This window comes from Pseudoalteromonas sp. T1lg122, assembly GCF_002964825.1.
Taxonomy (GTDB): domain Bacteria; phylum Pseudomonadota; class Gammaproteobacteria; order Enterobacterales; family Alteromonadaceae; genus Pseudoalteromonas; species Pseudoalteromonas gelatinilytica.
In genome coordinates this window covers 493,374-534,497 of sequence record NZ_PQCG01000032.1, presented here as the reverse complement: position 1 = coordinate 534,497, position 41,124 = coordinate 493,374, and the positions used below count along the sequence as shown (strand labels likewise).

The window sequence follows — 41,124 nt, the reverse complement described above, 5'->3', positions numbered from 1 at the left end:
CTGCGGACGCGTAGCTCAGCTGGATAGAGTACCTGGCTACGAACCAGGCGGTCGGAGGTTCGAATCCTCCCGCGTCCGCCACTTTCTCTTAGAAAGTGACATAAGCCGACAAGCTGTCGGTTTTTTTGTGTCTTTAAGATACAGTCAATGCAAGACTTAAACATGCATCATCACACTGCGGACGCGTAGCTCAGCTGGATAGAGTACCTGGCTACGAACCAGGCGGTCGGAGGTTCGAATCCTCCCGCGTCCGCCACTTTCTCTTTGAAAGTGACATAAACCGACGAAAGTCGGTTTTTTTGTGCCTGCAATTCGCGTAGGTGTGGTTGTAGGAGCGACTTCAGTCGTGAATAAACATACCGTTTTATTGCACCTCAATATTCTTTGGGCGACTTTGAACCACGCAGCCGGAGGTTCACTGTTTCAAAATACGTCCCGCGTCCGCCACTTTCTCTTTGAAAGTGACATAAACCGACGAAAGTCGGTTTTTTTGTGCCTACAATTTGCGTAGGAGCGTGAAAACACGATATAAATCTGTAGCAGCGATTTTATATCGCGTTTATTATCGCAATATTCGTAGGAGCGACTTCAGTCGTGAAAAAACATACCGTTTTATTGCACTCATTATTCTTTGGAAGACTTTGAACCACGCAGCCGGAGGTTCACTGTTTCAAAATACGTCCCGCGTCCGCCACTTTTCTCTCAAGTAGATTAAAAATGACATAAACCGACGAAAGTCGGTTTTTTTGTGCCTACAATTTGCGTAGGAGCGACTTCAGTCGCGAACATCACGCTTCCACACAATTAATTAAACCCCAACTCAAAATACAAAAAATGCACCCCGTAGGCGTGAAACGTGTTTCGCGCGTATCAAGATGCTGTCGCCATAAATGATGATCTACACCTCTCACATCTTGCTATCTATTCCAGAATAAGCATTTCTCAATGTTAGGTTCATGCTCATGCATTATTTACATTTAACCGACAAAGGGTACAATCTCGCTAATACAATAATAATTAAACCAATATCCCTTGCGTCTATTTCACTTATTCTTTTTTTATTGCATTTTGCTTGGTTCGTTTGCTGCGCAAAGCGAGCCAGTTGTATTGCAATCAACACCATTAAACCAACAACAAATCCAAGCACTCAAATTTGAATCTCCTATTAAAGCAGATTGGTTGTTTAGTACTTACCAAGAGTCCGTTTTTAATTCATCAATTTTGGTCTTAGAAGCCGGTGATAAAAAGGCGCCGCCTTTGCTGCTCGTGCATGGTTTAGGCGTATTAGGTATGCAAGATTGGTTTGGGGTTATTCCTCAACTCAGTAAACATTATCATGTTATTGCGATTGATTTACCTGGTTTTGCTCACTCAGAAAGCCCCGAAGGACGTTACTCTCCTCGCAATTATGCTGTTGTACTGGCGGAAGTGGTCGATCACTATATTGCTGAACCAACCACGGTTGTGGGTCACTCGATGGGGGGCGCGGTCAGCCTGTATTTTGCTGGCAAATACCGGGAGAAACTCAATAAATTGGTGTTAGTCGACGCGGCGGGTATCTTACATAAAGTGGCATTTATAAAGCCTATCTCCAACATACCTAAGCCTAATACTAAGCTACCTAAATTTCTCTCAACTAAGTTAGCTCAGCTCAATGATTTTACAACCGGACTCATTGAAGAAGGAGCGATAGATTCATACCTGACAGAGTTATTACAGCGTAGTGATGGTGCATGGAAGCTAGTAATGGGTGAAACACCGAATATGAATGCAGCACTGAGTTTAGTTGAGGAAGACTTTAGCGAGATTGTCAGCAATCTGAAAATAGAAACACATATTATTTGGGGTGAAGAAGATGCCGTCGCTCCATTACGAACTGCAAAAGTATTGAACAGCCAGCTAATCAATAGTGATTTAGCTACTTTGCCTGATGTGGGTCATGTGCCAATGAAGCAACAGCCCAGCCAGTTCTTAGCTTTATTAAATCGAGCGTTAACTGGGGAAGTTAAAAAACCAGCCAGTGCAGAAGTTTCAGATAAACAAATCGAGACATTTCACTGTGAAGATCAGCACAGTCGCGAGTTTTCAGGCCATTACCGTCATATGATTATTGAAGACTGTAATAATGTGTTACTTAAAAATGTGGTTGCTGAATCTATCCGTATTAAAGATTCTTTAGTGAGATTAGAAAATGTAAGCTTATCAGGGGCTAAACTCGCTTTAAATGTTAAGCGCTCTGTGGTTGAACTAACCAATGTCACTATTACGGCTCAACAAGGTGTAAAACTGAATGAAAGCCGATTTGATGGTGCTGGTGTGCAAATCAATGCATCTGAGCATGCAATAAGCGTTGTCGATGACAGCAATATTATATTCTCGTTAAGTAGAATCCATAGCCCGATATATCAAGGTTTGGCACATGATGCCATAGAAGTAGAAAAAGGAATTATTGATGACCGCTTTAAATAGCATCCCTTTTGTTAAATTAGCAACGTGCTCGCTGTTTTGTGTCGCTTTACTAAGTGGTTGCAAATCAACAAAGACTGAGCAACAACAATATGCTGATCTACAAGATAGTTTTAGTTATGAAACGTACAGGGGAGTGTCGAATACCAGTGTCGATACCATTGCTTATGGTTATAACAAACTGCAAAAAGAACAGTTAGAGCAAATAGGTGCAATTGAGCCAACACTGACTCATGCCATGATGAGCTACATTTTGAGCCTTGGTGTAAGTAAAGATTTTGCAATTGCTGAAAGCGACTTAGCGCTTGCTAAAGCGACTGATATGCGGGGTAAATATTTAGCATACAGTGCTCAGTCTTTGGCTTTTTATAACAAAGGCTGGCGTAAAATGGCTAAACAAAAAGCTGACTTCATTCGCACCGATCCTTTGTTTGCGACAGTGAGCCAGAGCTATCCAAAAGAGCAGCTTATTTCTTATCTCATTATTGGCAGTGTTGCAGTACGTGATGGTGACCTAGCGACAGCACAAAACATGTTTTATGTGATTGGTGAGCAGATTGAAAAACCCTGGCTACCAAGCTTAGCAAAAGCGTTAACGGTAACCCTAAATGGCTCAACAATAGACTCATTAATCATGCTAAAAGATATCAGCACAGACCCCTCTTTAAACGGCTATGAACGTGAGAAAATAGCCGAACTGATGGATGTTGCGCAAAGTAAGTTAAGCGATAAAAAGAAGCGTCAAAAGATCACCCGTATTGCCGACGGTTTCTTTCTCGACCGCATTAAGGATAAAAGCTCAACGCTATATCGAGATTTGATCACTGACTTACAAAAATACACTGAGCAAGTTCTTTAATCTCTTAAGAAGTTGAGTGTAGTTTCACACTCAACTTCACCTAAATCCTCACTGTTTCAAATCCTTTACGCATTAAAACCGAGTTAATTTGCTTCACGGTCAATTTGTGTTAAATTTAATAAAATATTCCAAAAATAATAACAAGTGGGAATTTTATTTTATGTATGCGAAAGGTGCATATCAAAACAGGCTGGCTATAAGTTGCACCCTGATACTCTTGGCAGGTTGTCAAACTAGCACAAAAACAGCCCCGTTAACCGACCAACAATACTTTGAGCAGGTGATGTTAGCGCCTGCTATTTTGCCAAACGATTTAACGAATACCGGTTGTTTATCGCTTGAGAGTGAAACTAAGCTGCAAAGCTATAAATCAGCGGCTGAGGTTAATTACCAGCAAACAGGTTGGCAAAACAGAGTGGCGGCTGATTGGCAGTATTTTTTATCCCCAGAGCAACCGGGCAAGCTACTTCTAATCGATTATCAAGTTCAAGCAGGACAACTAGCTTACCGGTATTTAAGTGACGGCAGCCATAATGAGTTGTATGAACCTTGGAGTTCATCAAAAATTCAAGCGTTTAGCGGTGCGCTGTCAAAAGTAAGGCAAACCCATCCAGAGCTTGGTGCTGCATCTTTTGCCGGTGATACAGCACTGGCTGATTTGATCAGCAGTATTAATAGTTACGAAGCATTTGGTAAAGCCGATGGTAATTCAAATGCGATAGCCAGTTATTTTGTCAATGTAGCAGGGCGTGAATATTTACGTGGGCTTTTTAATGAAGGCTGGCTAAAACTACAGGATCAGCGTTTGTTATTTAACGGCGCATATGGCTCAGAGCAGTTTATGCCATCAGACGAATACTGGCATAACCCTGTCAATAATGAGCTTGATGCAAAGATAGCTCGGTTCAAAGCAAGCAGTGATGATCCGGGCTATTTAGGGTATCGTTGTGAGAGCTGTGGTTTAACGGGCAACAAAGCAATGACCACACTTGCTCAAGCGGAATGGTTAAAACGTCTGGTTAGTCATCAGCGTGAACCAAGTACGCAAATGCCTTATTTACAAGCAAGTGATGTTGATGTGCTACTTAACGGCACAGGTCATACAGATGAACATGCCCCTGTAGGCGGTATGATGGTGGGTATCAGTCATATCGTTACAAATGCATTGGCAAATGTTATTGCGCCCAATGATAGTCGCTCAGCAAAAGAAGTGCTCGATAGCGCAACGAATGGGCAGTGGCGTGTTTGGCAAAAAATTGGCTGGGGGCCAAGTGAAACGCGCTCCACCACAGAAACGGTTATGTTGGCACATGTGTGTTTAGGCAATTATCAAGGTGGCCGTGAGTTTACGTTTAGTGTGCAGCAGTCAACTTTGGGGGCCGACGAAGCCAATTTGCCAACAGTCGGTAAGCAAATGCAGCAAAAATTGCAGCATGCTTTTACAAAATTATTAGATTCACGCGTTCAATAAGAATTAAGGTACAGCTATGCGTCGTTCAATTATCGCTTTATCAATCACTTTAGGTGTTGCTTTTAGTACACCTATGCATGCTGAGGGTTGGCAATCAGATGTAATCGGGGTCACGCAGTCACAGCTTTCGCCTAGCTACTGGCTAGCACAAGGTGCATCGGCAAAAGTGATCATGACTGAGGCGCAAATTGCAGCCTTCAACGAGAAATTAATTAAAGAAAATAAATACATAGTTGATCCTCTTTCATTTCAAAAATCACTCACTAAAGACGAGCTAACAAGCGCCATTCATTCAGCAAGTTCAATTCCAAAAAGCCCGCGCTTTTTTACCGATGGCCGACAACTCACCGCGAAAGACTTTGCTAAATATCAGGCAAATTTAAACCTTAACAAGGTCGTAGATAACAATGAGGTACGCTTTGCTGTGGTCGTTAAGCGCACCGCATTACGTACTTTTCCAACCTGGGATCGGGTTTTAAATAGCGGCCTTGATCAAGACTTAGATCGCTTTCAAGAAAGCGGGATGTTTCCGGGCGAAGCGGTTGCTGTATTACATCAAAGCGCAGATAAGAAATGGTTGTTAGTACGTGCTTACAACTATCTTGCGTGGACGCCTGCCGAAGATCTTGCCTTTGCTGATGCAGATAAAATAAAAGCTTATCGAGAACAAGATAACTTTTTGGTGGTAACCGGTGCAAAGGTCAATACTGCTTATGTGCCAAACGATGAAACCCTCTCAGAAGTTCAGCTCGATATGGGAGTACGCTTACCATTGGTTGATAATGAGCAAGTACCGTATTTGCTCAACGGCCAAAATAGCTATGCTAGCCATGTTGTACAGTTACCTACTCGAGATGAGCAAGGCAAACTGGTTATTAAACCTGCAATGATAAGTAAAACTGCCGATGTAAATTTAGGCTACCTAGACTACAACGAGCAGAATCTCATTAAACAGGGCTTTAAATTTTTAGGCGAGCGTTATGGTTGGGGTCATGATTACAATGGCCGTGACTGCACTGGATTTGTTGGTGAAATTTATAAGAGCTTTGGCCTACTAATGCCGCGTAATTCAGGGCAGCAAGGCAGTAGTGAATACGGGCAAAATAATCGCTTTGATAAAAATACTGCGGCAGATGATAAGTTACCGACGGTTAAAAATATGGCGATTGGCGATCTAATTTATATTCCGGGTCATGTAATGATGTACCTAGGGGAGCATCACGGTGAGCCTTATGTTATTCATGACGTTAAAGGCTTAGGTTATAACAAAGGCGATGGTAGTTTTTATAATAGTGCCTTGAATGGGGTGTCGGTCACGCCATTATTGCCACTTAGATTATCTCAAGAAACCAGCTACTTAGATCGTGTTTATAACATTAAGCGTATTCGCTAGAGGCCATTATGAAAATTAAAGCTGTTCGCTTTGCAAAGCTCAAAGTGCCATTAGTTACCCCATTTAAAACAGCACTGAGAGAAGTGAGTTTTATTGAGGATTTAGTGGTTTTAATCGACACCGAATGTGGCCAAATTGGCTATGGCTCTGCGGCTTCAACACCGGTTATTACAGGCGATACTCATCAAGGAATGATCGCGGTCATTCAGCAGTTTATTGCCCCTAAATTAGTGGGGCAAGAAATCGAAAACATTAATCAGCTTACCCACATTATTCAATCAACGGTGGTTGGTAACAGTAGTGCAAAAGCGGCGTTAGAGTTGGCGGTTTACGACTTGTGGGGCAAGCTCTATCAAGCGCCTTTATATAAGTTACTTGGCGGTGGTAAGTCAGAGTTAAAAACCGATATCACCATTAGCGTCGATAACATAGATAAAATGCTTAGTGACTGTCAGCGAGCGGTTGAGCAAGGCTTTGATGTATTAAAAATAAAAATCGGCAATAACCTTAATCAAGATATTGAACGTGTAAAAGCAATCCATGCAGGCTTTGCCGCTAAAACGCAGCTGCGTTTAGATGTAAACCAAGGCTGGAATGCCAAACAAACTGTGTTTGCACTACAGCAACTAGAGAAAGCAGGCGTGGTATTAGAGTTGGTTGAGCAGCCAGTAAAAAGCAGTGATATTCAAGGTCTCAAATATATTACTGAGCGAGTGAATGCCCCGATTATGGCCGATGAAAGCGCCTTTTCACCGAAGCAAGTGATCCAACTTTTAGAGCTTGGCGCAGTTGATATTATCAATATTAAATTAATGAAAACGGGCGGTTTAAGCCGAGCAATTGAGATTGCTAATATCACAGCCCAATACCAAGCAGAGTGTATGATAGGTTGTATGCTAGAGGGCAGTATTGCCGTTGCAGGGGCTGCACATTTAGCCTCTGCCAAAGCGCAGCAAATCAGTAAAATCGATTTAGATGGCCCAGCCCTTGGTCAATATGACCCTGTGCAAGGGGGCGTTGAATTTAGCGGCCCACAAATACGCTTATCGGATGCCCCTGGTCTTGGCATTGAATCAATAACGGGGCTTGAACTAATTACAAACGGAGTATGGCCAGCATGAAAAAACTAGTCAGTCTTATTGCAGTTATGAGTTTATCGGCTTGTGCCAGCAAAGAGTTACCTAAACCTATTATTGATAACAGTCATCAACAGCTCGTCGTGGTGGTAGCCAATGACAGTGATGCCATTGATGCCACCTTGTATCGCTTTGAAAAAACCGCTGGTAGCTGGCAACAACAAGGCCAGCAACACGCGGTGGTACTAGGTCGTACTGGCCTTGCGTGGGGAGTGGGGCTGCATCCGGCACAACCGGGTCAGCAAAAACAAGAAGGCGATGGTAAAGCGCCGGCAGGTATTTTTGAGCTTGGTACTGCTTTTGGTTATTTAGATTCATTGCAAACGAACCTCAGTTTTCAAGCAATGACAGCAAATGATTATTGTATCGATGTGAAAGGCTCACCGTTTTACAACCAATTGGTTGATAAAGCACAAGTTGGTGAAGACGCCGTAAAAGACTCTTCAGAATGGATGCGTCGTGATATATACAGCCAAGATAACCTTTATAAAAAAGGCATTGTTGTTAAGCATAACCCAAGCAATATCAATGGTGCGGGCAGTTGTATCTTTATGCATTTATGGCGTGCGCCAAGTAAGCCTACAGCAGGTTGTACAGCAATGACAGAAAGCGATATGGATGCGTTACTTGCTTGGTTAGATGAGCGTAAAAAGCCGCTATTAGTCAGCTTGACCAAAGCGCAATATCAACAAAAGCAAAGTCAGTGGCAATTACCTAACTTAGCTAAATAAAAATAATAAAATAAAAGTATTTTAATTTTGTCATAATGGTGGAATAATATATTCCATCAGGGTTTGGGTTAGGATAATAAATGAGTGCAAATTACGCTTTTCTCGATTGGCTAGTATTCGCAAGTTACGGTGCAATTTTATTGCTAAGTGGCTGGTGGTTTAATCGCAAACGCGCTAACTCAAGCCAAGATTTTTTTCTAGGCGGAAATAGCATGCCAACTTGGATGGTGGCTATTTCTGTTTTAGCGACTTCGCAATCAGCGGCAACATTTATTGGCGGGCCAGATCAAGGCTATCAAGGTGATTTTTCATATATTGCGACTAATATCGGTGCGTTTATTGCGGCATTTGTGGTGTCGGCGTTTTTAATTCCAAAGTTCTACCAGCAAAAAGTGTTCACTGTATATGAACTGCTTGAAAAACGTATTGGGCCAAAGGCCAAGCGCCGTAGCGGCATGATGTATTTATTTGGCCGTGTGTTTGCCAGTGGTGCTCGTTTATACATGGCCGCTATTGCTGTGGCGATGATTCTATATGGCAATATCGATGCCGATAGTGTGGTTATCGCGACTTTAGTGCTGGCGCTGGCGGGTCTGCTTTATACCTTTTTAGGGGGTATTCGCAGCGTTATTTATTCTGATGTACTGCAAAGTATCGTTTATGTCAGTGCGGCAATTGCAGTTATTTGGTGCTTGCTTAATGTTATTCCAGCTGATTTTTCAACCATTATTGCAACGCTGAATGAGCCAAGTCCTGGTGCAGATTCAAAACTCGCGCTGTTTAAATTTGATTTAGACTTTGGCCCGTCAGGGGTGTTTAACATGGCCTCTGTGTTAACGGGGTTTGTGCTATTAAACATCGCCGCATTTGGTTTAGACCAAGATATGACGCAGCGTTTATTAACCTGTAAAAGTCCAAAAGAAGGCAGTAAAGCGTTATTACTATCGGTGGTGATGGTGATCCCCGTTATGGCTATTTTTATCTTTATTGGTTTGCTGCTTTATATTGTTTATCAGCAACCTGCACTAATGAATAACGAAGCTGGGCAAACGGTCGTACAAGAATTTAATGGCGAAAAAATCACTATCTTTATGTACTACGTATTAAACGAAGTACCAGCCGGGGTTAAAGGTTTAGTCAGCGTGGGTATTATTGCTGCGGCTATTTCTACTTTGAACTCTGGGCTTAGTTCGATGTCTTCAGTCATCGTACAGGATATCTATCGCCCGTATTTAGAAAAACATAACAAGCAAGTAAGCGATCATCACTTTGTGAAAGCAGGTCGTGTAGGGATGGCACTGGTGAGCCTTGCCTTAGCGCTGATGGCTATTCTTTGTTATTTCTGGCAGCAATACAGTGATATGCCATTATTAAAATTTGCGCTAAGTGTAATGGTGTTCTCGTACAGCGGTTTGTTAGGTGTGTATTTTACGACCTTGTTCACCAAACGAGGCAGTGAAGGCTCAGTGTTAGCAGCGCTAATAGCGGGCTTTATGGTGACCTTACTAATGCAGCCGTACATGATTGACTGGCTACTACCTGAGTCAATGCGTTTTTACTTAGGCTTTACTTGGCAGCTGTGCATTGGCACTTTGCTTGCGACATTGGTGTGTTGCCTTGGTAAAGCGGCGCACGAGAAGAGTGCATAAATGGCCGTACGCTATGTTTTAGCCATCGATGGTGGTGGCACCAAAGTGTTAGCAGAGCTAAAAGAGCAGGCAAGTGGCGCTACTTTTCGTGCCCAAGCGGGTTCGGCATCAATTTCGAATGATCTTGATTTAGCGTTAGAAAACATTGTTAAAGTGACCCGTGATGTTTGCCAGCAAAGTGGCGCAGAGCCAAGTGAAATCGTCACCGTTATGGGTGTTGCTGGTGGCTCATCGCAGAGTCTTGCTGAGCAATTAACAGTGATGCTCAAGCTGATTTACGAAATAGAATTTGCCAGTTTGCAAATTACCAGCGATGCAATTACGTCACTATATGGTGCTAATCTTGGTGACCCATGTGTGGTTATTGCTCTTGGCACAGGTGCTGTCGGGGCACGATTAAACGCACAAAAGCAAACTAAGTTGGTGAGCGGCTGGGGTTTTACCGTTGATGATTTTGGCGGTGGAGCACGTATCGGCCTGATGGCTGTGCAGCAATTATTAAACGATATAGATATTTACGATTTACCAAAAAGCCGATTAACGATTCGTTTGAGTGAGCAGCTAGGATGCACTCGTCAAACAATTAGTAGTTGGCTTAAACAAGCAAAACCCGCGGATTATGCAGCATTTAGCCCGTTGGTGTTTAGCTACAAAACGACTGTGAGGCGGCAAAAACGGTATTAACAGAGCACACCCAATCGGTGGTTCGGTTAATAAATAAAAGCCGAGGTAACTCGCCGTTACCGGTGATTTTAATTGGTGGTTTGGCGAAAGTCAGCCAACCGTTATTGCCACTGGCCTTACAAAACGAATTATCTCCTTGTAAGGGAGATTCATTAACTGGTGCCGCCATTTTAGCGGCAAAGCATTACCATGACATTATTGAAAAAGGACAACCCAATGAGCCCTGAGCACGTCTTTAAGCAACAACGTGAGTTACTCGAAGAGTTAAACGGTATTGTCTCTGAAGGACAAAACCCAGACACTTTGGATATCGATCTGCTCAGCTCCACTGAGATCCTCACTAAAATCAATAATGAAGATCACAAAGTAGCGGGTGCCGTGAAACTTGTGATCCCACAAATTAGTGAAGCTGTCGATCATGTCGTTGAAGCATTTCAACAAGGTGGCAGGTTAATTTACATTGGTGCTGGCACCAGTGGTCGTTTGGGTATTTTGGATGCGGTTGAATGTGCGCCTACCTATAGCGTAAGCGATCAGCAAGTGCTTGGTATTATTGCTGGTGGTGACACCGCGGTTAAAAAAGCCGTAGAAGGCGCTGAAGATAGCACTACGTTTGCTATTGAAGACTTAAAAAATGCCAATTTAACCAGTAAAGATGTTGTGGTTGGCATTGCCGCCAGCGGTCGAACTCCTTATGTTTGCTCGGCAATTGAATACGCTAAATCACTTGGTTGTGTCACTGTGGGTGTCACTTGTAACCCTGATTCAGCGGTGATGCGTTTACCACAAATCGGCATTTGCCCCGTGGTGGGTGCAGAAGCTGTAACTGGCTCTACACGTATGAAATCGGGCACGGCACAAAAACTCGTACTGAATATGCTAAGCACAGCTAGCATGATCCGCACAGGTAAGGTGTATAAAAACCTGATGGTTGATGTAAATGCTAGTAATGAAAAGCTGCACGCTCGTGCTATTCGTATTGTGATGCAAGCAACAGATTGTACACAGCAGCAAGCAGTGGATGCATTAAAGCAAGCCGAGCAAAGCGCAAAACTGGCTATTTTAATTGTGTTAACCGGAAAACCAGCTCCTGAAGCAAAACAGTTATTGTCAAAAGCGGGTGGCTTTTTACGTAAGGCGGTTGAAGAATAATGCGTTTTTTAACTGTTTTATTTGTTAGTTGTCTAGCGCTTTTAGGTTGCCAAGAAACACCTGAACAAGCGCCTAAAAATGCACAGCCTTTACAGGTGGGCGCAGCCAATTTTCAAGCTTATGTACCTGCATTAACAGGGAAACGTGTTGGCTTGGTCGTTAATCAGACATCAGTGGTGAATGGTCAACATTTGGTTGATGCCTTACTTGATAAAGGCGTTGTCGTTAGCAAAATATTTGCTCCAGAGCATGGCTTTCGCGGCGACCATGACGCTGGTGCTCACGTTAAAAGCACAGTAGATGCTAAAACCGGCATTGATGTTGTGTCGATTTATGGCAGTAATAAAAAGCCAAGCCCTGAGATGCTTGCTGATTTAGACGTCATTATTTTTGATATTCAAGATGTTGGTGTTCGTTTTTACACTTATATCAGCTCAATGCACTACGTAATGGAAGCTGCCGCTGAAAATGGTAAACAGGTTGTGGTACTCGATAGACCAAACCCAAATATAGCCTATGTGGATGGACCTATCCTTGACCCAAAATTTCGCTCATTTGTTGGCATGCACGAAATTCCTGTTTTACACGGTATGACAGTGGCTGAACTTGCTCAAATGATCAAAGGTGAAGGCTGGATAAATGACGCTGATAAGCTTGAACTAAGTGTCGTGCCTGTTGCAAATTATGACCGTACTATGGCTTATGAGCTACCAATAAAGCCAAGCCCTAACTTACCGAATGCTCAATCAATTGCGCTATATCCATCTTTGTGTTTCTTTGAAGCAACGCCTGTAACTATTGGCCGTGGTACTGATTTTCCGTTTCAAGTTGTTGGTTACTCGCCAGTTAAACTCGGCGAATTTAGCTTTACGCCTAGGGCGATTAAAGGCGCTTCAATGCACCCTAAATTCAAAGGGGTCGAAGTATTTGGTCAAGACTTACGAGATGCTGATATTCATGGCCTAGATTTAAGCTTGTTTATTTCGGCTTATCAAAAGCTAAGTGCGAATGATCAAACGTTTTTTGAACGCGCTGATTTTATGGATAAACTTGCAGGGACTGATAAATTGCGTTTAGCCATTGAAGCCGGCCAAACAGAGCAACAAATAAAGCAAAGCTGGCAAGCCGATTTAAGTGCTTATAAACGCAAGCGCTCCGCGTATTTGCTGTATCAATAATACCTAACTAGCTAACTAACAACGAGGCGCTTGCCTCGTTTTTTTATGCCTATAAAAAGCTATGCTTTATTCATGAACTTGATTTGTAAGGATATACCATGAAAGTTCATTTACTTGCCGTATTTGCATTACTTGCTGGCTGCTCATAACTCCCAAACAGTACAACAAGTAACTCAACCGATGTACTTGACCTTCGAGATGATAAAAACGCAGCAGAGCAGCTGTGGATGCTTAAACACGCAACAAAGCCCAGTTATCCTAAAGCAGCAGAAATTGCCAAACAGACGGGCTGTGCGCGCTTTTTAATTACCATAAATAAACAAGGTAATACCACCGATATCCGTTTTGTAGAGAGCTTCCCAGAAGGGCTATTTGTCGATGTGTCGCGAGAGTCGCTTAAAAATTGGCAGTGGCAGGCAAGTACAAGTAACAGTGAGTCGCGAGCGACAACCCGAACGGTACAGCTCGACTACTTTATGAAAGAAGCGACTAATATGGATGCAGCAAAAGCATTTTGTACAATTTAAGCTTTTACTGTTTTTGAGGCATAAAAAAGGGCCGCAATGGCGGCCCCCAACAGGATTGATTAACTTAGAACTTGAAGTTAAACGACAGCTGCACGCGACGTGGGCTGTAGTAGTTACGATACTCACCAAAGGTTTCTGACGAGACATAAGGGTTATTGTTATAACCTGTTTGACGGTCAAATACGTTAAAGATATCAGCGCGGAATTGTAATTCCATGTCACCTGAGAATCTAAAGTCTTGGGTGTAGTTTAAGTCAAGTTGCCAATGGCTTGGGCTACGACGACTACCTGCAGGCTCGCTGTAGCGCGTGGTGCCACTTGAGTAACCGTAGATTGAACCATCCCATGCTTCCCAAGGTTTACCCGACTGGAATACAAAGTATGCACCGATGTTCGCATCCCATGGCACAGTGTAGTAACCATACACTTTTACTTTATGCGGTTTATCACCTGATAGTGTGCCGTATTTGTAATCCCAAGGGTAACGACCGCGGCCATCACCATAGTTCGATGAACCAATGAAGGTATTAGCATCTGTTGTTGCGGTAGTGTTATCTTGGTCGAAGTTACCGTAATAATGACTCCAAACATAAGAAGCATTGATGTAGCTGTTTTCACCTAAGTATTCAGCTTCGATGCTAGCTTCCCAATATTTAGTCTCACCACCATCTACTTCAGCGATAACATAAGATGAACCACCAATTTCATTACGGATGTCATCTAGGTTATCTACATATAAACCTTTGTCTGCAATATGTTGTGGCACGCCTTCAGCATCAACACCAGAGTAGTCAGTTAAGCGCGCATTATTTGGCATATCTTCCCAGAAATGCGACGCCTTACGGTGACGTACGTGAGCACGTAACACTAAATCAGAACCCACATATTTAGTGGTACCAAGTGTAAACTCTTTGATTTGACGAGGTGTTAAGTCATCAGCAAATACTTTACCTGATGAACCTTGGCGCGGCTCTGCATAAATTACGTTACCCGCTTCATCAAATTCAACTTCAATTTCGGCACGGGTATTACGGTCCCAAGATGCAGCACGTGCAAGAGAGCTTGCTTCAGGGTTATACATTGAGAAGTTTGCAAATACTGAGTCTTGATCTGCATAATTCCAAGTTGCACCTAAACGCGGTTGGATCATATCTGACCAATCTGTTTGGTACATTTTGTACTTTTCGCCAGGTGCTAATTCATAGCCCGAGATGGTACCAGATGCCGATTTAAGACCTTGGCCATACCAAGTATCGCGGCTCACCAACACACCGATGTTGTAAGTCCAATCACCTACTTCAATGGTATCGTTGATTTCGAAGTTCAGCGTTTCCATTTCTGAGTTGATTGCAGAAACGGCGTCTTCACCAGCAACTAAGCTCATTTGTTGCACGCGAGCACGGTAAATAACTGGTGCTGAGCTGCCTTCTTCTAAGCTCTCGTCGAGGCCGCCAACATAAGAGATGCTACCCCAACCATTTGAAAGGCGAGACAGTACTTCTTTACCTTCTTTCCATTCGCCACCTACATGTAACGTGTGGTAAGTATCGCCCCAGCTAAATTCATGCTCTAGGTTTAACTCGAAGCTATCACGGTAGAAGTCGATATTATCGTATTGGTAATACGCACCAACACCACCACCGCCAAGCAATTCGCCGTTTTCAGTATAACCGTATTGTGCAATTAGAGGTGCAGCGCCTGCATTAAATGCAGCAATTTGCTCTGCTGTGTAGTTATCATCAGCATCTAATAAGCTTGGTACACTGAAGTAACCCATTTCAGCGAGATTGCTGATGTCTAGTTGACCCGTTAACGATGGCACTACAGATAGCTCTGTATCAGGTGTGGTACCAGACTCAAGTTCAAATTTACTGTATTGGAATGAAAGGGTTGTTGCGTCACCTAAAATCCATGAACCATCTAATGTAAAGATATCTTGGTTGGCTATATCACCTGCAGAGACGCTGTCTGTTTCGTAAGCGCCAATTGAGCGACCTTCGATGGTTTTTTCTGAGGTACGCTGTGAAATATTAATTAAAATATCGTCTGTTGGTGCCCAAGTTAACTTACCAAAGTATTCATCACGCACACTCTTATAGTCTTTTACTTCACCATACGCGGTATCTTTATTGGTTCGAGTTTCTTCAGGACGAAAATAAGAAGTGTAGAAGTATAAAGTGTCTTCAATAAGTGGGCCGCCTAAACTCGCTGTAAGCCAGCTTTTATCAAGCTCATAGCTTTCTTGACCTGTCGGAGTTGCAACTAAACTTTTAGGTTGAACTTTGTATTCAACATTTCCGTGGAATTCGTCAGTACCTGATTTTGACACGGTGTTGATTGAGAAGCCACCTGAACGGTTAAAACCAACCGCTTTTGCACCACCACGGTCCATAGTTACGTATGCAACGTCATGGGTTGATGGCTCTGATGCTAAGTTACCAAACATAGGGAGTGAAACATCAACACCATCGAAACCGTAAGAGTTATCAACACCAGAACCACCGGCTGATGGGCCAAGAGTTGCGTTTTCAGATAGTTCAACACCCGGTACTAGTTTTAATAGGTCGCGGTAATCTTGACCAACTGGCACGCTGTTGATTGCTTCTTCACCTAATGAGTTAGTCAGTGCAGATTTACCTTCGCGGAATAACTTACTGCCAGTTACTGTGATTACTTCAACATTTTCTTTAGCGCCACCCATAGTGACATTTAAGCTTGATGTTTGTTCAAGTAAAACATCCACAGTCATGGTTTGAGTCACACCGTTTTTATCGGTGAAAGTCAGTTCATAAGTACCTGGTTTTAACTGCGGTAAGTCGTAGCTACCATCTTCGCGGGTAACGACAGTACGTGGTTTTGGCATCACGTTACTTTTTGCTGTAACGGTGATCCCCGCCAGTGACTGCTGCGCTTCAGGTGATGATACTTTACCTTTGATGCTACCAGTTAGATTTGCAAAGGCTGGTGCGCTGGCGAGTGCCGCGGCCATAACAACACCGGTTAAGGCTGTTTTCTTTGCGCGAAGTGCATTGTTAGTCGCTTTGGCTATATAGCTCATTGCGAGTGTGGATGCATGTTGTTTCATTGTTTCCCGTCCTTATATTTATATGCTTTGATGGACTACTTACCCAATTGAGACTTATGAACTTTAAAATTATGTTGCCCATATATTAAACAGGTGTTATTGGATGTGGTCAAGAATATTTTTTTATTTAAAGGTGTGTTTTTAGGAATAAAATATATAACCCATTTTAGGTAAAGTTCAGTAATGGCTTGCTTTAGCTGGGTGCTAAATTATTGGTTGGAGAATTTTGTAAGAAATTATGACTTTTTAGTCAGTCGCTTATCGCAATTATTTAAAGGCTTAGAGGGCAAAGGGACGTGGTAAACAGCATCCGAAAATTAGACACAAAAAAAGCAGCCTAAGCTGCTTTTAAGTATTTATATAACCTTATTGGATAAATTAGTTATTCTTAAATTCGCCAACAACTTCATTAGAATGTTCTAGTAACTTACGGCCTTGGCGGCTCGACTGTGTTAGGGCAATAAACAAAATATCAATGACAAAATCTTGCGCCGTACGCGCTAAAATCGATGATAAACGCACAGACTCGCCTTCAGCAACCGAGTAAAGTTTTACATCAGCCGAGTCGGCAACAAGGCTGCTGCCAAATTTAGTCACTGAGATCACCGAGCTTGAATTTTTCTTAGCTTGTTTAACAACTTCGGCAATTTCGCGAGTCATACCTGACTCACTTATCGCGATGACCAAGTCACCTTTCGAAAAGGTCGCAACATACGCAAGTTGTGCATGGCCATCTGGCTCTGCAATTGCAGGCATACCGAGTTTTTGTAATTTATAAGAAAAATCTTTTGCAACCAGCGCTGAGCCACCTAAACCACAAATCAGAATACGTTTTGCTGATTTTAATAGCTCTACCGCTTTTTCGACTGCCGGCGCTTCGTTGAGGTTTTTAGTTTCGGTTAACACCGCCAATTTACTGCTTAATAGTTTTTCAGCGATTTGCTCTAGCGAGTCATTCAGGGTGATCTTGCCATGTAGCTTAGGTTCGCTGCTTTCATCGTTAAGGGCATCAATTACTGCAAGTTTAAAAGCAGGGAAGCCTTTATAACCTAACTTTTGCGAAAACTTCACCACACTTGATTGGCTTACACCAACCACTTTTGCTAGTTCAACCGATGATAAATTACGAATCGCATTCGCAGAATTTAACGTAAAGTCAGCAAGCTTAGCTTCGCTGCTCGATAGAGATTGGCGTAAGGCTTTAATTTTTACAAAAGTAGACATAGGGCTCACTTTGTTTGCTTAACTTAGTCAAAACGCAAAGCGATGGTTCTATTATAAACACAGGGCTTGGGCGCATTGTTTGCTTAACACGACGACTTATTTTTGTTTTAGCAGACCTAAGTTTGGAATATTTTTCTTAATTTAGATGGAATAATATAGTTTTATTCCATAATAGATACAACACTAATTATTGAGATAGCTCTATTTTTAGTAACTTAGCGATAATGTATGCTTTTTATTCTCCAATTGTGAAATAAAATATTTTACATGTTAAGTGGGTGTTGCTACTGTATTGCTGAGAATCGTCAACGCTTAAATCATCAGGTATGAATCTGTTATGAGTTTTACCCCTTTGAAAACGTTACTTAAACAGCTGTGTTATCTCAGTAGTGCGGCATTATTAGTAAGCTGTGCCAGTAATCCATATACCTACACACAATCAGCTAATTACAGCCATCGTGTTAAGTTTTTAGTGATGCATTACACCGCCATTGATTACGAAAAATCAATGCGTGCTTTGGTGGATGAAGGAGGCTTAAGTTCACATTATTTATTACCTGAATCAGGCGATCCTAGTTATCCAAAAGACGATTTAGAAATTATTCAGCTGGTTGATGAAAAAGATAGAGCATGGCACGCCGGACGCAGTTTTTGGCAAGGCCGAGAAGATTTAAATGACCATTCAATTGGTATTGAAATAGTGAATGTACCAACCTGTCATATCCCTGAGCAAACTAAGCTTGTGATGGAAAATGACGCCAGCAAGTTATGTATTTTTCCAGACTATGATGCCAAACAAATTGAGCTACTAATCGAGCTAAGCAAAGATATTCTTGCTCGGAACCCAGATATCGGCCCAACTCAAGTTATTGGCCATTCGGATATTGCCCCAAGCCGTAAGAACGACCCAGGTCCGCGTTTTCCTTGGTATCAACTGTATAAAGCAGGTATCGGTGCGTGGTATGAAAGCGACACTGTTGATAAGTATTGGCAGCTATTTAGTTCATCAAAGCCTTCTGTTGAGTTAATGCAAAAAGCATTGCGTAGTTACGGCTATGAGGTGATTGCAACGGGTCAGCTTGACTCGCAAACGCTCGATGCCTTAAGTGCTTTTCAAATGCACTTTTTGCCTTGGCATGTAAGTGGCAATAGTGATGCAAGAAGTGCCGCTGTGCTTTTTGCTTTATTAGATAAATACTTTCCTAAAAAGAGTGAGCGGTTATTTCAAGAATATCAGCAGCAACAGCAAGCGGTTGAGCCAGCGCCAAAAACACTGGCTAATGCACAAGTTGTAGCGCGTATTCCGGCACTTGATCCGAGTAGTCGCGCGCTTGTTAACGACCGAGGCACATTTACAGCCTATAAAGGTCGCGGTGAGATCATCATTGAAAACCAAGATGCAACCAGTGCTGATATTTTCATAAATGGTGAAAAAATTAATATTGCCTCACCATTAAAAGCCGAAAAAATATATCAATACAGTTTGGCTAAACGCACCCGCGATGGCATAAACACGTATAAAGTAGAAAATGTATTGCCTGAAGGGGCAAGCTTAACCTTACGTTTTCCTTACCCAACGCTTGATAAAAACAGTACTCAAAAGCGTTTTAGTGCCGTTGATGAATTAATTAATCAAGAGATTAAAGAGGGCTTTCCGGGCGCGGTACTCGCTGTTGTTAAAGATGGCAAGTTGATTAAACTAAGCCATTATGGCGCGGCTAAAAAGTATCATGCTGATGGCAGTGAGCTTACAAGCCCACAAGCCATGCAAAACGATACCTTGTTTGATATAGCTTCAAACTCAAAAATGTTTGCCACTAACTTTGCGCTGATGAAGCTTGCCAGTGAAGGAAAACTCGATGTAGAAAAACCGCTGTTTTATTACCTACCAGAATTTAGAGGCAGCGGCCGTGAACAGCGTTTAGTAAAAGATTTACTCACCCACAGTGCGGGTTATCCTGCGGTGGTTGATTTTCATCGTAAAGACAATAAATTTGGTGAGCGCTTTTTTTCTCAAAACAGCCTACGTACTAAAAACCTGCTATTAACAGGCGTGCCTTTTGTGGCTGGTCGGAACGTAAAACACCTATATTCTGATATCGATTATATGTTGCTTGGTGTGCTGGTAGAGCGTATTAGTGGCATGGCGCTCGATACCTATGTTGAGAGCCAAATTTATCAGCCACTTGGTTTAACGCATACGGTTTATAATCCATTGCAAAAAGGCTTTTTAGCTTCACACATTGCCGCCACAGAGATTAATGGCAATACCCGAGGTGGTCGCATCGAGTTTGAAAATATTCGAACCGATGTACTGCAAGGTGAAGTACATGATGAAAAAGCGTTTTATGCTTTAGGTGGCGTAGCAGGGCATGCCGGGCTTTTTAGTACTGCCGGTGATTTATCCGTGCTTATGCAGGTGTTACTCAATGGTGGTGGCTACGACAACAAGCAAATTTTTACGCCACAAGTACTTGAGCAATTTACAAACTCCCAAGCAAGTGATGAGACCTATGGTTTAGGTTGGCGACGCGCGGGGCATCAAGCACGTAAATGGCATTTCGGCCCTTATGCCAGCCCGCGGGCTTTTGGTCATACTGGCTGGACAGGCACGGTGACCGTTATTGATCCTGAGTACGACCTTGCTATTGTGCTACTAACCAACGCGCGCCATACCCCAATTGAAGGGTCGCAAGAAAATTACGAGTTTGTCGGCAAGCGTTTCGAAACGGGTAAGTATGGCTCTATTATCTCACTGATTTATGAGAGTATATTAAATCACTAGTCGAATTAAGTTGAGTTTGGTGGCAAAGCCATTAAGCTTAGCGAGTTTTCGCATAATAAAAATAAAATGTTGTTCTTAATTTAAAAGGGTTTTTATGTCTTGGTATTCAATTTTACCACCCTTGATTGCTATCTTAATTGTGTTTTGGCGCAAAGAAGTGATCATGGCGTTATTGGTCGCGGTTGCGTCGTCTGAGTTTTTACTTGCTCTGAATGGTGAAGGTAATACCTTGTTTTTCACCTTTATTAATACTATTGAGCGAGTCATCGAAGTTGCCAGCTCTCCTGGTAATAGCCGTATCCTTATTTTTAGTATTCTAATTGGTGCCTTACTTGCCTACATTCGTGAATCTGGCGGCGTGGCTGCGACAGTTAATTTGCTGATGAACAAAGGGGTTGCTAAAAGTAAGCGCCAAGTCGGTTACTTAACCATGTTCTCAGGCATTGCGGTATTCATTGAATCGAACTTAAGTGTATTAACCTCGGGGATTTTATCACGTGGTTTATTCGATAAATTTAAAATGAGCCGAGCGCGCCTTGCTTACATTATCGATAGTACCAGCGCACCTGTGTGTATCTTAATTTTGCTAAATGGTTGGGGCGCCTACGTGCTCGGCCTACTTGGCAACTACGAAATGGAAGAGTCTGCGGTATCGGTATTGTGGGGCAGTATTGGTTATAACTTCTATGCCATTATCACCTTACTTATCGTGTTCTACACCATTACTTTTGACAAGGTACATGGCCCGCTTAAGCAAGCTGAAGAAAACCTAGAACAACAAGAAACAGAAGTAGCCGAAGAAGTAAAAGGTTCAAAAGCACGTTACATGCTTGTGCCACTTATCACCTTAATTGGTAGCATGGTTGGCTTTATGTTCTGGACTGGCGATGGCGATATTGCCAGTGGTAGTGGTTCTAAATCAGTGCTGTACGCAACTATTTTAGCTTGTGTTGTGGCTTACTTCTTAATGATTAGCTCGCGTGAATTTACACACCATAAGCTGGTTGATATTGGCTTTAAAGGTATGGGTGAGTTACTGCCATTAGTGTCTATTGTATTGCTATCACTCACTTTAGGCGCGAGCTTGAAAGACCTAGGTACAGGTGTGTTTGTAGCCGGACTAGTCGGTGATTTCTTACCTATTTACTTGGTTGTGCCAGTGCTGTTTTTAACCGGTGCGGTAATTTCATTTACCACCGGTACCTCGTGGGGCACATTCGCAATTCTTATTCCAATTGGTGTACCGCTCATTCAAGCTTTAGGGTTACCACCTTCATTGGTCATTGCTGCTATTTTAGGTGGTGGTGTGTTTGGCGATCACTGCTCGCCAATCTCAGATACCAGCGCAGTATCGGCCATTGCATCAGGCTGTGATTTATTAACTCACGTAAAAACTCAAATGCCATACGCCTTATTCGGCGGCGCATTAACCTTCATCGCTTACCTAGTGACGAGTATTATTGTGATATAAAAGCTTTAAGCTGTAAGCCTTAAGTTATAAGTAAAAAACCACAGAGAAGTCTGTGGTTTTTTATTGCTTGAATTTCGATAACTCGCATATTCAAGTTTGATAGCCGTCAGCCGTCAGCCGTCAGCCGTCAGCCGTCAGCCGTCAGCCGTCAGCCGTCAGCCGTCTGATCTGACCCCGATGATCTGACCCCAATAAAGTAGACACGGGGTTTAATTAACTTGTTTGTTTTCACTCCGTTCTACTCAACGTCACGTAGGTAGTCATTTATGGCGACAAATTATCTATTCATTAACGGGCTAAAGCCCGACCTACAAGAGTATGGATTGAGGCCATCGCGCGAAATAAATTTCACGCCTACTCGGGGTAAACCCGCTGCTACTTAAAAGCTTGTAACTTTACCCTTGTAGCTCGCTAACTTTTTTAAATCTGATAGCTCTGAGTGTGTTGGGTTTCGCTACGCTCTACCCAACCTACGAACTCCTTTACTCTTTCCCCTTGTAACTCGCTAACTTGTTTTAAATCTGCTAGCTTAGCAAGTTCTTATTCTTAAAAGGATTTAACAAGTCGTATGAAGTCAGAAAAGTTTTTTAAATTGGTGTGGAATGTTAACGGCCTAATTTTACTTATGGGCTTAATCATTGGAGCAGCAGCAATAGGGTATAATTTTGTTGCTTACTTATTTAAGTCCGATAACCATGTTCAGCAACAAACACTAAACTTAGCTGAAGATGAAAAGCAGCAAGAAAAGTGGAAACTGGGTTACCCCCGTAAGGTCGAGGGGAGTGATTTTTACTTTATCCCGTTGGAATCAGAAAAACTGGATATCGAGGTGAAAGCTGACGTAACAGTTTACAATAATTTTAGCGGTGGTTATAAATACAGACCTACGCGCTCAAAGAACATCTTGTTTCTTAATGACAAAACCAATCACGCCAAGTGGCTATTTAAAACAACGGATCAGTTGATCATAGAGTTTGGTGCTTTAAGCCGTTACAAAGAGTTTGATATTCGTCCTTACAAGGAGCAAAAAGTCGATGCTCCTAAGGCAGTTTGGTATGAAGTTATCAAAAACGATACCAACAACGACAAACTGCTAGATGGCAAAGATAAGCGCACCTTCGCGCTAAGCAAGATTGATGGCTCAAACTACAGCGAAGTTATTTCAGGTTACAACCGAATTGTAGAGTCTAACCTCAACGCTGAAGGCAATTTATTCGTTGTATTTATCAACAACGATGAAGTTTATTCTATGCTGATAGACCTAGATACATTTGAAGTGATTAGTAAAAGCATGCTACCGAAGGTAGGGGAGTAAAATTAATATTAGATATCAGATGTCAGAAGAATGATCTGACATCTGATATCTAACTACGCGGGGTAAACCCGCTGCTACTTAAAAGCTTGTAACTTTACTCTTGTAGCCCGCTAACTTGTTTTAAATCTGATAGCTGACGGCTGAAAGCTGATGGCTCGTTGAACCATCGCGCGAAATAAATTTCACACCCACGGTACTCCTTTACTCTTGTAACTCGCTAACTTGTTGGGTTTCGCTACGCTCTACCCAACCTACGAGCTCGCTAACTCGTACACTTTTCCGTTTCATGGGTTAGCTGTTTGAGTGCGATGATTTGCCCTTGTTTGTTTTGGTCTAGGGCGAGTAGGTCACCTTGGTGAATATGAGTATCTAGGGTGCCGTGTTTTTGTAGCTCTTCTAGGAGTGATTGTTTAATTTGTACTATGACATTTTGCTCGCAGTCGGCGATATACCAGTCGTTATCAACACTGACGAGACGGCCGGTGAAGCTGGTGCGGGCTTGGTGATTGGCTAATGCTTGTTGGTAGTTCGCATCTAGGTTTTGTTTTTGTTGTTTAAGATTACTCACATAGCTGCCTTTGGCGTCGAGTTCGTGTACCTCAAGCCATTGATAATCTGATAAATCCACAGCATAAACATCGGTTAACTCGCGGTTGTTGTATTGCAGCATGACAAAACTAAGAATCGCTAAAGCAGCAAAAACACCGGTCATTTGTAAGCCTAAAAAGCGCTGTGGCCTTGGCGTTGCTGACTGTGGTTTTTGCATGTCTGAAAGCTCGTCGCTGCTTAAGCTGTGCTCTGCCTTACGTTTTTGAAAATGTGCTTTTAAATCAGCATCGAATTGCTCGTCGTTACGCTTCATGATGGCCTCCTAGTTGTTGTTTCAGGTTTTGACGGGCATATCGCAGCCGAGTTTTAATGGTCTCTGGGTTACTTTGTGTGATAGCAACAATGTCTTCGAGACTAAAGCCTTCTTGTTGTAAGGTCAGCGCTTCACGTTGTACAAAGCTAAGCGCCATAAGTGCTTTATCAAAGGCTTCATAGTCGTAGTGATAACTTGCATCCTGAGATTCAGAAAATAGTTGGTTGTCTTCTAATTCAACGAACTTTTGCTGCTTACGAAATTCATCAATTAATAAATTACGAGCTAATCGAAAAAGCCACGCTTTTGGGTTGTTTTGATCATTGTAAAAGTCGCGTTTATCAATGACTTTTAACCAGGTTTGCTGGCATATATCAAGGGCAAGATCTTTATCACTTTGGGTAACTAGATAGTGATAAAGATCGTTCCCGTATTGAGCAACGAGTTGGTTAAGGTAACGGTTGTCGCCCGTTTTGGCATACTGCGCCAAACAATCTGTGTTTGGCTTGTCAAATAACCATGTCTTGATGCTCATTAGCATAGGCAGTTATCCATCTATTTTAAAATCAAGTTGAACGCTTTGGTTTGTTTGTAATTGTGCCACACCTTCAACAACTTTAGGGCGATATTTCCAACGTTTAATCGCGCGAATTGCTTCACGGTCAAATACCCGTTTAGGCTCAGCATCAATAATAACAGGGTCAATCACTTCGCCTGTCGGTGAAATACTAAAGCTAATTTGCACCCAGCCTTCAATGCCATCGCGAGCTGCTACCGGAGGGTATTTAGGGTTTATACGTACAATAGGTGTCGCATCTCCCGTTGGTTGATTAATGCTTTTGCTAAGCGTGTCGCCAATGTTATCGAATGTCATCGTTGGTGTTAAATCCGCAACTATAACAGTGTCGGTCGTATCAATGGTTGGGCGCGGTGGTACTTTTGGTGGCATTTTAGCAACTGGCGGTGGCGGCAGTGTTTGCTTTACTTGCACTTTTGAGTCTTCTGGTACTTCATAAATTTCAACCGTGATATCAGGGCCTGTTTTTACATCGGCTCTTTGCTCAGCAGAAATTAAGTACTGCATAAATGCAAATGCTGCAAAGGTCATGACACCGCCGCCAATAATTGCTGCGGTTGTCTTTAAAGCAGCATTGCTGTTATTCAAGCTTGCTGAGTTTAGTGGTAAAGTATGCATAGCCGTTCCTCTTAGGATAATTGCTTTCATAGCTAAAACGGCTGGCAAATAAAAAAGGGGTGAAATTTTTTTCACTTTTTATTTTTCACAAGTTTTTTAGGTTGTTATGAAACTTATTCAAATAGATAAAGCCCGTTACCGCAAACATTTAAATCAAGTGATTATTGCTTGTGTAATTGGTCTAGCCGTTGGTAGTTTAGCCATTTCACAAACGTTAATAGCGTTATTTCCTGACCCAAGCGGTAGCCATTTTCATTGGAACCTACTAGGTGTTGTTGTATGTAGTTTGCTGGTGGGCTTTGTGCTTAATAAATACCGCAATCATGATTACATGACTGAAATTGTCTATGTGTGGGAGCTTAAAAAAGCACTTAATAAAATCACCCGTAAAATGCCAAAGTTAAAAGCAGCAGGGCGTGAGGGCAATGCAGATGCTTTATTAGCAATTCATTACAGCTATGCGGGATCACGTTTGTTATGGCAACTTGATGACAACACTATTACCATGGATGAGTTGGCAATTAAGCAGGCAGAGCTTGATAGTGTTGCAGATAAATACAATCTCTCGCTTGATGCAGAACGTTATGATGAGTCAATCTTAAAGCAATTTTAAGGACGAATAATGAAAAAGGTTTTGATTGTATGCTTAGGCAATATCTGCCGCTCACCTACCGCTGAGGCGGTACTTCGTAGCCGTGCCAAGGCATTGGGTGTCAATGTTAAAGTTGATTCTGCTGGCACCATTGGCTATCACCAAGGTAATCCACCAGATTCACGTTCAAAAGCAGCAGCCGAAAAGCGCGGTTATAGCTTTAAAGGAATTTATTCACGACCTGTGACTCAAGCTGATTTTTATGAGTTTGACTTAATTCTCGCAGCCGACAAGCAAAATCTTGCTGATTTACAAGCCCAGTGCCCAGAGCACTTACAATATAAGTTGTCGCTGTTTTTAAGTCATGGTGATGCAGGGGAGAGCGAGATCCCCGATCCCTATTATGGTGGCGATCAAGGTTTCGAAAAGGTACTCGATTTAATTGAGGACGCAGCCGATAACCTGCTTAAAAAGCTATAAAAAGGGTCGCATTGCGACCCTGTTATTTATCTTTTTATTTTAAAGTCTAATTGCACCCGAGAAGTTGCAGCAATGGCTTGACCATTTTCAAACTTAGGCGCATAACGCCATTTTTTCATTGCTTTTACTGCTTCTCTTTCAAATGCAGTACCACCTTCAGAGTCAACCACAGTTATGTTGTCTACAAAGCCTGACGGGGTTACTTCAAATTCCATCACGACAATGCCGTCTTCCATACGTTGTGCTTTTGACATTGGATATTTTGGCGGCACACGGTACAACGGCTCTTGTTCTTGGCTTTCTTTCCAAGGCACCATTTTCGCAATTGCTAAACAATGTTTGGTTGCTTCGTCGCTTTTACCTGTTTTTTCGTATAAGTGAACCAACTTCGAATGGGCGTTTAATTCGGTTTGATGATCAAAGTCTAGCTCTTGATCAAATACGCTAACTACGTGATTCAACCGCTCAATAGCGGTGCTGTATTTACGTTGGTTTTCTGCGAATGCGGCAACTAAAAAGTCAGCGCTAATACGATCGACAGCGTTATTCGGTAAGTTTTCTTGGTAGTACTTATCGGCTTCTTCAAGATATTTCTTTGCTGTGTAATAGCGCTCGCCAGTTCCTTTGTAAGCAAGGATACGAGCAGCGGTCATTTTTGCATCAGCAACAAGCTTGTCTGAGTTTTGTTTTTCAGCAATAGCAATGACATCATCAAGATACGTATCAGCGCGCTTAGCAGAGGCAGTTGATTCTGCCATGCCGATTAATGAATCATACACTTGCACACTTAGCTTGCCGTGGTTTTTTTCGAGTATTTCGTAGGCTGTGCGATATAACTCAAAGCTTTGTTCTTGTTCACTTTTAGCAAGGCTGTTTGCATAGTTAATAGCCAGGTTGGCAGTGTTGTCAGCGTTTTCACCATAAATCTCTTTGCCAAGCTCAAACGCTTTTTTGGCAAATTCACTGCTGTCTTGCTTATTTTCTACAGCGGCGACATAAGCGCGGTAGGTGTCGTTAAATTCTTGGGTGGTCGTTTCATTGGCAATGCTTTGCTGACTTAATAGTAGTGTAATGCATAAGGCAAGTGAGCTCTTTTTCATAATATTCCTTATTATTTTGCCCAGAGAAGAGGAGATTAATACTTGTTGATGATAATTATTATCATCATTAGGTGCAAGGTATCAAATTGCATGCGATGAGTCACTGTTAAACTTTAAGGTACGTAGTGTGATTCATTGTACTTTTGATTGGCAGAACTGGGTTGGCTTTGTAGCAGGGCGCTACAAATTAGCACGAAGGCTTTTTTCATAATATTCCCTATTATTATTGTTGTTTTTATTAACGGTTTGAAAAAGGTTTACTGCTTTATTTAGATTAAACTAATCTATTTTATCGAATCGATTAAATGCTCATTTGTAGCAATTTGTTGCAATTCAATAAGCTAGGTACAAAGTGAGGGCGTTTATCGTGTTTGCTGAGCGCAGTTTATGCGTGGCGCAAAGCTCGTATCTTGGGGTGGTTTGAGTGTATAATACTTGAATTGCTGGTAACTGCCTCAATATTAGTTATCACTCGTCGTATGTTGCATCCTTACAACCTTCAAGCTGTTGTAATCACATTTGCAGTATCGCATTTATTTTTAAATTTGGATTTGTCGTGGCGCAAGTAAGAGCAAGAGTCCAGCTAAATGTTGGCAAAAACAGTGATATCCCTGCAGAAATCGTATCTTTCAGTGGCTTAAATGATGGCCAAGAGCATGTTGCTTTAGTGTTTAATCAAGCTGACACTGAGCAAGACGTACCTTTAATTCGAATGCATTCAGAGTGTTTAACGGGTGATGTATTTCACTCATCACGTTGTGATTGTGGTGAACAGTTAAATGAGTGTATCGAGATGATGCACCAACAAGGCGGTATTTTACTGTATTTACGCCAAGAGGGCCGTGGCATTGGTTTATACAATAAAATTGATGCTTACGTATTGCAGTCGCAAGGCATGAATACCTACGAAGCAAATAACCACTTGGGCTTTGCTGATGATTTACGTGACTTTTCAGACGCGGTATTAATGTTAGAAGCACTCAATCAAAAGCATGTTAAGTTAATGACTAACAACCCAAATAAGCTTAAAGCACTGCGTGATGCGGGTATTGAAGTTGATTCAGTGGTTGGCACTCATGCACACATTAAAGCGGGTGTGGTAGGTAACCGAGCTTACCTCGAAACAAAAATCAAACATGGCTCGCACATGCTTGATATTAAAAAAATTAAAAAGCCTGAATAAATTTCACAACAGGTGACTATAAACCAGCGACGCACCCAGTTATACTCGGTGCGTTTTGTCGTTATTGAATGAGAAACTATGTCGATCGAAGTTCGTGTTTTTAAAGCCAATGCAGGCGTAAAGTGGTTCAAAGCTGGCTGGGAAATCTTTAAGCTGCAACCCTTCACTTTTATTTTAATGCATCTGTTAATTGGTATTATTGGCTTTTTGTCTTTATTGCTACCTGTATTACAAGTGGTGGGTGCATTTGTTGCTCCTTTTTTGATGGCTGGTTTTTATCAAGCCGTATTAACAAAACAGCAAGGCGGAACTATCAGCCAAGCTGATATTTTTAAGCCATTTAGTAACAAAGGAAATCGTATTGGTTTGGTACGTGTGGCTGTGTATCAGATGGCGGCCGGTATTTTAATAGCTTTACTTTCTAATTTTATTTTTGCTGATGCCTATGCGGTTATTTCGAGCCAAACATTTGATCCTCAAAATCAAACCCATATTGCCGATTTATTAGCAACCATCTCAATGGGCCAAGTGGCCGTATTTTTATTGGCAATCAGCATTTATTTAACCGCGTTTGCTTATGCAATTCCGCTGGTTTATTTTCAAAAGCAGAGCAACATGTTGCAGGTTTTAAAAACGTCGTTCATGGTGTTTTATCATAATATGGCGCCATTGAGCGTTTATGGCTTAATTTGCGCGATTTTAATGGTGATCTGTATTCCTTTATCGTTTATTCCTCTATTGGTTTTAATGCCAATTTGTTACATTAGCTTCTTTGTGTCTTTTCAGGCTATTTTTATGCCGGTTGTGCCAAAAGGTGATGACCAAACAAAAGCACCTGAAGCGCAGTCACAATCAGGACGCTTTGACGCGTAATGGATGATAAAGAACAAAAGTTAAAGAATTACGTACTTTGGTTATTGTCTCGACAAGATTATTCGCGTCGAGATTTAACGCGAAAGTTACAGCAAAAAGAGGCGACACCTGAGTTTACAGAGCGCTTGTTAGATTGGTGTGAATCACACAACTTTATTAACGAACAGCGTTACTGCGAAGGGTTTGTACGCCGCCATTTAGCTAAGTATCATGGTGCGAAACGCATTCAAAGCGAAGCAATGGCAAAAGGGATAGATCGAGCATTATTAGATAAGACGCTCGAAGAGTTCGAAATCGATTGGTTTGAACTCGCAAAGGACGCATATTTAAAGAAGTTTTCAAATTCAGGTAAAGAACTCGACCAGAAAGAAAAAGCGAAACGTGTACGCTACTTGATGTATCGAGGCTTTAATTACGAACAAATTGATTTTGCAATGCAAGCACAGCAATAAACGGGTGAGATTTTCACATGCAGCATATGACTACCGCACAGATCAGGCAACAGTTCTTAGACTTTTTTGCCTCTAAACAACACCAAATTGTTCCTTCAAGCTCGCTGATCCCGGGTAACGATGCCACGTTATTATTCAATAACGCCGGTATGGTGCAATTTAAAGATGTATTTTTAGGTGCGGAAAGCCGCCCTTACTCGCGTGCAACCAGTTCACAACGTTGTGTACGTGCAGGCGGTAAACATAACGACCTTGAAAACGTAGGTTACACAGCGCGTCACCATACATTCTTCGAAATGTTAGGTAACTTCAGCTTTGGTGATTACTTCAAGCAAGACGCAATTAAATTTGCGTGGGAATTTTTAACTGAAGTAGTGAAATTACCGCAAGAAAAGCTACTGGTAACCATTTACCATGATGACGAAGATGCCTTCAACATTTGGCATAAAGAAGTGGGTCTAAGTGAAGACCGCATTATTCGCATTGCAACTAGCGATAACTTCTGGTCAATGGGTGATACAGGTCCGTGTGGTCCATGTTCTGAAATCTTTTACGATCATGGTGAGCACATTTGGGGTGGTCCTCCAGGTTCACCAGAAGAAGACGGTGATCGTTTCATCGAGATCTGGAACTTAGTATTCATGCAGTTTAACCGCCATGCCGACGGTACAATGGAGCCGCTTCCTAAGCAGTCTGTTGATACAGGTATGGGTCTTGAGCGTATCTCTGCAATTTTACAAGGCGTTCACTCAAACTACGAAATCGATTTATTCCAAGCACTTATTGCAGCTGCGGCTAAAGTAACGAATGCACAAGATTTAGATGATAAATCGTTACGCGTTGTGGCTGACCACATTCGTTCGTGTGCGTTCTTAGTGTCTGACGGCGTTATGCCATCAAACGAAGGCCGTGGTTATGTACTACGTCGTATTATTCGTCGTGCAGTTCGTCACGGTAATAAGCTAGGCGCGAAAGGTGCATTCTTCTATAAGCTAGTTGCTGCGCTAATTGAGCAAATGGGTCAAGCGTATCCAGAGCTTGCTAAGCAACAAGAAATTATCGAAAAAGTACTGCGTATTGAAGAAGAGCAGTTTGGTAAAACACTTGAGCGTGGTCTGGCTATTTTAGAAGAAAGCCTAACTGACATCGAAGGCGATGTGATCCCAGGTGACTTAGTATTCAAACTTTACGACACTTACGGTTTCCCAGCTGACTTAACGGCAGACGTGGCGCGTGAGCGTTTCATGACGATTGATGAGCATGGCTTTCAAGAGTGTATGGCTGTTCAGCGTAAGCAAGCACAGCAAGCGGGTAAGTTTGGTGCAGATTACAACCAACAACTTAAGTCTGAAAAACACACAGACTTTAAAGGTTACGATGCAGAGCATTACACAGGTACTGTTGTTGAGCTTTTCTCAGAAGGTCAATCGGTTTCTGTACTTGAAGATGGTCAAGAAGGTATCGCAATTTTAGACCGCACACCGTTCTATGCTGAATCTGGTGGTCAAGTTGGTGACACAGGTGTGTTAAAAGTCGCTGGTGGTGAGTTTGTAGTGACTAACACTACTAAGCTTGGTAATGCATTTGCACACCATGGTCGTGTTCAAGGTCGCATTGGTACAAACGACAAAGCAGAGGCAACAATTGATGCAGCACGTCGTGATAGCATCAAGAAGAACCACACTGCAACGCATATCTTGCATGAAACATTACGCCAAATTTTAGGTGAGCACGTAAGTCAAAAAGGCTCACTTGTTGACCCTGAACGTTTACGTTTTGACTTCTCACACTTTGAAGCGGTAACAAAAGACGAATTACGTCAAATCGAGCGTGCGGTAAACGATGAAATCCGTCGTAACTTTGCGCTTGAAACTGAGCTAATGGCTATCGAAGATGCAAAAGCAAAAGGTGCGATGGCATTATTTGGTGAAAAATACGATGACGAAGTGCGCGTAGTAACCATTGGTGATTACTCAATCGAGCTATGTGGTGGTACTCACGTTAAGCGTGCTGGTGATATCGGTTTATTTAAAATCGTATCAGAAAGCGGTATCGCTGCCGGTATTCGCCGTATTGAAGCGGTAACGGGTGCTGAAGCAGTTGCTTATGTAAGTGAGCAAGAGCAACAGTTAAATGATGTTGCAGCGCTAGTTAAAGGTGATAGCAGCACAGTACTTGAAAAAGTAACTGCGTTACTTGAGAAATCAAAAGGCCTTGAGAAGCAAATTGCACAGCTTAACGACAAGCTAGCAAGTGCGGCAGGTGCATCGTTACTTGACTCTGTTGTTGAAGTGAACGGTATTAAACTGCTGGTTGCTGATGTTGCAGGTACTGAGTCTAAAGCACTACGTGGCATGGTTGATGACCTGAAAACGAAGATTGGTTCAGGTGTTATTGCCCTTGGTGTAGCTAATGGCGATAAAGTAAGCCTAATTGCAGGTGTAACTAAAGACCTAACAGGTAAAGTGAAAGCCGGTGAGCTTGTAAATCACATGGCTGCACAAGTAGGCGGTAAGGGCGGTGGTCGTCCAGATATGGCTCAAGCAGGTGGTACTCAGCCAGAGAACCTTGCAGCAGCCTTAGAAAGTGTAACTGGTTGGTTAACTGAGCGTTCTTAATCACTAGTGGCACTTATCGTCCAAAAATTCGGTGGCACCTCAGTTGGCTCAATAGAGCGAATTGAGGCCGTCGCCGACCTTGTTGTAAAAACCAAGCAGCAAGGCCATCAAGTTGTGGTGGTGCTCTCGGCGATGTCGGGAGAGACTAACCGTCTAATTGAACTCGCTAAACAAATCGATTCTCGACCTAGTGCTCGTGAGCTTGATGTGTTGCTAACCACCGGTGAGCAAGTGTCAGTCTCTTTACTCGCAATGGCTATTATTAAACGTGGTCACTCAGCGGTAAGCTTACTTGCTGATCAGGTCAACATTCGCACCGATAATATGTTTGGCAAAGCACGTATTGAAGAGATTGCTGCGACTCGCCTTAAGCATGAACTTGAGCATAACCGGATTGCTATTATAGCGGGCTTTCAGGGCCGCGATATTGAGGGCAATATCACTACGCTTGGTCGCGGTGGTACAGATACTTCTGCGGTTGAGATTGCAGGTGCTATCAATGCGGATGAATGTCAGATTTACACCGATGTTGATGGGGTATACACGACCGACCCGCGTATTGAACCAAATGCGCGACGTATGAGCCATGTCACTTTCGAAGAAATGCTCGAAATGGCAAGTCTTGGGGCTAAGGTTCTGCATATTCGTAGTGTTGAAGCCGCAGGAAAATATAATATACCGCTCAGAGTGTTATCGAGTTTTAACCCGGATCAAGGGACCTTGATCAGTTTTGAGGAACCGGATGTGCAAGCAAACATTGTGTCGGGTATCGCCTTTAATCGTGACGAAAGTTTGATTTACGTCAATGGCGTGCACCAAGGAACGGAAAACCTTGCAAAAATTTTGAAACTTTTTGCAGAATTCGGCATCGAAATAGATATGATTAATCAAGTTAATCATAACTTTGAAAAAATAGACTATGCTTTTACTGTGCACACGAATGATTTTGAGCAAGCGCTTGAAATTTTGACTAGTAACCAAGATGGTATCAGCGCAGAATCTATTAAAGGGATAAGCAATGTTGCCAAGGTGTCTGCAGTAGGTGTAGGGATGAAATCTCACTCTGGTGTGGCAAGTTTATTTTTTAATGCCCTTGCCGATGAAAACATCAAAGTGATGCTTGTATCGACATCAGAAATAAAGATATCAGTTTTAATTGACGAAAAGTATTTAGAACTGGCTGTACGTGCGCTACACAAAGTTTTTTTAACTGAAAATGAATAAGATCTAGAGTTTTTACTTACTTTTAAGTCTAGATTTCATTAGAATGTTTTTGACGCGGAATCTTTTAATTTTTTGGAACATGGGAGCAATAGAATGCTAATACTAACTCGTAGAGTAGGTGAAACCCTTATGATCGGTGACGAAGTAACAGTTACTGTTCTTGGTGTTAAAGGAAATCAAGTTCGCATTGGTGTAAATGCACCGAAAGATGTATCAGTACATCGTGAAGAAATCTACATGCGAATCCAAGCAGAGAAATCTAACCCAAATCCGGGCAACGTTTAATCAGCGACAGATATTTTTAAGAGCCACTCACTGAGTGGCTCTTTTATTTAGTTCAGCTGTAATTTCATCATTTAGCGCTTGTTTAGAAATATATTGCATACCGCGCTGCGCTTTTAAAATAAAACCTCGCTCAGTTTCAATAATCTCACTAATCTGTTGCCAGTTTAATTGGTAACTTTTATGCGGGTTTTCGGCCTTCACCCCTTCATCATCAAACACGATAGTCACTTCGCTACCTGATGCTCGACTCAGCATTTGTCTTGCGACCCACCATGGCCGCTTGTAATAAAACGATAAGCACTCAACGACAGCAAGCATAATCATAAAGCTGCCCAGATAATGATTCTCTAATTGATAAAAAGCTAATAAGCCTAAGGTTATTAACAATACCAACAGCGGGTATTTAGGCTTAGCTTGTGATGAATAAGGTAGAGACTCATCAAAGCATTCGTAATAATACGGTTTATCTAATGTGTAAGTTGTACTTAATGTCATTCGGGGACTCACTTAATCGACTGGCAGCAGTTTAACATTGATAGAAAAAAACTGCCGCAGTTGGTTTTCATTTAGTTGTCATTATGAGAGCTTAAGGTATCTGTATTTTTTAGGTGTAAGTTGTATGTTTGTTAGTTCAATGTCATTAGCACTAGCAATGACCACAAATACTTTTTTAGTTATGGGCGATATGCCATACACCCCGATTGATGAAATTAATCTCGCCAAAGATGGAAAAATTACTAAAGCAATCGCAGCAACACCCCATGGCTTTTTAATGCACCTTGGTGATATGAAATCGGGAGCACTTGCTTGCACCAATAAGCTTTTGCAAACAAATAAAGCGTTATTAACGTCGTTGACCACACTGCCTTTTATTTACACCCCAGGTGATAATGAATGGACAGATTGCGATCGAGAAAAGCTATCGGTGCGTTTTGATGAGCTTGAACGGCTAAGCTTTGTTAAAGGCTTGATGTTTGAGGAGGCTTATACACAAAAAGCGAAGCAACTACAGGGTTATGCCACACAGGCTGAAATGCTAGAAAATGCTCGTTGGCAGTTTGATGACATTGAATTTCGTACTTTGCATATACCGGGCACTTTTAACGGCCGCTCGCAAATTTTAAAAAGTGACAAAAACGCAGCACTTGATGCCGCTGACAAACGTGATAAGTACAACTTAACTTGGTTAAAGCAAGCGCTTGTTCATCAGGATGCTAAGGCCTATGTGTTTGGCTTTCAAGCTGACATTTACCATCCAACCAGTAAACCCGCTTGCAGCGAATCACAGCGCAGCGATTGTGATGCCTTTAAAGTGTACCGTGATGCTATCAGCGACTTCGCAAAGCACACCACAAAGCCTGTGCTCGTGATGCATGGCGATACCGGCCCATATTGTCAGCAGCAGCTAGCGAGTAACTTAACGCGCTTAAATGTCCCCGGTGATTTTGCCGTTAGCGATGTAACTAAGGTGAGTTTTATTGACGGCCAGTGGCATATAGCGAGTGTAACGACAAACGAGCCCCTCACTAAGGTTTGTGAGTAATAACTTAGGTTGGTTAGAGCGGAGCGAAACCCAACAAGTTAGCGAGTTGCGAGGGGAAAGAGTAAAGTTGCGAGGGGAAAGAGTAAAGTTGCGAGGGGAAAGAGTAAAGTTGCGAGGGGAAAGAGTAAAGTTGCGAGTTTATAGGGAAATGAGCCATCAGCTTTCAGCCGTCAGCTATCAGATTAAAAAAAGAGCCGGTAGGTTGGTTAGAGCGGAGCGAAACCCAACAAGTTAACGAGTTTCTAGGGGAAAGAGTAAAGTTGCGAGTTTATAGGGAGAGGAGCTATTAGCTTTCAGCCGTCAGCTATCAGATAAAACAAATAAGTTAGCGAGTTTCAAGGGGAAAGAGTAAAGTTAGCGAGCTTGAGGTAGCAGCGGTTTAACCACGCGTAGGCGTGAAATTTATTTCGCGCGATGTTTCTTAAATCTACGTGACGTAGGGTAGAGCGGAGCGAAACCCAACAAGTTAGCGAGTTTCTAGGGGAAAGAGTAAAGTTAGCAAGCTACTTGACACAAGCAGCTTGCAGCCTAAAGTCGCTAACTCGCTAACTCGCTAACTCGCTAACTCGCTAACTCGCTAACTCGCTAACTCGCTAACTCGCTAACTCGCTAACTCGCTAACTCGCATACACAAAAAAGCGGCACTTGGCCGCTTTTCTTAATTAAGGTGTATTATTAGCAGTTAGTTTCTTTTGCGTTAACACCTTCTTTTACTTCTTCACATGCATCTTCAACTGCATTTTGTGTATCAGTAATTGCTTCGTCAATACGTTCGCCAGCTTCTTCAGCGGTGTTGTCTTCACAACCCATTATAAATAAACCTGAAAATAGGGCGATAGTTGCGGCTTTTAAAGTTGAATTTTTCATAATGAAATTCCTTGTAAATTTAAAATAAAGTAAGTGGTTATCTGCTTTTAACTACTTAGGGACACTGCCTCTAAGTGCTCCTGATACCAGCGAAATAACAAGTAATACTAAAAATATAAAAAAGATAATCTTAGCGATGCCTGCAGCGGCTCCTGCGATACCGCCAAAACCTAACACTGCTGCGATTAACGCGATAACTAAAAAAGTAATTGTCCAGCGTAACATAGTGGTCTCCTTGGCTATTTAAATTTTCTTAAGTTCGATGTAACTAAAGCGAGTTCTGTGCCAGAATGTTTATTTCTTAAATTTCAGTTGGTTATGTGTTTTTGTTGTTATTGGCAGGGTTCATCATTTGGTAACTTTTACGAGTAAGCATGTAACTTATTCATAGTGATATTTTTTCATATTGAGCTGCATGAGAAAAATGAAAGAAACTGCTAAAAATGGTAAGACCAATTTAACTTTGTTTTGTGGGGTTAGCTCTAACGCCTTGTTGTGTGTGGTTTTTGGTCATTTTGTTGCTATTAATTAATAGTTCAGCATATAACGTCTGGCTATATTGACTATTTATATCATCTATAACGGGGCTTTAAATGCGTGAATAGTGGGGTGTTAATTATATGTGTGTCATGTTATTTTAAATTTAATTGGTTTTACCAATTTACAATGATGCTATACAAATTGATTTTCTTTGTTATCATTGGTGCATAAATATTTAACAAAAATGACTTTTTATTATAAGTAAGCGAGGGGAGTCGTATGGATATAGGTGGATTACTCACCACTGCGGCCAGTTTGATGGTGACAGGCATGGTTGGCGTGTTTGTTTTTCTGAGCATTTTGATTTCTGCGGTGATCTTAATGTCGAAAGTCGTGGGTCGATTCGACGATCCTGCAACTGCAGAACCTACGCGAACAGCAAAAATTCAACCTCAACAGGGTGTGCCACAGGCACATATTGCAGCTATCAGCGCTGCAATTGCTCAATTTCGAAATAAACAAAAATAACGGGGCAGCTCAAACATGGCTAAATTAAAACTAACCGAATTAGTATTGCGTGACGCACACCAGTCTCTTTTGGCAACGCGTATGCGCTTAGACGACATGTTACCCATGGCAGAAAAACTCGATAATGCGGGTTATTGGTCTATTGAATCATGGGGTGGTGCAACGTTTGACTCGTGTATCCGTTATTTAGGTGAAGATCCTTGGCAACGTATTCGCGAGCTAAAAGCTGCAATGCCAAACACTAAGCAGCAAATGTTACTGCGCGGGCAAAACCTTTTAGGCTACCGCCATTATGCTGATGATGTAGTCGAAAAGTTTGTTGAGCGAGCTCATAAAAACGGTGTTGATGTATTCCGTATTTTCGATGCGATGAACGATGTACGTAACCTTGAAACCGCGATTAAAGCAGCGGTAAAAGTAGGTGCACACGCTCAAGGTACAATTTCATACACAGTAAGCCCAGTGCATACACTTGATATGTGGCTGAAACTTGCTAAGCAACTAGAAGATCTTGGTTGCCATTCAATTTGTATCAAAGATATGGCGGGTTTACTAAAGCCATACGATTGTGAGCAGTTGATCAAAGGCTTAAAAGAAACCGTGTCTATTCCTATTGCGATGCAATGCCATGCGACCACAGGTTTAAGTACTGCAACATACCAAAAAGCAATCGATGCGGGTATCGATATGCTTGATACAGCTATTTCGTCAATGAGTATGACTTATGGTCATAGCGCCACAGAAACCATAGTTTCAATTGTTGAAGGCACAGAGCGAGATACTGGTCTTGATTTAAACCAATTGGAAGAAATTGCTGCTTATTTCCGTGATGTTCGTAAAAAGTATGCCGCTTTTGAAGGTAGCCTCAAAGGCGTTGATGGTCGCATCTTATTAGCGCAAGTACCGGGCGGCATGTTAACTAACATGGAAAACCAGCTTAAAGAGCAAGGTGCAGCTGATAAGCTTGACCAAGTGTTACTTGAGATCCCGCGTGTTCGTGAAGATTTAGGTTATATCCCACTCGTTACACCGACCTCACAGATTGTCGGTACTCAAGCGGTACTAAATGTACTAACTGGCGAGCGTTACAAAACCATCACAAAAGAAACAGCGGGTGTGCTGAAAGGTGAATATGGTGCAACACCAGCGCCTATGAATAAAGAGTTGCAAGAGCGAGTACTTGAGGGTGCTGAAGCAATTACGTGCCGCCCTGCTGATAAGCTAGAGCCTGAGCTTGAGAAGCTAGAAGCAGAGTTATTAAGCGAAGCTAAAGAGCAAGGCTTAGAGCTTGCTGATGATGTGATTGATGATGTGCTTACTTATGCATTGTTCCCACAAATTGGCCTTAAATTTATTAAAAACCGCAACAACCCAGATGCATTTGAAGCAATTCCAACGGGTGAAGTTGCTAAAACTGAAGCAACTCCTGCTGCTTCAAGCCCTGTAAAAGCAGAGCAGTACAGCGTTAAAGTTGATGGTAAAGTTTACGATGTCGTCGTAGCGCAAGGTGGTGAGCTTAAAGAAGTAACCCTAAAAGACAGTGAGTTAATTCCTCAGTCGGCGTCAGCGTCAGCGGGCGAAACACTCAATGCACCGTTGGCAGGTAATATTTTCAAAGTGAAAGTGAAACCAGGTCAAACCGTTAACGAAGGTGATGTGGTTATCATTATGGAAGCGATGAAAATGGAAACTGAAATTCGCGCCGCACACTCAGGCACAGTTGCAGAAGTATTAGTGGCAGAGGGCGACTCTGTTGCCACTGGCGATGCGCTAATCGCGCTGGCATAGGAGACAGAGGATGGATGGTGTTTTAAACCTCTGGCATGCCACGGGTATTGCTAACTTTACTTTTCCGGCATTGATCATGATTGCGGTTGGTTGCTTGCTGCTCTATTTAGCAATCGCCCGTAACTTTGAGCCACTGTTGTTATTACCGATTGGTTTTGGAGCTATTTTAACTAATATTCCAGTAGCTGGGTTATCTGAGCCGGGCGGCCTTTTGTATTACGTGTACCATATTGGGATCGACTCTGGGGTATTCCCACTTTTGATCTTTATGGGCGTAGGGGCGCTGACTGACTTTAGTGCCTTAATCGCTAATCCGCGTATGTTGCTGTTAGGTGCGGCTGCGCAATTTGGTATTTTCGCAACTTTATTTGGTGCAATACTGCTTAACTATATTCCTGGCTTTGAATTTACACTACAAGACGCATCGGCAATTGCCATTATTGGTGGGGCGGATGGTCCAACAGCTATTTTCTTAGCATCTAAGCTAGCACCTGATTTACTGGGGGCGATTGCTGTAGCAGCTTATTCTTATATGGCGCTAGTGCCAATTATTCAGCCGCCAATTATGCGTGCACTAACAACGCAAGAAGAGCGCGAAATTCAAATGCCGCAACTTCGTGCCGTATCGAAAAAAGAGAAAATTGTTTTTCCGTTAATGGTGCTTAGTTTAACCATCTTGTTTTTACCTGCAGCAACACCGCTGGTCGGTATGTTCTGCTTAGGTAACTTGATGCGTGAATCGGGCGTGGTTGATCGCTTAAGCAATAGTGCACAAAACGAAATCATCAACATTACCACTATTTTCTTAGGCTTAGCGGTAGGCTCAAAGCTTGCGGCAGATAAGTTCTTAACCGTAGAAACGATTGGTATTTTGGTATTAGGTGCTCTGGCCTTTGCAATTGGTACAGCATCAGGGGTGTTTATGGCGAAGGGCCTGAATAAATTCTCTAAATCGCCAATCAACCCGTTAGTAGGTGCAGCGGGTGTATCAGCGGTACCAATGGCCGCACGGGTGGTTAATAAGGTAGGTCTTGAGAGCAATCCACATAACTTCTTGTTGATGCATGCCATGGGACCAAATGTAGCAGGGGTATTAGGAAGTGCCGTTGCAGCAGGTATTCTGTTAGCAATTGTTGGCTAACAGCACGATTTAGTCGTTTTACTTCCAACCGACTGGCGCAGTAATTTTACTGCGCTTTTTTTTGCCTTCAATTTAGGTATAGTGAACCTTAATATTCTACAAGAAAGGAAGCCTAGTGAATGTATTTGTGATTTTGCTGTGTTTGTTTGTGGCGTTAGTGATTTTGGTGCCACTGCTTGAAAAGTACAGCGCTAGAACGGGGCTTGATAAAGCAACTAAATATGCCAAGTATGTTTGGCCCTTGGTGATGATTTCGTTAGTTATACAGCTTATCTATGTACTGCTTTGGAAGCAGTAAAATTAAAGATATGAAAAAAGCCGCTGCAGTTTCCTGGAGCGGCTTTTTGATATTAGAAGCTTACTTATTTAACGCTAATTGCAATTCGCGGTTGCGTTGTAATTGCGCTAAGAAGTTATCAGCAATCGGTTTAAACTTAGCTAATTCATCGCGCGGAAGTGGCTCTGATTTAGGAAGTTTGACCGTTTTCGGATTACGGTGTACACCGTTTACTAAGAATTCATAGTGTAAGTGTGGGCCAGTTACGCGACCTGTCGCACCAACAGTACCAATCTTCTGACCTTGTTTTACTTTCTGGCCAGTTTTAACCACTTTCTTATCTAAGTGTAAGTACTTAGTCACATACTGAGTGCCGTGGCTAATAAATACATAGTTACCATTGTATTTGCTGTAACCTGCTTTAATTACTTTACCGTTACCCGATGACACAACAGGCGTACCTGTACGCGCTGCGTAATCGATACCGTTGTGAGGTTTTACTGTTTTAGT

General features: G+C 42.3%; 38 protein-coding genes and 2 tRNA genes (1 of these 40 cut by a window edge). 30 read left to right on the top strand and 10 right to left on the bottom strand.

Going from position 1 to position 41,124, the window contains the following annotated elements; all coding sequences use genetic code 11:
- Window positions 1–4: 4 nt before the first annotated feature.
- The 14 genes from C2M33_RS14850 (at window position 5) to C2M33_RS14785 (ending at window position 13,246) form a co-directional block, all read left to right on the top strand.
- Window positions 5–81 (top strand) — tRNA-Arg (locus C2M33_RS14850).
- A 98-nt stretch (window positions 82–179) separates the two neighbouring features.
- A tRNA-Arg gene (locus C2M33_RS14845) sits at window positions 180–256 on the top strand.
- A 776-nt stretch (window positions 257–1,032) separates the two neighbouring features.
- Window positions 1,033–2,469, top strand: a complete 1,437-nt coding sequence (locus C2M33_RS14840; protein ID WP_063703402.1) for an alpha/beta fold hydrolase — start codon at window positions 1,033–1,035, stop codon at window positions 2,467–2,469.
- Entirely contained in the window at window positions 2,453–3,325 is an 873-nt protein-coding gene (locus C2M33_RS14835) for a hypothetical protein (protein ID WP_105174806.1), read from the top strand. The genes C2M33_RS14840 and C2M33_RS14835 overlap by 17 nt, the downstream gene beginning before the upstream one ends.
- 160 nt (window positions 3,326–3,485) lie before the next feature.
- Window positions 3,486–4,796: a hypothetical protein gene (locus C2M33_RS14830; protein WP_105174805.1), complete on the top strand. Its 1,311-nt coding sequence runs from the start codon at window positions 3,486–3,488 to the stop codon at window positions 4,794–4,796.
- Window positions 4,797–4,812: 16 nt separating this feature from the next.
- A complete protein-coding gene (locus tag C2M33_RS14825) occupies window positions 4,813–6,189 on the top strand; it encodes an SH3 domain-containing protein (RefSeq protein ID WP_105174804.1) in 1,377 nt (458 codons plus the stop codon).
- Window positions 6,190–6,197: 8 nt separating this feature from the next.
- On the top strand, window positions 6,198–7,310 hold the full coding sequence (locus C2M33_RS14820; RefSeq protein ID WP_105174803.1) for a dipeptide epimerase: 1,113 nt from the start codon (window positions 6,198–6,200) through the stop codon (window positions 7,308–7,310).
- Window positions 7,307–8,056 carry a L,D-transpeptidase family protein gene (locus C2M33_RS14815; RefSeq protein ID WP_105174802.1) on the top strand — a complete coding sequence of 250 codons (750 nt, stop codon included), beginning with the start codon at window positions 7,307–7,309 and terminating at the stop codon, window positions 8,054–8,056. The genes C2M33_RS14820 and C2M33_RS14815 overlap by 4 nt, the downstream gene beginning before the upstream one ends.
- An 80-nt stretch (window positions 8,057–8,136) precedes the next feature.
- Window positions 8,137–9,705 carry a sodium:solute symporter gene (locus tag C2M33_RS14810; protein WP_105174801.1) on the top strand — a complete coding sequence of 523 codons (1,569 nt, stop codon included), beginning with the start codon at window positions 8,137–8,139 and terminating at the stop codon, window positions 9,703–9,705.
- Entirely contained in the window at window positions 9,706–10,389 is a 684-nt protein-coding gene (locus tag C2M33_RS14805) for a BadF/BadG/BcrA/BcrD ATPase family protein (protein ID WP_105174800.1), read from the top strand.
- 17 nt (window positions 10,390–10,406) lie between these two features.
- On the top strand, window positions 10,407–10,616 hold the full coding sequence (locus C2M33_RS14800) for a hypothetical protein (RefSeq protein WP_105174799.1): 210 nt from the start codon (window positions 10,407–10,409) through the stop codon (window positions 10,614–10,616).
- Window positions 10,606–11,541 (top strand): N-acetylmuramic acid 6-phosphate etherase, encoded by a 936-nt coding sequence (gene murQ, locus C2M33_RS14795; protein ID WP_105174798.1) that lies wholly within the window; start codon window positions 10,606–10,608, stop codon window positions 11,539–11,541. Before C2M33_RS14800 ends, murQ begins: the two co-directional genes overlap by 11 nt.
- Window positions 11,541–12,719 carry an exo-beta-N-acetylmuramidase NamZ family protein gene (locus C2M33_RS14790; RefSeq protein ID WP_105174797.1) on the top strand — a complete coding sequence of 393 codons (1,179 nt, stop codon included), beginning with the start codon at window positions 11,541–11,543 and terminating at the stop codon, window positions 12,717–12,719. Before murQ ends, C2M33_RS14790 begins: the two co-directional genes overlap by 1 nt.
- Before the next feature lie 227 nt (window positions 12,720–12,946).
- Window positions 12,947–13,246, top strand: coding sequence for an energy transducer TonB (locus tag C2M33_RS14785; protein WP_063703421.1), 300 nt, complete (start codon window positions 12,947–12,949; stop codon window positions 13,244–13,246).
- A gap of 64 nt (window positions 13,247–13,310) precedes the next feature.
- Here the strand turns inward: C2M33_RS14785 and C2M33_RS14780 are convergent, their stop codons facing one another.
- Complete coding sequence (locus C2M33_RS14780) at window positions 13,311–16,331, bottom strand: carboxypeptidase regulatory-like domain-containing protein (protein WP_105174796.1); 3,021 nt, start codon at window positions 16,329–16,331, stop codon at window positions 13,311–13,313.
- Window positions 16,332–16,709: 378 nt separating this feature from the next.
- Window positions 16,710–17,555, bottom strand: a complete 846-nt coding sequence (locus C2M33_RS14775; protein WP_054560797.1) for a MurR/RpiR family transcriptional regulator — start codon at window positions 17,553–17,555, stop codon at window positions 16,710–16,712.
- Between the two features lie 337 nt (window positions 17,556–17,892).
- Between C2M33_RS14775 and pbp4b the strand changes: the two genes are divergently transcribed.
- The 3 genes from pbp4b to C2M33_RS14760 all read left to right on the top strand — a co-directional run bounded on the left by pbp4b (window position 17,893) and on the right by C2M33_RS14760 (window position 23,126).
- Complete coding sequence (gene pbp4b / locus C2M33_RS14770) at window positions 17,893–20,340, top strand: penicillin binding protein PBP4B (RefSeq protein ID WP_105174795.1); 2,448 nt, start codon at window positions 17,893–17,895, stop codon at window positions 20,338–20,340.
- Window positions 20,341–20,434: 94 nt separating this feature from the next.
- Window positions 20,435–21,811 (top strand): Na+/H+ antiporter NhaC family protein, encoded by a 1,377-nt coding sequence (locus C2M33_RS14765; protein WP_063703429.1) that lies wholly within the window; start codon window positions 20,435–20,437, stop codon window positions 21,809–21,811.
- Between the two features lie 568 nt (window positions 21,812–22,379).
- The gene (locus C2M33_RS14760) at window positions 22,380–23,126 is read left to right on the top strand and encodes a hypothetical protein (RefSeq protein WP_105174794.1); all 747 of its coding nucleotides are present in this window, start codon (window positions 22,380–22,382) and stop codon (window positions 23,124–23,126) included.
- A gap of 262 nt (window positions 23,127–23,388) precedes the next feature.
- Here C2M33_RS14760 and C2M33_RS14755 read toward each other — a convergent pair whose 3' ends face one another.
- Genes C2M33_RS14755 through C2M33_RS14745 form a run of 3 tightly spaced genes read right to left on the bottom strand, consistent with a single transcriptional unit; the run spans window position 23,389 to window position 25,183 of the window.
- Complete coding sequence (locus tag C2M33_RS14755; protein WP_105174793.1) at window positions 23,389–23,988, bottom strand: hypothetical protein; 600 nt, start codon at window positions 23,986–23,988, stop codon at window positions 23,389–23,391.
- A complete protein-coding gene (locus tag C2M33_RS14750; protein WP_063703443.1) occupies window positions 23,978–24,529 on the bottom strand; it encodes an RNA polymerase sigma factor in 552 nt (183 codons plus the stop codon). Before C2M33_RS14750 ends, C2M33_RS14755 begins: the two co-directional genes overlap by 11 nt.
- Before the next feature lie 6 nt (window positions 24,530–24,535).
- The gene (locus C2M33_RS14745) at window positions 24,536–25,183 is read right to left on the bottom strand and encodes an energy transducer TonB (protein WP_063703445.1); all 648 of its coding nucleotides are present in this window, start codon (window positions 25,181–25,183) and stop codon (window positions 24,536–24,538) included.
- 106 nt (window positions 25,184–25,289) lie between these two features.
- On the opposite strand from C2M33_RS14745, the gene C2M33_RS14740 reads away from it, so the two are divergent.
- Together C2M33_RS14740 and C2M33_RS14735 are read left to right on the top strand one after the other, a co-directional pair.
- A complete protein-coding gene (locus tag C2M33_RS14740) occupies window positions 25,290–25,796 on the top strand; it encodes a DUF3087 domain-containing protein (protein WP_063703447.1) in 507 nt (168 codons plus the stop codon).
- A gap of 9 nt (window positions 25,797–25,805) precedes the next feature.
- Window positions 25,806–26,255: a low molecular weight protein-tyrosine-phosphatase gene (locus tag C2M33_RS14735; protein ID WP_063703449.1), complete on the top strand. Its 450-nt coding sequence runs from the start codon at window positions 25,806–25,808 to the stop codon at window positions 26,253–26,255.
- Between the two features lie 26 nt (window positions 26,256–26,281).
- On the opposite strand, the gene C2M33_RS14730 is transcribed toward C2M33_RS14735, so the two are convergent.
- On the bottom strand, window positions 26,282–27,355 hold the full coding sequence (locus C2M33_RS14730) for a TonB family protein (RefSeq protein ID WP_063703451.1): 1,074 nt from the start codon (window positions 27,353–27,355) through the stop codon (window positions 26,282–26,284).
- 556 nt (window positions 27,356–27,911) lie between these two features.
- On the opposite strand from C2M33_RS14730, the gene C2M33_RS14725 reads away from it, so the two are divergent.
- The 6 genes from C2M33_RS14725 to csrA all read left to right on the top strand — a co-directional run bounded on the left by C2M33_RS14725 (window position 27,912) and on the right by csrA (window position 33,990).
- The gene (locus C2M33_RS14725) at window positions 27,912–28,538 is read left to right on the top strand and encodes a GTP cyclohydrolase II (protein WP_054551277.1); all 627 of its coding nucleotides are present in this window, start codon (window positions 27,912–27,914) and stop codon (window positions 28,536–28,538) included.
- Window positions 28,539–28,616: 78 nt separating this feature from the next.
- Complete coding sequence (locus C2M33_RS14720) at window positions 28,617–29,411, top strand: BPSS1780 family membrane protein (protein WP_105174792.1); 795 nt, start codon at window positions 28,617–28,619, stop codon at window positions 29,409–29,411.
- Window positions 29,411–29,863 (top strand): regulatory protein RecX, encoded by a 453-nt coding sequence (locus C2M33_RS14715; protein WP_063703456.1) that lies wholly within the window; start codon window positions 29,411–29,413, stop codon window positions 29,861–29,863. The genes C2M33_RS14720 and C2M33_RS14715 overlap by 1 nt, the downstream gene beginning before the upstream one ends.
- Window positions 29,864–29,880: 17 nt before the next feature.
- On the top strand, window positions 29,881–32,481 hold the full coding sequence (gene alaS, locus C2M33_RS14710) for an alanine--tRNA ligase (RefSeq protein ID WP_063703458.1): 2,601 nt from the start codon (window positions 29,881–29,883) through the stop codon (window positions 32,479–32,481).
- A gap of 6 nt (window positions 32,482–32,487) precedes the next feature.
- Complete coding sequence (locus C2M33_RS14705; protein WP_054551281.1) at window positions 32,488–33,705, top strand: aspartate kinase; 1,218 nt, start codon at window positions 32,488–32,490, stop codon at window positions 33,703–33,705.
- Window positions 33,706–33,798: 93 nt separating this feature from the next.
- Window positions 33,799–33,990, top strand: coding sequence for a carbon storage regulator CsrA (csrA, locus tag C2M33_RS14700; protein ID WP_036970495.1), 192 nt, complete (start codon window positions 33,799–33,801; stop codon window positions 33,988–33,990).
- Window positions 33,991–34,017: 27 nt separating this feature from the next.
- On the opposite strand, the gene C2M33_RS14695 is transcribed toward csrA, so the two are convergent.
- Window positions 34,018–34,485: a YcxB family protein gene (locus tag C2M33_RS14695; RefSeq protein WP_105174791.1), complete on the bottom strand. Its 468-nt coding sequence runs from the start codon at window positions 34,483–34,485 to the stop codon at window positions 34,018–34,020.
- Window positions 34,486–34,609: 124 nt separating this feature from the next.
- Here C2M33_RS14695 and C2M33_RS14690 point away from each other — a divergent pair, with 124 nt between their 5' ends.
- Window positions 34,610–35,533, top strand: a complete 924-nt coding sequence (locus C2M33_RS14690) for a hypothetical protein (protein ID WP_105174790.1) — start codon at window positions 34,610–34,612, stop codon at window positions 35,531–35,533.
- 675 nt (window positions 35,534–36,208) lie between these two features.
- Here the strand turns inward: C2M33_RS14690 and C2M33_RS14685 are convergent.
- The gene (locus tag C2M33_RS14685) at window positions 36,209–36,400 is read right to left on the bottom strand and encodes a hypothetical protein (RefSeq protein WP_063703464.1); all 192 of its coding nucleotides are present in this window, start codon (window positions 36,398–36,400) and stop codon (window positions 36,209–36,211) included.
- Window positions 36,401–36,451: 51 nt separating this feature from the next.
- Window positions 36,452–36,625 (bottom strand): DUF1328 domain-containing protein, encoded by a 174-nt coding sequence (locus C2M33_RS14680; RefSeq protein WP_064971747.1) that lies wholly within the window; start codon window positions 36,623–36,625, stop codon window positions 36,452–36,454.
- Window positions 36,626–37,159: 534 nt separating this feature from the next.
- Here C2M33_RS14680 and C2M33_RS14675 point away from each other — a divergent pair.
- The 4 genes from C2M33_RS14675 to C2M33_RS14660 all read left to right on the top strand — a co-directional run bounded on the left by C2M33_RS14675 (window position 37,160) and on the right by C2M33_RS14660 (window position 40,635).
- Window positions 37,160–37,408, top strand: a complete 249-nt coding sequence (locus C2M33_RS14675) for an OadG family protein (RefSeq protein ID WP_063703466.1) — start codon at window positions 37,160–37,162, stop codon at window positions 37,406–37,408.
- Between the two features lie 15 nt (window positions 37,409–37,423).
- Window positions 37,424–39,196, top strand: coding sequence for a sodium-extruding oxaloacetate decarboxylase subunit alpha (gene oadA, locus C2M33_RS14670; RefSeq protein WP_105174789.1), 1,773 nt, complete (start codon window positions 37,424–37,426; stop codon window positions 39,194–39,196).
- Between the two features lie 10 nt (window positions 39,197–39,206).
- A complete protein-coding gene (locus C2M33_RS14665) occupies window positions 39,207–40,337 on the top strand; it encodes a sodium ion-translocating decarboxylase subunit beta (protein ID WP_063703471.1) in 1,131 nt (376 codons plus the stop codon).
- 115 nt (window positions 40,338–40,452) lie between these two features.
- On the top strand, window positions 40,453–40,635 hold the full coding sequence (locus C2M33_RS14660) for a hypothetical protein (protein ID WP_105174788.1): 183 nt from the start codon (window positions 40,453–40,455) through the stop codon (window positions 40,633–40,635).
- A 60-nt stretch (window positions 40,636–40,695) separates the two neighbouring features.
- Here the strand turns inward: C2M33_RS14660 and C2M33_RS14655 are convergent, their stop codons facing one another.
- On the bottom strand, window positions 40,696–41,124 hold the 3' portion of the coding sequence (locus C2M33_RS14655; protein ID WP_105174787.1) for a peptidoglycan DD-metalloendopeptidase family protein. 888 nt of this gene lie beyond the right edge of the window; only the last 429 of its 1,317 coding nucleotides appear in the window; its start codon lies beyond the right edge, outside the window; its stop codon occupies window positions 40,696–40,698.

Coding starts and splice junctions, on each gene's coding strand:
- C2M33_RS14765 (WP_063703429.1), top strand. CDS start 20,435: ATGTCTTGGTATTCAATTTTACCACCCTTGATTGCTATCTTAATTGTG.
- C2M33_RS14835 (WP_105174806.1), top strand. CDS start 2,453: ATGACCGCTTTAAATAGCATCCCTTTTGTTAAATTAGCAACGTGCTCG.
- C2M33_RS14780 (WP_105174796.1), bottom strand. CDS start 16,331: ATGAAACAACATGCATCCACACTCGCAATGAGCTATATAGCCAAAGCG.
- C2M33_RS14790 (WP_105174797.1), top strand. CDS start 11,541: ATGCGTTTTTTAACTGTTTTATTTGTTAGTTGTCTAGCGCTTTTAGGT.
- C2M33_RS14805 (WP_105174800.1), top strand. CDS start 9,706: ATGGCCGTACGCTATGTTTTAGCCATCGATGGTGGTGGCACCAAAGTG.
- oadA (WP_105174789.1), top strand. CDS start 37,424: ATGGCTAAATTAAAACTAACCGAATTAGTATTGCGTGACGCACACCAG.
- C2M33_RS14735 (WP_063703449.1), top strand. CDS start 25,806: ATGAAAAAGGTTTTGATTGTATGCTTAGGCAATATCTGCCGCTCACCT.
- C2M33_RS14750 (WP_063703443.1), bottom strand. CDS start 24,529: ATGCTAATGAGCATCAAGACATGGTTATTTGACAAGCCAAACACAGAT.
- C2M33_RS14830 (WP_105174805.1), top strand. CDS start 3,486: ATGTATGCGAAAGGTGCATATCAAAACAGGCTGGCTATAAGTTGCACC.
- C2M33_RS14815 (WP_105174802.1), top strand. CDS start 7,307: ATGAAAAAACTAGTCAGTCTTATTGCAGTTATGAGTTTATCGGCTTGT.
- C2M33_RS14675 (WP_063703466.1), top strand. CDS start 37,160: ATGGATATAGGTGGATTACTCACCACTGCGGCCAGTTTGATGGTGACA.
- C2M33_RS14690 (WP_105174790.1), top strand. CDS start 34,610: ATGTTTGTTAGTTCAATGTCATTAGCACTAGCAATGACCACAAATACT.
- C2M33_RS14825 (WP_105174804.1), top strand. CDS start 4,813: ATGCGTCGTTCAATTATCGCTTTATCAATCACTTTAGGTGTTGCTTTT.
- C2M33_RS14745 (WP_063703445.1), bottom strand. CDS start 25,183: ATGCATACTTTACCACTAAACTCAGCAAGCTTGAATAACAGCAATGCT.
- C2M33_RS14760 (WP_105174794.1), top strand. CDS start 22,380: ATGAAGTCAGAAAAGTTTTTTAAATTGGTGTGGAATGTTAACGGCCTA.
- C2M33_RS14665 (WP_063703471.1), top strand. CDS start 39,207: ATGGATGGTGTTTTAAACCTCTGGCATGCCACGGGTATTGCTAACTTT.
- C2M33_RS14820 (WP_105174803.1), top strand. CDS start 6,198: ATGAAAATTAAAGCTGTTCGCTTTGCAAAGCTCAAAGTGCCATTAGTT.
- csrA (WP_036970495.1), top strand. CDS start 33,799: ATGCTAATACTAACTCGTAGAGTAGGTGAAACCCTTATGATCGGTGAC.
- C2M33_RS14775 (WP_054560797.1), bottom strand. CDS start 17,555: ATGTCTACTTTTGTAAAAATTAAAGCCTTACGCCAATCTCTATCGAGC.
- C2M33_RS14740 (WP_063703447.1), top strand. CDS start 25,290: ATGAAACTTATTCAAATAGATAAAGCCCGTTACCGCAAACATTTAAAT.
- C2M33_RS14715 (WP_063703456.1), top strand. CDS start 29,411: ATGGATGATAAAGAACAAAAGTTAAAGAATTACGTACTTTGGTTATTG.
- pbp4b (WP_105174795.1), top strand. CDS start 17,893: ATGAGTTTTACCCCTTTGAAAACGTTACTTAAACAGCTGTGTTATCTC.
- C2M33_RS14785 (WP_063703421.1), top strand. CDS start 12,947: ATGCTTAAACACGCAACAAAGCCCAGTTATCCTAAAGCAGCAGAAATT.
- alaS (WP_063703458.1), top strand. CDS start 29,881: ATGCAGCATATGACTACCGCACAGATCAGGCAACAGTTCTTAGACTTT.
- murQ (WP_105174798.1), top strand. CDS start 10,606: ATGAGCCCTGAGCACGTCTTTAAGCAACAACGTGAGTTACTCGAAGAG.
- C2M33_RS14755 (WP_105174793.1), bottom strand. CDS start 23,988: ATGAAGCGTAACGACGAGCAATTCGATGCTGATTTAAAAGCACATTTT.
- C2M33_RS14685 (WP_063703464.1), bottom strand. CDS start 36,400: ATGAAAAATTCAACTTTAAAAGCCGCAACTATCGCCCTATTTTCAGGT.
- C2M33_RS14810 (WP_105174801.1), top strand. CDS start 8,137: ATGAGTGCAAATTACGCTTTTCTCGATTGGCTAGTATTCGCAAGTTAC.
- C2M33_RS14720 (WP_105174792.1), top strand. CDS start 28,617: ATGTCGATCGAAGTTCGTGTTTTTAAAGCCAATGCAGGCGTAAAGTGG.
- C2M33_RS14695 (WP_105174791.1), bottom strand. CDS start 34,485: ATGACATTAAGTACAACTTACACATTAGATAAACCGTATTATTACGAA.
- C2M33_RS14730 (WP_063703451.1), bottom strand. CDS start 27,355: ATGAAAAAGAGCTCACTTGCCTTATGCATTACACTACTATTAAGTCAG.
- C2M33_RS14680 (WP_064971747.1), bottom strand. CDS start 36,625: ATGTTACGCTGGACAATTACTTTTTTAGTTATCGCGTTAATCGCAGCA.